We start from the raw sequence: 57,671 nt of genomic DNA on the forward strand, positions 1-57,671 counted from the left end.
GACGTTGCAATGCCGTTAGCGAGCAGTCCGTGGTGGAACAGGAGGGTGGTCTTCTCCTGGGCAGGTTCATCAGCCAGTCCGTCGGGGTCATCCTCGAGGAAGAACCGGACCACTCTCTTGGCGGAGTTGCCATCCTCCCAGGGGCAGAACTGATCCTTGGCTGCCAGATACCGAGGATCAGAGGCTGGATCACTTTCCAGCGAATTCTGGATGCTTGCCGCTAGATCCGACCTTTCCCGCACTAGGGTGCCGGGCATCTCCTCCATGTCGAAGTAGAGACCGCGGTCCTCTGAGTAGTCGTCCAGATCGAACGTATAGAAGACGATAGGCCGGCCCGTCGGGAGGAAGTCGAAGAAGATGCTCGAATAGTCCGTGATGAGCACGTCCACCGCGGAGAGCAGGTCATTCGTGTCGACATCACCGGGGACGATCGAGGAGCCAGCATCGAATCCGTCGAGGAGTCCCTCCGTGAGGCGGTGGGCCCGGAAAAACAAGTGATGGTTGGCTCCGCGCATGGCGGCGAGGTCTTCCTGAAGTTTGCTGGCGTCGACGAATCTGTCGTCCGAGGCGCCGCGCCAGGTGGGAGCGTAGAGAATCACCGGCTTCGAGTCATCCGCGGCGATGCCCAGCTGGGACCGCAATTGAAGGCGTTTGGATTCGTCAGCGTTTACCAGGCCGTCAATTCTTGGTGAGCCTGTGACCGCAATCTTGCCCCGGAAAAGGCCCTCAATGTCGTGGCGCTGGATCAAGGCCTGGGACGTGTGGCGGTTCGGACTCATGATGTGGGTCGACTGCAGGAAGTTCCTGGCGATGTTGGCGTGGGCGACGGGACCGCCGGCCATATCCCGGCCCAAGGTCTTCAACGGTGTCCCATGCCAGGTGTTGAGGTACTTCTGGCCATCCTTGCGGATGAAATACGGCGGAAACGACACATTGTTCACGAGGTGTGCGGCTGACGACAGGACTCTCTTGTACAAGTCCGAGTTTGTCTGGACAAACCTCACATTCTTTCGGCCCCGGAGACGATCGGGGATGTTGTCCTCATTGTTAATGGCCCAGTAGTGATTGAAATCCTGGTAACGCGGATCGGAGCAGACCTCGTCGAAAAGTGCCAGGGGATGGCACCCTATGGAGGAGCCGTGGTTGCTTTCCCACAGTATGATTTTCGGCTCCAGCGGAAGGGTCTCGTAGTATTCAACGTACTCCAGGCTGTTCTTCTGAGCCTTGTTCTTCAGGTAGCTTTCGACGTCGATGCCATCTGATGTCTTGAAGATCCGCATTTGACGGAAGGCAGCACAGGCGGATGTGAAGTCCCCGATCCGGTGGCGCGCGACGCCGAGATAGTAAAAGGAGCGGGGACTGAAATCATTGTTCCGGGCAACGGACTCAGCGAACGCGGTTTCTGCGGTGTCCCAGGCGCCGAGCAGGGCGGTAAGATCGCCGGCACGCTGCATAACCTCGGACGACTGTTTCGCCGCTAGTGCCGGCACCATTTGATCCAGTAAATCCTTGAGGTGTGACCCGTCACTATCCTCCGCGGCGCTTGGGCTGCCGGCGGGCGACGGCGGCACCGGGTAGGACGCTGAGACCAGGTAGTACTCACACGCCTGCTCGGCCCGGCCGGCTGTCTCCAGTGCATAGCCGGCTCGATACGCCCAATATTTCTTGGACGCATCCAGCCGCCAGGCGTCCCCGTAGGCTTCTGCGGCTTCAAGCCACTGGAGGTTGCGCTCACGGGCAAGCCCCAACTTATAGTGCCAGTACGGGACATCCGGCTTGAGCGTGATTGCATCTTCGTACGCTTTAGCCGCCTCGGCCCACCGGTAGCACCGGTCAAATGCCAGCCCGATCCGGTAGGCCACCTCGGCATTGGCCGGTTGCCTGCGCAGCTGATCCTGGTAATGTCCCAGCGCCTCTACCCACGCGCCCTTTTTCTGGAAAAATGCACCGATACCCACGACGTCTGATTTGAAATTCTTATCGTGACTAACGGCCAGGGCGTACGCTTCGTCGGCTTTTTGGGTCTGGCCACTGAGAGCATTGGCGTGTCCCTCGTAGAAATACCATTCGGCGTTCCCTGGAAGAATTGCGTTAGCTTCGGCGTAGGTCGCCGCAGCCTCCCTGAAGCGTTTCATGCCGAACTGTGCAGCCCCGAGCTGGGCAAGCCACGCGGCATTGCCTTCATGGGCTTCTTTTCCAGCAGTCAGAATTTCCAGTTCCTGCCACAATGGGCCTTTGTTTTCCCGAAGACGTGTGAGCTTTTCCGAGTGGTAGTCAGGGTTCCGTCGCTGTGCCAGGACAAGGGCTAGTTCCGGCTCCGATATAGCGTATGCAGCCCGCACGGCGCTTAGCCTTCGCTGCCAGCGGTCCCGGTGTGGCTCCAGTTCAAGTGCGATGACGTAGTTTTCGGCAGCGTCCGCCAAGAGCCCCAACTGTTCCTGGACGTGTCCGAGCCGGTAGTGCCATGAAGCCATGCCATGTTGCAGCGACGTAGCTGTTTGGAGGTGCGTCGCAGCCTGATCGAACTGCCGGAGGTGGAAGTGGGCATGCCCAAGACGGAATGCCAGTTCGGCGTCGGCGCCTCCTGCCCCGGCGAGCATGGCGGTGTAGACCTCGACGGCCGTCTCCCACTCCATCTTTTCCTCGAGAAGCAGGCCATGTTCAATCGTGTTTTGCGCTGGGCTCATTTGTAATGGGTCCTAAATTGGTTGCTGCCGTGTGGCATGACCGGCTGGCGGCTGGCCATTCCGGTATAACTGTGCTGTCGGGTGCGACTAGTTTTCGCGGAGGGACGGTGAGCTGTCAGTGCCCACCACCAACGGTTCGCTCGGGCCATTCGGCCAGAGGGCATCGAACACGCGCGCCGTCGCCTGCCCGTCGCAGTAGGGCGCGAACATCTTGACGAACGCTCCGTATTTCGGGGCGTACTGGCGGGAGACGTCCGAGATGTTCTGGATGGAATGAACGACTTCCTCCGTCGTGCTGAGGAGTGGTCCCGGGGCCTTTTCCTCAAGATCGAAGTAGAAGCCGCGGGTCGAGTCACGGTACTGCGAGATGTCCGGGGTCAGGAAAATGATCGGCTTGCCCGTGACGCAGAAATCGAACATGACGGACGAATAATCGTTCACCAGGATGTCTGCGGCGGTGTAGAGGTCGTTGACCTCCGGATACTCGGTCACATCGATCACAAACTTGTTGGCCGCCGTCTGCCGCTGGCTTGCGATGTTGTGGTGTCCGCGCAGGAGCAGCACGTAATCGCTGCCGAGCTGCTGCTGGGCCTTTTCGAAATCGAGGTATGTGACCATCTCGTACTGCCGGGAGGCGTTCTTTGCATCGTCGCGCCAGGTGGGAGCATAAAGAATCGCGGTCTTGCCCTCGGGGATGCCCAGCTTGGTCCGGATGGCGGCCCGGCTCTGTTCCATCCGTTCGGGGGTAAGGCTGTCATTGCGGGGATAGCCCTCGGTTACTACCCGACCTTCGAAGCCGAAGCAATTTGCAAGGACCCCGGCGGCGTATTCATTCTGCGCCAGAAGGGCATCCCAGTACTCCGCCTCGCGCCACATGAGGTTCCAGTAGGAGAGAGAGAAGCTCGTTCGGGCGACGTCGTTGCCCAGTTTCTTCAGCGGAGTGCCATGCCAGGTCTGGATGTAGACCTGACCTTCGCGCTTGCGGAAGTAGAACGGGAAATTGTTGTTGTTGATCAGGATCCGGGACTCGGTCAGGAGCTGGTACCACAGGCGGGAACCGATCAGCACCGGTTCGGTTCCGGCCGGCACGGGCACCGAGAAATCAGCGACGGCCCAGTACAGCGGCCACTGGCTGCTCCTGCGCTGGAACTCTTCCAGAAGGCGTCGCGGGCTGTCCGTGGCACGGCGCCCGCCGAAGCACATGAACAGAACGGCGTCCTTGAGTTCATTGCTCCCGGCCAGCGTGACCGGAGTGCGCAGCGTCTGTTGCTCGAATCTTCCCACCTCGTCGGCCGCGAACGGCGGACGCAGGTGGATGGTGAGCGCACCGTTCTTGGACGTGCGGCTCACGCCGACCTCCAGCCGGTCCGCGTCCATCCTTGCCGGCATCTGCTTCTGCAGACCGGATGACGCCGGGATCCAGTGGCCGAGGGTGTCTGCGACTCCGGGGAAAACGAACCGCACGCTGTAGGCGCCCGCCTCGGGCATCACTTCCTCGCCGCCCCACGGGTTCTGCGGAAGCAGGAAATCGGCGGTGAACGCATTGCTTCCGTCGTTGGTGCGGACCTGCAGGACAGCGTCCGTCGCCGGGATGACGGCCTTCCCGCTGGAGAGGACAACCCGCGGTGCACGGATGACATGCATGTCCGCTGTGCCTGCAATACGCAGGGTCCGCTTGTCGGCTGAGACTTCGACGGTCGAAGCAATGATTCGGCTCTTGCGCTCTTCGACGGTGATGAAGCCGTAACCGGTCAATCCCAGCCTGAGGCTTCGGGTCTGATCCGAGTGGGACTCCAACTCCGCGGTTCCCTCCGGCCACGCCACCGGCTGCGGGCCCTTGGCACCGCTTGCCAGGCGCAGTTGCCATTCATATTCGGTCGTAATGCCTGCGCCACTTCCCAGTGCCGGGACGTTGATGACGTAGACAGCCCGGTTTCCGTCAACTTGCTGGAAAGCCGCGGTCTTCCGTATGCCGAACTTTCGGCTCTCGATGGATACTCTGGCGGGAACGGGGGCTCCGTCAGCGGCTTCAACAGTCAGCCGCAGGGTTCGCCCGGTGAGGTCCACGGATGTCGCCACGTAGAGTGGCGTCACCGGAACGAAGGTCAGGCCAGTGGTTGCAGCGCGCATCTCCACGGCCATCCGGGAGGACCCTACCATCGGCCCCACGGGCAACTGCCCGGTGGACCCGGTCAGGTCACGGAGCCTCAACGGCGCTGCGATTGTCTGGCCGCCGGCGCTGACAGTCAGGAGGACGTGCCAGTTGGCGGGCGCCGTGGCCTCATCGTCTGCCAGCATCACGGCGGGATCGATGACAGCACTGAATCCTGCCTCGGCGTAGGAGGTCCAGTTGTCGTTGGACTGCCAGTCGATGGACTTGTCCGAGTGGCGCTCCACCGCCAAAGCGACTGTCGCCCCGCTGCCGGCGTTGACCAGGGACGCATGGATGGAGAGGTTGCCGTTGGCCGGGTCCACGGAGGAGATGTACGCATGCCCTCCGATCATCAGCCGGCCGTCGGGCTGCCAGTCGAAGTGAGTCATCCTGCTCACCATCTGAAGGTCGTCATCGCGGCAGGCCAGCAGCTCCGGATCGTAGCCCGAAAGTTCGGCCAGGTAGCGGGGCTGCGCCAGGATCCCGGAGTCCGTAATCAGCGTCGGAAAGCTCGAACCGTAGTCGCTCCGGTGGTGGCAGATACGGACCACATCCGCGCGTGAGTCCGTGAGCACAGCAGAGAGGATCAGTCGGTTGTGGATCCGGATGGCATCCCAGTCCAGTTCCAGGCCGTCGCTGAGGCGCAGCACGGTGGCATGCAACAGATCCCAGTACTCGGGATCCGTACGCGGTACGACCTCGTAGTAACGGAAGAGGCCATTGCCCAGTTCTCCGGAGAGCCAGCGCCGGTAGTGGTCAGGAGCCGAGACCGTGCGGACCACGGAGGCCAGGGCCTCAAGCCGGTGCAGGCGGTCGCTGAGGTACTCCGTCCGGCACAGAAGCTCGCGCGCAGGAGGGCGAACCGCGGAGTCAAGGGACGTGTTTATGACTTGGACATCCAGAATGTCGAATGACTTGGCGCGCATGTAAAGGGTCGCAACTGCCTCGTACTGCCAGTGCTCCCGGTCCAGTGCGACGTCGGCAGTGGCCGAGATCCAGAAGTCACGGGTGAAAAGCTTGTTGGCGAGTGCACCATCGAGCAGTATCTCCGGCACGTCCGCGACGGCCGCGGCGGCCCGGGGTTCAGCGTGGATCTCCCGCTGCCAGGATGGGGTGGTGCTGGACTTGCCCTTGGAAATTCCTGTCATGCCGACGGCGAAGGATGAGCCTGTCTCACGCAGCGATCGGTACATGATGTCCAGGCCCCGGTTTTCGACCACGTCACCGGCGGTGAGGAACATCAGGTACGGGGCCCGCGAAGAAGCCACAGCCCGGTTCCGGGCTTCCTCCTCGCCGGCGCCGGGCAGGGCGAGGTACTTCACGCGGCCGTCCCGCCGCGCGAACGCCTGTGCGGATGTTCTGCCCAGGCCGGCCAAGGACGTGTCGACGACGATCATGTCCAGCGCGGACGGCTGCTGGCCCACCACGCTGCGCAGCGTGGCCTCCGGATTGGGAGCAAAGTCTGTGACCAGGACGACAACAGTGAGCCGCGCGAGCTGAAGGCGTGCAACACCCGTTGTCCCCAGCATCCGCTGGACCCGGGCCAGGTTCGCGGGGTGTGCCATTCTCCGGAACTTGGTCTGCTGCTCCTTGGGCAATGCCCGCCAGACACGCCGAAGGTTCCTCTTAGCCGTGGCTTTCAGCGAAGCTATTGCTTGGCTCTGGTCGTGACCTGGCATTGTCTGATTCGCTTCTTTCGTCTGTTCCAACCGGTGGTTGTAGCTTCATGATCTTTTGGTCCGAGTAAATCGTTGCACGAGAGCAAACGCCCGACCGCTGCCGGGCAGTCTACGTCAGAACGGTTTCAGCAGGACAAGGTCAACATTCTGGTCTCCGGCGTTTCCCTGCACGGCCTCGACATCAAGCCCTGGACGATTCATTGAGAGCTCAAGGCTCAAGGCCGCAAGGGAACCAGGAGTCTGGCTTTCTTCGTACGTCACGCTGTCGGGCTCAGAGTGGTCAACCAGAGTCGCCACGATCGACAGGGTCCCGTCGCCGTTGTCCAGCAATTCAACAATTCTCGATTGCTGAGGATAGTCAATCAGCGAGGCTGTAGTGATTTCCCAGAATCCGCCATGCTCAAAAATGGCTTTGTGCGGGGTCACCCGGTGTTTGTGTCCGTGACCGTTCACCCAGGCGACCACGTTGGGAAAACGGGCGATGAGTCGCAGGACCTTCGATCGGCTCAGGAAAGTGGGCCCCTCGCCGGACGAGGGCTGCTTGGCGGCAAAGGCTGACAGCGGGTGATGGCCAAACAGGATTACGAGACGGTCGCCGGCCTTCGAGGTGACGAGTTTGCCCTCGGCATCGTAGAACTTCCCGGAAACTCGCCGCAGTTGTTCCTCCAGCCAATCCGCCTGGGCGGCGTCCAGCGCCGCCTCAGTGCCGCCGTCGGGACTTGCGGTGTTCAACATGATGCCGACAACATCCGGCGACAGGTCGAACGTGTAACACGGATCGGCCCGGGAACCCTTGCCGGAACCGGAGCGGAACCGTGGATTTCCTGCGTCCTTCGGCCAAGCGTCCATAAATTCCGTCTTGCTGAATGCGCGCCGAAGTTTCGATGGCGGCACTTTTCTCGACGGCAGCGAAGCGATGAGGCTCCGGCGTTCACTGTCATTGGCGGTCCTGACTGTTTCCCAGAAGTCAGTCGTATCCATGCCGGATGGCAGCCGGGTGGGCAGCCGGTCGCCGATTCGAAGAGCACCGACGAACTCGGCTTTTGGAGAAATCGGACCGGACTCCGGCTGGCCGGATTCATCATGGTTGCCGACGCCGATGTACCAGGGGAAATCCGAACCTTCCGCCGCTATCGGCTGCAGTGCGACCGAGAGATATCCAGGAATTGTGGGATACCCATAACGGCTCTTCCACTCATCCGGAGATCTCAGCGTGGATTCGGGTTCGGGATGCCAGATGTATTTGGACAGTTCCACCGGGGCCGGACCATGATCCTGGATCCCCTCGTAGACTCCATTCGGAGATGACGTCACCCGACCGCCCTTGACTACGCCGATCGCCGCCGACAGTTCACTGAGGGCATAGGAGTTCGTGAGGTCGCCCGTAATTACCAGGCAGTCCAGAGACCGCTCGCTGACCGGTCCGCGCTCGAGGGCATTCATCTTGCGGACCATCGCGTCCAAAACATGGGCAGTCAGAAGGTCATGCGGCCGAAACTTTCCCGAGTTCGGAAATCCGTCCGAGAAGTCAAGGTACTGCCAGAGAAAAGACAGTCTCCCCGGACTGGCCGCATCCAGCACATGACTATCAGTCAGGTGCCCAAAAGCAGCCAGCCCGGTCCTCGCGCGGTTTGCCGGGCGCATGCGGGCACAAAGCTCCTGGCGTACCTGTGTTTCGATACCCGGACCCCGTATAAGCCGCCGGTAGGGGAGCTGCGACGCCCTCCGGGGTCCCAGCACAACCGTGGCGTCCAACGTTGTCGACGAGCCACTTGTCTGTAGCGCCGCTGCACCCGGCGGGGGCGTGCCCGGAGTTCCGTCGGAGGACTCGGATATCCCCAAAAGGGTGACACCGATCGCGCCGCCAAACGCCCAGCGAGCGGCGTCCCGTCGCGATAGTTCCTTCTTGCTTTGCTCACGCACTTGCTGTTGTGGCCCTTTGATGCTGCCCTTAGATGCTGGCGTTGGCCCGGACCAGGTCGTCCGGGAAGTCAACTTCCACAGCGTAGAACTCGCTGATGTCCACCGGGGTCCACTTGACCTCGTCCTGCTTGATGGTCAGCTCGATCGCGCCCTCGAAGTAGTCCTGGTCATCGACTTCAATGAGCCGCTTGAGGAGCTTCTTCTTGTCCTTGGAGCTGACGTAGTTGATGCCGACAGCTTCACCCCGGGCCACATCAGCCGGCACGGACTTGGAGAGCTCCATGATGTTGCCGTCGGCGTCGGTGGTGTACTTCACTTCCTCATCGGAAACCGAGGACACATCGACGGTGATGAATGATTCATCGCGCTTGATGTAGGGCATCAGCATCTGGAGGATGTCCGGATCGAACACGACGTCGCCGTTCATCCAGAGCACGCCGCCCTTGGCCGAATTCCGGATTGCCTTCAGGAGGCTCTTGGAGGTGTTGGTCTGGTCAAAGTTCTCGTTGTACACAAACGACGCGTTCGGTACGTGTTCCAGGATCATTTCGAGCTTGAAGCCGACAGCAATCGTGAGGCGCAGGCCCTTGCCGAAAGCATTCTGCAGATTCTGGACCTGCTGGTGCATGATGGTGCGCCCATCGCTGAGCTCTGTCATGGGCTTCGGGTGTGGGCGCGCCAGCCGTGTTCCCATTCCGGCGGCAAGAATTACGGCCTGGACTTTCATGTGTCTTTTCCTCTTCTACGAGCGATCCTGGTGGCGGGAGCGGCGAGCCATTGCATCGCTAGAGATCGCCCCGGAACCCGATGCACGGGCCAGAAGGCGCTTCCCCCGCGTCCTAGCATAAGCGCTCAGCATCGGTGGCGCCGAATGGCGCTGGCTACTCGACGTTAATGCTGGGTTAACTTTGCGTCGGCCTGGCGGCAATCCGCCGGGCGCCTACGCGCCGTCGAATTCGCCAATCCGGGACCCCACGCCTACCAGTTCTTCGATGGCTGCGACGGTGCGCGCGGCGGCCTTGCCGTCCCCATACGGGTTGACGGCGTTGGCCATCGCGGCGAAGTGCCCCTGATCGTGGATCAGCCGGGACACCTCGGAAACAATCCGTTCCTCGTCGGTGCCGATCAGCAGCACCGTCCCCGCATCCACGGCCTCGGGCCGCTCGGTGTTTTCCCGCATCACCAGGACCGGCTTGCCCAGGCTTGGGGCTTCTTCCTGGACGCCGCCCGAATCCGTCAACACAACGTGGGCAACGGACAGCAGGCGGGTGAACTCGCCGTAGGCCAGCGGTTCGGTGACGAGCACGTTGGGTTTGCCGTCCAGCGCGGGCAGCACCGCCTCGCGCACCACCGGGTTCTTGTGCGCGGGAAGGACAATCGTCAGTTCCGGCTCGGCATCGGCGATCCGGGCCAGCGCGCGTCCCATATTGCGCATGGCATCGCCCTGGTTTTCGCGGCGGTGGGTGGTCACCAGCAGGATTCGGCGGCCGCTGGTGGCCAGCTCTTCCAGCCTGGGGTCCGTGAAGGGGAGCTGCTTGTCCACCGTGGCCAGAAGGGCATCAATCACCGTGTTGCCGGTCACGACGATGTCCTCTGGGCTGACGCCTTCCCGCAACAGGTTTTCCCTGCTGGTGGAGGTGGGGGCCAGATGCAGGCGGGCGATCTGGCTGGTGATCTTGCGGTTGGCTTCTTCGGGAAACGGCGAGAGCAGGTCTCCGCTGCGCAGCCCGGCTTCGACGTGCACCACGGGGATGCCGTGGTAGAAGGCCGCGATGGCGGCGGCCGTGGACGTGGTGGTATCGCCCTGGACCACGACGGCGTCCGGCCTGGACCCGGCAAAGAGTGTCTCCAGGCCGTCGATGGTGCGCGTCATGATGGCGGACAAGGTCTGGCCCTGCCGCAGGATATTGAGGTCGTGGTCCGGGACGATGCCGAACAGTTCGTTGACCTGGTCCAGCATCTCGCGGTGTTGCCCGGTGACAGTCACGATGCAGTCGAAGTGCGCGGACTCCTGCAGGGCGCTGACGATCGGGGCCATCTTGATGGCTTCCGGCCTGGTTCCAAAGATCGGCATGATGCTGTGCATGGACTATCCCCCAGAAGGTTGGTTGTGGTGTAACGGCTAGGCCGGGCGGGTTCAGCCCAGCAGCAACAAAGCGATCACGAGGGCCGGGACGCTGACCACCACGACCAGAACGGCGATCAGTGCCGCAAGGCGCTTGCGGCGGTAGGCCATTTCTTCGTCGGTGGGGTCCAGTTCGGCGGCCCGCTTGGCCGAGGCTGGACGATCCCGGGGCGATGCTTCTTCGGCCGCCTGTTCACGCGCTGCGCGGCCTGCGGACAGCGGAAGCGGTTCGGCGTCCGGGACCAGGAGTGTATCTGGAATGTCCTCGTGCAGGCGGCGCCGGCGCAAGTGCCGCGGTGCTGCGGTCAGTGGGGGAGCGCCGTCGGCAGGGTTCTCCAACGTATCGTCCTCCTCAGTTCAATGAATCGTCCGGCTTCGACCTGACGGCTTCAATTCTTACATTTTCGCTCACTGATTGGCGCATTCCGGCCGCAGGGAAGCGTCGATCAGTCCTCCGGTTTCGATCACAAACCGCCGCAGCCATTGGGCCAAATCCAGGTCCGGATGTGAGGCAATCATCTGTACGTCCGCCGTCGTGCACTGGCCAATCAGGCGCCCCGCGCGGGTGAGGTGATAACTGGACGTCACTACGGTGACGGACTTCCAGCCGTTGGCCTTGACCAGGCCGGAGATTGCCAGTGCTTCGCCGCGGGTGTCCAGGTCCGGGGGGCGGAAGCAGATGACGGCCGCGTTGGGGAAGGCGGCCGAATTGCACGCCTCATCCGCCGCCCGGTTGCCGAACGTGTCCGTGTGCGAGATCACGAGGACCGGAACGTGGAAATCGGCCTGGAACTGGCGCGCCACCGGCAGGCGTTCGGACGCCGCGCCGCCCAGCATGATGACGGCGTCCGTCCGGTGCACGCTGAGCGGGTCCACGTTGACGAACAGTTGGAGGGCGATGATCAGCCACAGCAGGAGGCCTCCGACGGCGACGGCGAGCACCCTGCGGGTGGCGGTATTCACCGCGGCGACGGAAGGAAGCACGGCTAAGAGTTTGGCACGCGGTTTTCAGGTGGCGAAATGGTGCGCCGGTACTGCGCCAAAACTTGCACAAAAGAATGCGTGATGCAGTTGTGATTTTGGAGATCAAAGTTACTGGGGTGACAGGTGTGGATTGCCGTTTATGCTGTAGGCAACTTACGTCGCTCCCACCAACAGGTCTCCACCTGCGGTCTCACCCCTTAAGCGAGCAATCTTGCGAAAACTAAACATAGCGGCAACCGTGATTGCCGCCGTGATGCTGGCAGCAACCTTGCCGCAGGCCGCCGTGGCCGCTGTCGAGGTGCAGGCCGCCGGACAGGTATCCGCCGGAGCGCTGGCGCCGTCGGCTGGCATGCAGACTGGTGCCGTGCCGGCGGTGTCGGATCCAAGCCCGCAGGGGCAGGTGGATGACTTTGTGCGCCCGGAACCTCCCGCAGGCAGGGCAAAGTCCGAGTACACCTACGTCAGCGCGCCGCTGGCCGGCACGTTGAAAACCACATTGGTGACGGTGCAGCTGGCCGACAAGACTGCAGCCGAAACGGACGCGGCCGTCCCCATGGCAGCCGCGAAGGCCTCGCTCAGCGCCGCTAACCGCTACTGGGCCTACGCCACCGTGGGCCGGGTGGACATTGCGCTGGCCTCCTCGCGCCAGCTGCACAAGTCCGCCGCGACCTCCAAGCAGTCGCCGGCGCAGATCGTGGACATCGTCTCCCAGGAGCTGGGCTGGACGCAGAGTTCCTACACGGCGCTGGTCATGTTCATCCCCGGTGCCTACCTCACCAACGGCGCCGCGGGAATGACCTACAGCAACGGCAACATTGGCGGCCGCATCCTGATGCCGCAGAACAGCCGGCTCTCCACGCCGGTCCTGGCACATGAATTCGGGCACGCCCTCGGCATGGACCATGCCAACAGCCTGCTGTGCGGCAGCGGCGCCATGGACGTGGCCTCCGGGCCGTTCGCCGGGTTTGCGGATGCCACCTGCAGCATCAAGACCTACGGCGACAACCTGGACCTCATGGGCATCTCGCACTTCGACGAGATGCCGGAAATCAGCGCGAGTTTCTGGGAGATGGGCCGGTTCGGCAACGGTAACGAGATCGCCAACCTGGGCACGTTGTCCGTCCCCCGAACGGTGACCCTCAAGCCTTGGGCCGGAACAGGCGCCAGCCGCGCCGCGAAGTTCACGGACCCGAAATCCGGCGAGGTGTATTTCCTGGAACTCCGCGCTCCGGTCGGTTACGACTCCGTCATTGCGCAAGACGGAAACCGCGGCGTGAAGATCACCCAGCAGGGCGGCGGCAACTCCTCGATCCTGCTTCCTCCCAATACCCGGGCGACCGCATTCAACGGCTACTACAGCAACACCCAGGCCTGGCAGGCCGGCCAGACTTTTACAACGCACGCCGGCACCAGGGTCTCCATTGACGCTGTCAGCAACACCGCGGCCACCGTGACTATCCGTCCGCCGGGTGCGCCCGCGAAGGGCTCCTTCGACAGCGCAGCCTTCGCGGTCACCTCGTCCGGCGCCACCATCAACGTCCGCGGATGGTCGGTGGATCCGGCGGCGGCCTCCACCTCCACCCAGACGCACGTTTACGTCACAGCACCGGACGGGACGACGACGGGCCACGCCTTCACCGCGGACAAGCCGCGCGCCGACGTCAACGCGGCGCTGGGCATCAGCGGAAACCACGGCTTCCAGGAGTCGATCACCGTCAAAGCGGCCGGGCAGTATCAGGCCTGCGCCTATGCAATCGGCATCTTCAACAACACAGCACTGGGCTGCCGGACCCTCACCCTGGCCGGCACGCCCGCTCCCGAGGGATCCCTCGATGAGGTCACCACCGCAATGGTGTCTGGCAAACCGTCCATCAAGCTGCGGGGCTGGGCCGTGGACCGCGGCCAGGCCGGTGCGTCCATCCCGGTCCACGTCTACGTGACCACCCCCGCAGGGGCCACCACCGGGCAGGCCTTCACCGCCAACCTGCAGCGCCCGGACGTCAACCAGGCCTTGGGGGTCAGCGGCACGCACGGGTTTGCGGTCACCGTCCCGGCGACGGAGACCGGCACGTATCGGGTCTGTGCCTACGCCATCCCCGTCGCCCCGTTTGCTGCCGGTAACACCACCCTGGGCTGCCGCAACGTCCCGGTGGCTGTCAGTGACCCGCCCACCGGATACCTGGATTCCGTGGCGTTCATCAACGCCGGGTCCTCGGCGCGGCTGGACGTCGCAGGCTGGTCCTTCGACGCCGGCGTGCCGTCGGCGTCGATCCCCGTCCAGCTGAGTGTCACGGCGCCCGACGGCAGCACCAAGTCAGTGACCACCACCGCCAATGCTGCCCGGAGCGACGTAAACGCCGCCATGGGGATCGCCGGTTCGCACGGGTACCAGACATCCGTGAGCGTGACGAAGGCCGGTACGTACCGCGTCTGCGCCACCGGAATCGCGGTCGCGACCCTGACCAAGGGCAACGGCTTCCTGGGCTGCGTGAACGCTACGGCGACCCTTGCTGCGCGGCCGGTCGGCTACGTGGACTCCATTGTGGTGCAGACCAGGACGCCGTCGGCGGTTATCACGGCTTCCGGCTGGACCTACGAACCCGGTACACCGGCGGCCTCCAACGTCGTACATATCTACGTCACGGGCCCGGACGGCAAGACCAAGGGCTACCCCTTCACCGCGAATGGGACCCGGCCGGACGTCAATGCCGCGTTTTCGCTGACCGGAAGCCACGGATTCCAGAACAGCATCCCGATCACCCTGTCCGGCCGCTACCGCGTGTGCGCATACGGCATCTCCGTGAGCCCGCTGAGTGCGGGCAACACGCTGCTCGGCTGCCGGGATGTGGTTGCGCAGCCCGCCGCCCCGGTGCGGGGTTACCTCGACACCGCCCGCCTCTCCGGGACCAGCACGAATAAATCGATCGTGGCGACCGGCTGGGCCATGGATCCGGGCTTCACGAGCCAGAGTGTTCCGGTCCGCGTCACCGTGAAGTCACCGGATTCGAGCTCGAAGAGCTACAGCGTCACGGCCAACCTGGCCCGGCCGGATGTAAATAGCGCGCTGGGCGTGACGGGAAACCACGGCTACCGTGCCGCGATTCCCATCAAGGCGCGGGGCAAGTACACCGTCTGTGTCTCCAGCGCCGGGGCCGGCGTCCTGCGGACCGGGGTGTCCGCGCTGGGGTGCCAGTCCCTTACCTACTGACGGGCTGACTGGCCCGGCGCTGTTTGGCCTTCGTTCACCTCGGACCGCCATTCCCTTTACCTGAGCCCCCTACCTTCGATGAAGGTAGGGGGCTCAGCGGCTTCTTGGCCCTTAGACGGACTTCCTGTTGGCGGCCCGACGGTGGTGCCCCCGCGCTGAAGCAACGCCGTATTGGACGCAACATGGAGGAGAACCGGAACAGATGGGCATCCCGGCGGTCGTACAACGGGCCCTGCGGCAGTTGAAGATTCGAGGCAAGGCCCACCTTCAAAGGCGGAGGCCACACCGGAGAACAGAACGGACCCCCGCCGTTTCGCCCGGGACGAATGGTTCAGCGGGCCAGTGGGCGGGGCGGGGGCCAAACCGGCAGTTGCAGTTCACACCGTATGAAGCTTCCGGTCCCGGACCGCGGCGCCCGGACCTGAGCGTGGGCGTGATACTTGACGATTTCAGCCGGACCTCGTTTGCGTTCGAATGGAACCTGCTCGAGCTGCGCAAGGACCGGTGGCGTGAAGAACTGGGCCAGACCCGGATCGATTTCCTGTTCGTGGAATCCGCCTGGAACGGAAATTCCGGATCCTGGCAATACCAACTCACCGGTTCCAAGGGGCCGGGCGTTGAGCTGGTCCGGCTTGTGGAGTGGTGCCGTGCCCACGGAATTCCGACCGTCTTCTGGAACAAAGAGGACCCTCCGCATTACGACGACTTTCTTCCGGCAGCAAAGTTGTTTGACCACGTCTTCACCAGTGATTCGGACCGCATTCCTGATTACGTGAGGGACTTGGGCCACCACAGGGTGGGCACCCTTCCCTTTGCCGCGCAGCCCGCCCTCCACAACCCCGTCCGGCCAGGACACGGATGGCACTCGCGAGGCGTGGCTTTCGCCGGAATGTATTTCGCCCACAAGTATCCCCAACGCCGCGCCCAGATGGACATGCTCCTGGGTGCGGCCATGACCGAAGCCGGAACCGGCGGCGCCGAACTGGAAATATTCTCCCGCCAGCTGGGCGGGGACCAGAACTACCAGTTCCCGGAGCCGTTCGACCAGCACGTGGTCGGCTCATTGAATTACGCCCAGATGCTGACCGCATACCGGGCGTACAAGGCGTTCCTGAACGTCAACTCCGTGATCGAATCGCCCAGCATGTGTGCCCGCCGGATATTCGAGATCTCCGCCTCGGGCACACCAGTCGTCTCTGCTCCCAGCGCGGCGATAGCGCAGTTCTTCGAGGACGATGAGGTTCTGGTTGCCGCAGCCCAGCCGGAGGCGGAAATCATGCTGCGGAAGCTGACGTCCAACCCGGACTTCAACGAACGGGTGGTCCACAAGGCCCAGCGCCGGATCTGGGGAGCGCATACGTACGCTCACCGGGCAGAATCCATTGTTCGGGCAGCAGCGCCGGAGCGCTGCCGGCCGGTCGCCCTTCCCTCCGTCAGTGCTTTGGTGAGCACAACCCGTCCGGAACAGCTGAGCCAAATATTTCAGACCGCCGGCGGCCAGGACGGCGTCGACCTGGAGCTCATCCTGCTGACCCGCGGCTTTGCAGCCGCCGAGGGTCTCTGCGCCGAGCTGGCGCACGCCCATGGCGTGGCGAAGTACAAAGTGCTCGCGGTCCCGGCCGCGCTGACCCTCGGGGAGTGCCTCAACCGGTGCGTTGAAGCATCGACGGGGGCGGTGCTCACCAGCATGGACGACGCCGACTATTACGCCCCAAACTACGTCGCTGATCTGCTGTACGCGCTCAGTTACTCAGGGGCGGACGTGGTGGGGAAGCAGTCCCACTACGCGCACCTGCGTTCCAGCCGGACCACCGTGCTCCGCGCCGCGCACCAGGAGCACCGGTTCGGTCGGCGGGTGATGGGGCCGACCATCACTGCACGCAGGGAGGTTTTTGAGGCGCACCCGTTTGAGGCGCTGGGCGGGGGGCGAGGACGCCGCCTTCCTGACGTCCGTCGCGGCGTCCCAGGGCTCCATCTACGCAGCCGACAGGTTCAACTACTGCCAGATCCGCCTCGACGCGGGGAGCGGCCTGGGCGTACCGGCCGAGGAGCCCGCAGGGGACGGCGAAATTCAAATTTTCGACAATCCACGTGAATTCATCACGCTTTGATAGGGGTTACCAGATTGACTGACTTTCAGACCATCGCCGTCATTGGACTGGGGTACATCGGGCTGCCCACAGCCGCGATCCTGGCGACCAACGGCCTTGACGTGATCGGCGTTGACGTCAGCCAGCGGACGGTGGATGCAGTGAACGAGGGGCGTGTGCCCTTTGTTGAGCCAGACCTGGGGATCCACGTCGCCGGAGCCGTCAGCCAGGGCCGGCTCAAGGCAACCACCGAGACGCCCGCCGCTGATGCGTTCATCGTGGCCGTTCCGACGCCGTTCACGGCGGACAAGAGGGCCGACCTGAGCTACATCGAGGCGGCCGCACGGGGGATCGCGCCGGTGCTGCAGGGCGGCGAATTGATCATCCTTGAATCCACGTCACCCCCGGGGGCAACCCGCCATCTGGGCGAGTACATCGTCTCGCTCCGGCCGGACTTGTCGCTGGACGGCGCCGAAGGCAGGCCCGCGATTCTCCTGGCCCATTGCCCCGAGCGGGTGTTGCCCGGCAAAGTCATGATCGAGCTTGTCACCAACGACAGGATTGTTGGCGGGATCACCCGGCGCGCCGCCGATCTCGCGAAAGACCTGTATGCGGTGTTTTGCCAGGGCGAGATCCTGATCACCGACGACGTGACGGCGGAAATGGCCAAACTGGTGGAAAACTCCTACCGCGACGTCAACATCGCGTTTGCGAATGAGCTTTCGGTCATCAGCGAAAAGTTGGGCATCAACGTCTGGGAACTGATCCGGCTGGCAAACCACCACCCGCGCGTCGACATCCTGCAACCGGGACCCGGCGTCGGGGGTCACTGCATCGCCGTCGATCCCTGGTTCATCGTCGCTGCAGCACCTGCCGAGTCGCGCTTGATCAGAGCGGCCCGGACCGTCAACGACGAGAAGCCGCGCTGGGTCCTGGACCAGGTGCGTGACGCGTTTGCCGGCTTGCCCAGGAACGCCGAGATTGCCGTCCTGGGGCTCGCGTTCAAGGCAAACATTGACGACCTGCGTGAGTCTCCCGCCATTGACATTGCCCATGGCATCGCCGAATCGATGCCGGCCGCCCGGATCAACGTCGCCGAGCCCCACATCGACAGCCTGCCCGGGCGCCTGCAGCACCGGGAGAACGTCCGGCTGGTGCCCTTGGAGGAAGCAGTGAGCCGTTCCTCGCTCGTGGTGGTGCTTGTCGACCACGACGCCGTCCGGGCCCTGCCCGCCGAAGCCTTGGCCGGCAAGCTCCTCGTCGATACCCGGGGAGTCTTCAGTTCATGATCGATCGGCTCGTTCAGACATTGCGCACAGCCTTCAAAAGCCGGGTGGTCATGGCGATGGCCTTCTGCGGCGCGGCCGCAGTACTCAGTGGAATCCTCTGCCTCGTGTTCAGGCAGCCGGCGCTCGCGGTTCTGCCCCTGGCACTGTTCGCACTCATGGCGGTGATGGCCGTCTCGCAGCTGGTCAGTATGCGGTGGCTGCAGGAAACCGAAGCCCGGAAGGCCCACGCGCGCAACGGGGAACTGCGCGAGCTGGTACGCGGACTGTCCGCACCGGCGGCGAAGGCCAGTGCCCCCGCGGCGGAGCGCACAAATCCCGCGGCGGAGCGCACAAAGTCCGTTCCCACCGCGGCTCCGACTGCCGGACGGGCAGTCGGCCGGCTCGCGGCCGCTGTGACAGATGACCGGGACCGCCAGGCCAAAATCCTCCGCTACCTCGGAGCGCCTGTAACGGCGCCGTGGGGCGGACGGGTTGTCTACTCAATCATGGGCCAGGAGCTTTACCGGTACTTGGGCGATGCCCACGCCCTGGAACCACTGCGGCCGAGCACCATCGCGGCCCAGATCGCGAACGGCCGGGGGTCCGCGCTGGTTATCGATGACAGCGCCTTCACGGACGGAATCTGGTTCGGAGCCGATTCCGCTGCAGGGACGCTGCTTGCCAACGAAATACTCCGTGCCCTCGCTGAGTGCAGGTCCCAAGGGATGCCGGCCTATTTTGTGAGAACACGGTTGGAGGCCGATATCTACACCACGGATTTCGAAGCAGCGGCGGATGTTGTGTTTTCGGAGCGTTCATCCCTGGCGGAGTGGACCGAAGACTACCGGTTCGGATTGCTCACTTCGCTGGAAGCTTTTGCCAAAATGAACAGAGGAGCGCTCATTGGCTCGCCCTGATACCACCGGGTCCGTGCGGAAGATCCTCCTCTACGGGGACGTCGACCTCAACATCATCGACGGGTCCGCGGTCTGGCTCGTCTCCATGGCCGAGGCGTTATCCCGAACGGGCTCCGAAGTCTGCGTACTTCTCAAGACCCACGTGTCGAAGACGCGGCTGCTTGATCGGATAGCTGACATGCCCGGCGTGGAAATCGCCCAACCTGGCGAGAGCGCGGACATCGAGGCGCTGCAGCCCCGAACCGCAGCCCAGCGCATGGCCCAGCTTGACGCGCAGCGGCCGTTCGACGTCGTGATCGCCCGCGGCACCCAGGTCGCGGCGCACGTCGCAAACTCCAAAGTCCTGGGCCCCAAGTCGTGGCTCTACATCACGGACATCGCCCATCCCGGCTCCCGGCTTTCCGAAAAAGACCGCGCGGTGCTCAGGAGGACCGTCGGACAATGCCGGCGCTTCTTCGTGCAGACTGAGGCCGCACGCTCCTACGTTGAGGCGACGATTCCCGAGGCCGCGGGAAAGACCCTGGTCCTCACGCCAATGGTGCCCGATGAATACTTTGACCTGCGGGGAGGCTCATCCGGCACCGGGCGGAAACTGAGTGCGGTCTACTCCGGCAAGTTCGCCAGGAAATGGCGGACCCTGGAAATGTGCTCCCTCCCGGCGACGGCCGGGGAACACAACCTTCCCCTGGCGTTGACGATGATCGGCGACAAGTTCCAGCACGACCTCCAGGACCCGCAGTGGTCGGCCACGATGGAGGCGGCGGTGGGCTCGCCGGGGATCGACTGGCTGGGCGGGATGTCCCGTGATGAGGCCGCAAAGGAAGTCAGCCGGCACGACGTCGGGTTGAGCTGGCGGGATCGAAGCATGGACGCCAGCCTCGAAATTTCGACCAAGGTGCTCGAGTACGCGGCCCTTGGGGTGCCGCCGATGGTGAACCGCAATGCGCAGCACCTGGAGCTTTTCGGCGCGGACTATCCGCTGTATGTCGACGACGATTCGGCGGAGGGCGTTCTCAGCACCCTTCTGGCGGCGAGGGGAACCCTTGCCGAGCTGAAAGAGGAAGTGTCCAATCGTGTCCGGTACTACTCGATTTCAGCATCGGCGGCCCGGCTGAAGGCCTATTTCGAACGGTCCGAAGGCGACTACGCCCGCAGCCCGCGGTCCAGGCAAAAGACGCGGGTGCTGATTGCCGGTCACGACCTAAAGTTTGCGGGCGAGCTGGTGTCCGTCCTCGAGATGCGGGACGACATCGAACTCGCCTTCGACCACTGGACCTCACTTCATCAGCACGACGTCAAGGAGTCCGAGCGGCTCAGGGACTGGGCCGACGTCATCATCTGTGAATGGTGCGGGCCCAACGCCGTCTGGTACTCGAACAACAAACGGCGGAGGCAGAAGCTCATTGTGCGTCTTCACATGTTCGAGCTCAACGGCCCCTGGATGAGCGACGTGGCCGCCGAAAACATCGACTCCCTGATCTGCGTCTCGCAGCTCTACGTGAATCGCACCCGTGCAAGTACCGGCTGGACTGGCACCGCCATCCGGGTCATCCCGAACGCCGTGGACGTCATGGACCTCCGCAGATCCAAGGAACCGGATCATCGCTTCCGGCTGGGGCTGGTGGGCATCGTCCCCATGCGCAAGCGCCTGGACCGCGCCCTTGACCTGCTCGAGGAGCTGTTGGATGAGGACCCCAGGTACACCCTGCATGTCCGCGGACGAATGCCGTGGGAGTATCCGTACGAATGGAAGAAGCCCTTCCAACGCGAGGCATACCTGGAGATTTTTGACCGTATCGGCAGGTCCCCGGCGCTGCGGGATGCCGTGGTCTTCGAACCATTTGGCCCCGACATGGCGTCCTGGCTGCGCAAGATCGGATATGTCCTATCACCCAGCTCAGACGAGAGTTTTCACCTCGCCCCCGCCGAGGGCATGGCATCAGGCGCCGTACCGCTGTTCTGGCAAAGGCCCGGAGCGGATGAAATATTCAGCAACCGCTGGACCCGGGGGACAACGTCCCAGATCCGGGCCTTGGTCTCTGCCCTCAACGGCTCGCCCCAAGCGTATGCAGAGGAGTCCCGGGCCGCCGCCGAATACGTCGGGCGGTTCGATATGCTGTCCACGGGCGAGGCCTGGCTGGAGGAAATACTCAGCACGTGAAGCCATGGCCCGGCACGGTCAGTCCCTCGCGGTAGCGTAGGGCTGTGCCTGAAACTGTGCCCGAACCTGTGCCCGAAACCGCTGTGCCTGAAACTGTGCCCGAACGTGTGCCCGAAACCGCCGTCCCCGAAACCGCCGTGCCCGATGCCCTGCCCGCGGACGCCGCACTGACCGTTGCCGGCCTCTCGGAGTCCCAGCTGCTGGGTCGCATCTTTCCGCGGCTCACGATCCCGCAGCCCAATGGCGGACCGGCGGCGGCGTCGTACTTGCTGCTGGGGCCGGGGGACGACGCCGCGATTGTCGCCGCGCCGGACGGGCGGACCGTGCTGAGCATCGACACCCAAGTGGCGGACCAGGATTTCCGGCTCGAATGGAACAACGGCTACCGGACCACCGGGTACGACGTCGGCTGGAAGGCCGCGGCGCAAAACCTCAGCGACATCAACGCCATGGGCGCCCGGGCCACGTCCGTTGTGGTCAGCCTGACCATGCCGCCGGAGACCCTTGTCTCCTGGGTGGAGGATTTCGCGGACGGCCTCGTGGCCGGCATCAGGGGCCTGGGGGCTCCGGCCTGCGCGGTGGCGGGCGGCGACCTCGGCCGCGGCCGCGAACTGGCGGTCAGCGTGGCGATCCTGGGGACCCTTGACGGCAAGGAGCCCGTCCTGCGCTCCGGGGCCCGGCCGGGGGACACCGTGGCCCTGGCGGGAACAGTGGGCCGGGCCGCCGCCGGGCTGGCGTTGCTGGAGTCGAGCGTCCCGGTGGGCGCCCTGACCGCCGGGCAGCGTTCCCTCCTGGACACCCAGTGCAGGCCGCAGCCGCCGCTCGCCGCCGGACCGCTGGCCCGTGAGGCGGGGGCGTCCGCCATGATGGACATCTCGGACGGCCTGGTCCGGGACGGAAACCGCATGGCGGCCGCCAGCCGCGCGGTGCTGAACCTGGACGCCGCCGCCCTGAAGGAGCTGGCCGCCCCGCTGCTGCCGGCGTCGGAGCTGTTGGGGGCAGACCCGCTGGCCTGGGTCCTCGGCGGCGGTGAAGACCATGGGCTGCTCGCCACTTTCCCGGCAGGGGTTCCGCTCCCTCCCGGGTTCACTGCGATAGGCTCGGTAGAGGCCCCTGCACCAACCGAAAGCACGGGAGTAACGATCGCGGGCAGGCCCGCTGACGCTGTGGGATGGGATCACTTTGCAGACTAAGATTGCCGCCAACGCGCAAGCGATGAAGCGGTGGTTGGGCAAGGCGGAAACCACGCTCGGCAACCACAGCGACCGCCTGAACGCCATCAATATCTTTCCGGTAGCCGACGGCGACACTGGCACCAACCTCTACCTGACTGTCCGCGCCGCGGCCCACGCCGCGGACGCCGCCGTGCCGGGACACCCGGACGGGGCGGCGCACGCGGCGCCGGACCCGACCCTGCATGACGTTGGCGCCGTCCTGGCGCAGGCCGGCCAGGTTGCCATGGAGCAGGCCCGCGGCAACTCGGGAACCCTGTTCGCCGTCTTCCTCTGCGCTGCCGCCGAACCCCTGGCCGGGCACACCCGGATCAGCTCACCCCTGCTGGCTGCGGCCCTGAACCGGGCCCAGATCCGGGCCTGGTCCGCGCTGAGTGATCCCGTGCCCGGCACGATGCTCTCCGTCATGGAGGCTGCCGCCCGGGCCGCGGCCGCGGTGGACTCCGCACACGACGGCGATGACAGCAACCAGACCCTGGGCCTGGCCCTGGACGCCGCCGTCGAGGCGGCCCTGGCCGCCGTGGTCCGCACGGAGGAGCAGCTCGCTGCCCTGCAGGCCGCCCACGTGGTGGACGCCGGCGGCGTGGGCATGCTGCTCATCCTGGACTGCCTCCGCTCGGCCGTGCTGGGCGAGGAGCTCCAGAGCGAACTGCTGGACGGACTGCACGGCTACGACGTCCAGGATCCGCATATCCACGTCGGCATGCCGCGCGACGAAGGTGTCGAAGTCATGTGCACCATTTCCCTGTCCCCGCTGGACGCCGCCATGATGCGCCAACGGCTCGACGAAATGGGCGACTCGGTGATCATGAGCCAGGTCGGCGGCGGCGCTGACGCCGCCGGGCTCTACCGCTGGCGCGTCCACGTCCACGTCCTGGATGCGGACCTCGCCGTCGCGCTGATCCGTTCCCTGGGCGAGCCCACGGACATTTCCGTGAGCGAGCTCGCAGTCCCGCGCGACCCGGAGGCACCGGCCGCCACAGTTGCCGCCACCGCAGCCCCTACAGTTGCCACTGCGCGTGCCGCCGAAACCCGAAACCCCGACGGACATGCACGCTGAACTTGAACTGGGCCTGGAGCGCCGCATCGGCAAGCGCTCCGCGGCCGTCATCGAAAAACACCTTGGCATCACCACTGTCGGCGGGCTCCTGAACTATTTTCCCCGCCGCTACCTCAGCCGCGGCGAGCTCACGCCCATCAGCGAGGTCCCGCTGGACGAGGAAGTGACCCTGATCGCCCGGGTGGTCTCCAACAGCACCCGGCCCATGCGCGCCAGGCGCGGTTCCCTCACCGACGTCGTGATCTCCGACGACGCCGGCGGTGCCGCTTCCACGCGGGCCGCCGGCGCACTGCCGGGCACACTCAAGGTCAGCTTCTTCAACGGGTTCCGGGCCAAGGCCGAGCTGCAGCCGGGCCGGCGCGCCATGTTTTCCGGCAAGGTTACGCGCTACGCCGGATCCCTCGGCCTGACCAACCCGGATTTCCTGCTGCTGGACGAGGACCCCGAAACACCGGGCATCGACCCCGAGAAACTCGCCGCCATGCCGATCCCGGTGTACCCGGCCACGGCGAAACTGACCAGCTGGTCCATCCAGAAGGTCATCTCGACGCTGCTGGACACCGTGGAACTGGAAACCCTCGGCGACCCGCTGCCCGCCGAGATCGCGGCTCGGGAGAAGTTCCTGCCGGTCGCGGACGCCTACCGGCTGATCCACGCCCCGCAAACACCGGCGGACTACCAGCGCGCCCGCGACCGGTTCCGCTACCAGGAAGCCCTGGTGCTCCAGTCGGCCCTGGCCCGCCGCCGCGCCCAGCTCGCCGCCGAGGAAGCGACCGCCCGCCGCCCGGCACCGGACGGGCTGCTGCCCGCCTTCGACCGCCAGCTCCCGTTTACGCTGACCGCCGGCCAGACCGCCGTCGGCAAGACGCTCTCCGATGAGCTCGCCCAGGACTCGCCCATGAACCGGCTGCTGCAGGGCGAGGTGGGCTCCGGCAAGACGATCGTGGCGCTGCGCGCCATGCTGCAGGTGGTGGACGCCGGGGGACAGGCTGCCCTGCTGGCGCCCACCGAAGTCCTCGCCGCCCAGCACTATGAATCCATCCGGCGCACGCTCGGACCGCTCTCCCGGGACGGGATGCTCGGCGGGTTCGGCCCGGACGCCGTCCAGGTCACCCTGCTCACCGGCTCCATGCCGACCGCGGCGCGGAAGCAGGCCATGCTCGACGCCGCCTCCGGAACGGCCGGAATCGTGATCGGCACCCACGCCCTGCTCAGCGACAACGTCTCCTTCTACGACCTTGGCCTGATCGTGGTGGACGAACAGCACCGCTTCGGCGTGGAGCAGCGCGACGCCCTCCGGGCCAAGGCCAGCAAACCGCCGCACCTGCTGGTCATGACCGCCACCCCGATTCCCCGGACCGTGGCCATGACCGTGTTCGGCGACCTCGAAACCTCCGTGCTCGATGAGCTCCCCGCCGGCCGCGCCCCGATCTCCACCCACGTGGTGGGGCTCGCGGAACACCCGGGGTGGGCCACCCGGATCTGGTCCCGTTCGCGGGAGGAGATCGACGCCGGCCACCAGGTCTACGTCGTTTGCCCCAAGATCGGCACGGACGACGACGGCGACTTCACCCCGGGCGAGGCCGAACCGTCCGCCGCGGACCTCGAAGGCGAGAACGGTTCCCGGGAACTCGCCTCGGTCACCGGCGTCGTGGAACATCTTCTGGACGAACCGGCACTCGCCGGGGTGGCTGTGGCGCCCCTGCACGGCCGGCAGGACCCCGTCCTGAAGTCCGAAACCATGGCCTCCTTCACGGCCAACCAGACCAAGCTGCTGGTCTCCACCACCGTGATCGAAGTCGGCGTGGACGTCCACAACGCCACGCTCATGGTGATCCTGGACGCTGACCGTTTTGGCATCTCCCAGCTCCACCAGCTGCGCGGCAGGGTGGGCCGCGGCGGACTGCCCGGAACCTGCCTGCTGGTCACCACCCTGGAGCCGGGCCATCCGAGCCGGCGCCGCCTGGATGCCGTAGCCGCCACCACCGACGGCTTCGAACTGTCCCAGGAGGACCTCAAGCTCCGCAGGGAAGGCGACATCCTGGGCGCCTCGCAGTCCGGCGGGCGCTCCACGCTGAAGCTGCTGCGCGTGCTCGAACACGAGGACGTGATCGCCCGGGCCCGGCAGGACGCCCAGCGGATCGTGGCCGCCGATCCCGCGCTGGCGGGCCAGCCCCGGCTTGCGGCCGCGATCGATGAATACCTGAACCCCGAGAAGGAGGCGTTCCTTGAACGCGGCTAGGACCACGAGCCAGGCAAACACGTCCGCGGGGGTCCGCGCATGAGCCGGATCATTGCCGGGGCGGCCGGCGGCAGCACGCTGAACAGCGTGCCCGGGAACCTGACACGGCCCACCACCGACCGTGTCAAGGAGGCCCTGTTCTCCCGGCTGGACGCCTTCAACGTCATCGCCGGCGCCCGCGTGCTCGATCTGTACGCGGGATCCGGCTCGCTGGGGGTGGAGAGCGGCAGCCGCGGCGCGGACTCCGTGGACCTGGTCGAATTCGACGCCAAGGCAAGCGCCGTCTGCCAGCGGAACGCCGATCTTGTCAACACCGTCACGGGCCGCAAGGTGGTCTCCGTGCACCGCTCCAAGGTCGAATCGTTCCTCGACCGGGCCGCCGGCTCCGCGATCTGGGACCTGGTGTTCCTGGACCCGCCCTACCCCCTGGACGAGCCGGCCCTCGCTGCCGTGCTGGCCAAGCTGGTGCCGCACCTGGGCGAGGGAGCGGTCGTGGTGGTGGAACGGTCGACCCGGAGCCCCGAACCGGCATGGCCCCAGGGCATGGAACGGTTTGCCGAGAAGAAGTACGGCGAAACCCGGCTGTGGTTCACCGAGCCCGGCGTGGAAGCCGCGGACGCTGTGGAAGCCGCGGACCTGGAGGCAGTGGACGCTGTGGACGCAGCGGGCCTGGAAGCAGGGGACTAGCCGGCCAGCGCGTCCAAATCGACGCCGGCGAGCAGCCGGGCCGGATGCGGACCGCGCGCCGTGAGCGCCGCCGTCCAGACCTCCGGCCACGGCCCCTGAGTCCCGGTCAGGATGATGTTCCCGGGGAACCGGCCAGTGAACATTCCGGCCTCCGCGAAGGCCGAGACGTCGGCCATGGCCCGGCGCATGGCCGCGATCTGGCTCCGGACCAGGGTCAGTCCGGGTTCGTCGCCCACGTTGACGATCAACACGCCGCGCGGCGTCAGCCGGGCCGCCGCCTCCTGGTAGAACCCGGTACACGCGATGTGTTCCGGCGCCTCCGGCCCGGAGAAGATGTCCAGGATCACGACGTCGAAGCGCAGGTCCGCCGGAAGCCCGGCGAGAGCGTCGCGGGCATCGCCGATCACCGTGTGCAGCTCGGTTCCCTCCGGCAGGGGCAGCTGCGCGAGCACGAAGTCCAGCAGTTCCCGCTCCAGCTCCACGGCGTACTGAACCGAGCCGGGCCGGGTGGCCTGGATGTAGCGGGCCAGCGTCAGGGCCCCGGCGCCCAGGTGCAGCGCCGTGATCGGCTCGCCCCACGGGGCGGCGAGGTCCACCACGTGCCCGATCCTGCGCAGGTATTCGTAGAAGATGTCCGCGGGGTCGGCCAGGTTGACGTGGGACTGCTCGGCGCCGCCGATGCTCAGCACGAAGCCGCCGTCGGTAAAGGGATCCGGTTCGATTACGGCGTGCTGCCCGGTGGTCCGCAGGAACCGCGAGGCCCCGGGTTGCTGCCCGGCCATGTTCACAGCCTGTCGCGCAAGGTCGCCAGCCGCTCGGCGGCCTCCTCCAGAACGTGCAGCTGCTTGCAGAACGCGAAGCGGAGCAGGCTGCGGGTGCGTTCGGCGCCGTCGGCGTGGCAGAAGACGGGCACCGGGATCGCGGCGACGCCCACGAGGGCCGGCAGCCTGCGGGCCAGCTCCACGGAATCGGTGATCCCCAGCGGTGAGGTGTCCACGTTGACGAAGTAGGTCCCCTGCGGGGTCAGCACGTCGAGGCCGGCCGCGCGCAGTCCCTCGCTGAGGATGTCGCGCTTGTACCGGAGGGTGTCGGCGATGCCGGCGTAAAACTCGTCCGGAAGCCCCAGGCCCACCGCGATCGCGGCCTGGAAGGGCGTGCCGGAACTGTAGCTCAGGAACTGCTTGACCGTCCGGGCGGCGGCCACGAGCTCCTCCGGCCCGGAGAGCCAGCCGATCTTCCAGCCGGTGAAGGAGAACGTCTTGCCGGCCGAGGAAATGGTCAGCGTGCGCTCCGCCGCCCCGGGCAGCGTCGCGATCGGGATGTGCCGCACACCGAACGTCAGGTGCTCGTACACTTCGTCGGTGACGATGACGGCGTCGTATTTCGCGGCCAGTTCGACGACGCGCTCGAGCACCTCGCGGGGGAACACCGCTCCGGTCGGGTTGTGCGGATTGTTGATCAGCACCACCTTGGTGCGGTTGCTGAATGCGGCCTCGAGTGCGGCCAGGTCCGGCATGAAATCCGGGGCCAGGAGCGGGGCGGTGACGTGCGTGGCGCCGGAGAGCCCGATGATGGCGCCGTAGGAGTCGTAGAACGGCTCGAAGGTGAGCACTTCATCTCCCGGACCTACCAGCGCGAGCAGGGCGGCGGCGATGGCCTCCGTGGCGCCGGTCGTGACGATGATTTCGGTCTGCGGATCCGGGTCCAGCCCGTAGAACCGCTGCTGGTGCACCGAGATCGCCTCCCGCAGCGGCAGGATGCCCTTGCCGGGCGCATACTGGTTGGCTCCGGCGGCGATCGCGGCCTGGGCGGCCTCCTTGATCTCCACGGGGCCGTCCTCGTCCGGGAAGCCCTGGCCAAGGTTGATGGCGCCCGTGCTCAGGGCAAGGGTGGTCATCTCCTCGAAGATCGTCACGCCCAGCGAGCCATCGGGGGAGAGCAGGTTGGCGCCGGTTGCGGCGCGCTGCCACGGCAACGGCATGAGGGGGCTCATCGGGTGCCCGCCTTCTCGTCCCGGCCGGTGAAGCTGTCCATGGTGGTGTAGATCCCAAAGACCTTTCCGCCCACGAAGTCCCACGCCCGCACCGGCAGTATGCCCTTGAGTACTTTCCCCAGCGTGGCCATGGCGGGGGCGATCAGCAGCGGCCGCCCGGCGGCCGTAGCGCGCCATGCCCTGTCCACGGCGTCCTCGGGCGTCATGAGCGGGGTCAGCAGGGGACCGCGGGCTCCCTCGAACATGCCGGTGGAAATGTAGCTGGGGCAGAAGGTGGTGACTTTCAGGTGGCCGTAGCCCTGCTGCTCAAGCTCGAGCCGGAGCGAGTCGCTCCAGCCGATGACGGCCCATTTCGAAGCCGCGTACACGCTCATCCGCGGATTCGAGACCGTGCCGGCGGCGGAGGCAACGTTGAGGATCCGGCGCGGGCAGCCGGCGGCGGCCATCATGTCCGGCAGGAACTCCAGGGTGACGTACATGGGGGCGAGGGCGTTGATGTCCATGGTCAGGGCGATGTCACGGTCCGGGGCGTGGTCCCAGAAATACGCGCCGCGGACAATCCCGGCGTTGTTCACCAGCAGCGCCAGCGGCCCCTCGGCCCGGGCCTCCCGGGCGGCGCCGGCAATCGCGGCGCGATCCGCCAGGTCCACCGTGCGGGGGACGGCGCGGGCGCCCAGGGCGGCAACTTCAGCGGCGGTGCCGGCCAGAGCATCGGCGTCGACGTCCCAGAGGATCACCACCCCGGCGCCTTCCCGGGCGGCGCGGAGGGCGTAGAGCCGGCCCATGCCGCTGGCGGCACCGGTGACCAGGACCACGCCGCCGTCCACGGTGAAAGGCGGCGCAGTGACAGGCCGCACAGTGAAAGGAGAAGTCGCGCGATTGTTCGATGCTGACATTCAGCCATGTTATCCCGGGCTGCGGCGCGGATACGGTAGGTTCGGAGCATGAGACGCGCTGTTTGCCCTGGCTCTTTTGACCCCATCCACAATGGACACCTGGAAGTCATTGCGCGTGCCGCGGGCCTCTTCGACGAGGTGATCGTGGCCGTGTCCACGAACTATTCCAAGAAGTACCGCTTCAGCCTGGAGGAGCGGATCGACATGGCCAGGGAAACGTTCGCGTCCTTGCGCGGGATCGTGGTTGAACCCGTGGGGGAGGGTCTCCTGGCCGAGTACTGCCGGCAGCGCGGTGTGTCGGCGATCGTCAAGGGCCTGCGTTCGTCCTCGGACTTCGACTACGAGCTGCCGATGGCCACGATGAACCGGCAGCTGACCGGTGTCGAGACGGTGTTCCTGCCGGCGGAAAGCCACTACCTGCACCTGTCCTCCACCCTCATCAAAGAGGTCTTCGCCCTCGGCGGGGACGTCTCGGACTTTGTTCCCCGCTCCGTGCTGAAACGGCTGGCCCCGGGCGAGCCGGTCCCGAACCGGGCGCGCAAAGTGTAAGCTTGACCGGTACTCGGCGGCCTGCTGCCGGTTGCGGGGCCCGAATCCGAGGCCGCATGTGGTGTGAACCGCCGGCGTGCCCCCGGTTTGAGTCCGTCCGGAAGTTCAGGCTAAGATAGTACGTCGGTCATATGTTCAACAGGAGTTCTCATTAAACGAGATGCTAGTTCGCCCTTGGCGTTCGACGTCAAGGACCTCGGACGCAGTCCGGGAAGCATGCGGACGCTGACGGAACATGTACCCGCGCCAAGTGATCTTGGCGTGGCGCTCATTGGCGTGCAGGAAGGCTCGGATGTCGAGCTGGACCTGCGGCTTGAGGCCGTACACGAAGGAATTCTGGTATCAGGAACCGCGCACGTTGAAGTTACTGGCGAATGCGGCCGATGCCTGGATCCCCTTGCGTATGACCAAGAGGTTGATGTGCAAGAACTTTTCTTCTACGAGGATGCTGTGTTCTCCGATGAAGAAGACGAAGAAGAGCAACGTCGAGTCGAGCACGATCTGATCGATCTTGAGCCGGTGTTGCGGGACGCAGTTGTCACCATACTGCCGTTCCAGCCGGTGTGCCGGGAAGACTGCCAGGGCCTTTGCTCCGAATGTGGAGTGCGCCTGGAAGACGAGCCGGGGCATCACCACGAGGTCGTAGATCCTCGCTGGGCCGCCCTGGCTGACTTGGCTAAGCCTGACCGGCAAAACTGATTTGTAAGTGTTTTTCTAGAGAGAAATGAGTTAGCCGTGGCTGTCCCGAAGCGGAAAATGTCTCGCTCGAATACCCGCGCCCGCCGCTCCCAGTGGAAGGCAACTGCCCCCCACCTGGTGAAGACTGTCGAGAACGGCCAGGTCACGTACAGCCTGCCGCACCAGGCAAAGGTCGTTACCGACTCGGCTGGCACTGCGCTGTTCCTTGAGTACAAGGGCCGCAAGGTCGCAGACGTCTAATCCGCCAACAGGCTGAAAAAGATGTCTTCAACTGAAGAGCTTCTGAAGCGTCTCGGTGTCACTATTGACGCCGGGACGCTTCGTCTTGCGCTCACACACCGTTCCTACGCCTACGAAAACGGCGGCATCCCCACCAACGAACGGCTCGAGTTCCTGGGCGACTCCATCCTGGGGTTCTCCGTAACGGACGCGCTGTATCGTGACAACCCCACGCTGCCCGAAGGCGACCTGGCCAAGCGCCGCTCCGCCGTCGTCAGCACCCGGGCGCTGGCCGGCATCGGCCGCAGCATCGGGCTGGGGGAGTACATCTACCTTGGACAGGGCGAAAAGCTCACCGAAGGCAAGAACAAGGCCTCCATCCTGGCGGACACCATGGAGGCGCTGATCGGCGCCACCTACCTCTCCAACGACATCGAGACGGCCCGGCAGCTGGTCATGCGGCTGGTCGGCCCGCTGTTGAAGGACGCCGCCGCCCTCGGCGCGGGCACCGACTGGAAGACTTCCATCCAGGAGCTCGCCGCCAGCCGGCAGCTTGGGACCATCAACTACGCGGTCGACGGCTCCGGGCCGGACCACGCCCGGACGTTCGAGGCCGTGCTGCGGATCGGCGGCACGGACTACGGCACCGGCACCGGCAACTCCAAGAAAGAGGCCGAACAGGAAGCCGCCGCCGACGCCTGGCGCCGGCTGACCGCCCCGTCCGCGCCGGATCCGCAGCAGCTGCAGTCCCAGACCGGCAGCTAGGCAGCGGCGTTGCCTGAACTGCCCGAGGTCGAGGTGGTCCGGCGCGGCCTGGTGAGCTGGGTGCGCGGCCGGACCATCACCTCCGTCGAGGTGCTGGACCCGCGCTCCCTGCGCCGGCACGCCCTGGGACCGGACGACTTTGCCGGCAACCTTGAAGGCGCGCGGGTCCTGGACGTGGTCCGCCGCGGCAAATTCCTGTGGATGCCGCTGGCGGACACGCCCGCCCCGCCCGGAAACGGTACCCCGGCAGGCGAGCCCGCCCCCGCTGTCGCGCTCATGGCCCATCTGGGCATGTCCGGCCAGCTGCTTATGCAGGACCCCGGCGTTCCGGACGAAAAACACCTGAAGGTCAGGCTGCGGCTCAGCCCGGCCGACGGCATGCCCGAACAGCTCCGGTTCGTGGACCAGCGCATCTTCGGCGGCCTGTTCCTGACCACGCTGATCCCCACCGACGACGGCGGCCCCGGCGGCCTCGCCGAAACGCCGCTGCCGCTCATCGCCGAGGAAGCCGCGCACATTGCCCGTGACCCGCTGGATCCCTGGTTCTCCTTCGAGACCTTCTACCGGCGCCTGCGGGCCCGCAAAACCGGGCTCAAGCGGGCGCTGCTGGACCAGGGCCTGGTCTCGGGGATCGGCAACATCTACGCGGACGAGGCCCTCTGGACGGCGCGGCTGCATTACGCCCGGCCCACCGACACCCTGCGCCGACCCGATGCGCTGCGGGTCCTCGACGCCGCCCGTGCGGTCATGACGGATGCCCTGGCCGCCGGCGGCACGAGCTTCGATTCGCTCTACGTCAACGTCAACGGAGCCTCCGGGTACTTCGACCGTTCCCTGAACGCCTACGGCCGGGAGGGGCTCGAGTGCAAGCGCTGCGCCGCCGCCGGCCGGGTCAGCCGGCTCCTGCGGGAACAGTTCATGAACCGGTCCTCGTACACCTGCCCCGTCTGCCAGCCCCGGCCGCGGAACGGGCGCTGGTAGGGGGAGTCCGGGCGTAGTGCCCGGCCAGCCTCGCCAGGCCCTCGTCAAGCGAAACGGCGGGGGCCCAGTTGAGGAGTTCACGGGTCTCGCGCTGGTCGAACCAGTGGGCGGTGGAGAGCTGCTCAGCGAGGAATCTGGTCATCGGCGGTTCCCCGGCCCGGCCGGACCGGGACCATACCTTCTCCACCACCGATCCCGCAGCCCGCGCGAGGCTGCCCGGCACCGTCCACGACGGCGCAGGGACGCAGCCTGCGGCGCAAATGCCCGCCAGCAGCTCACCGACCGGGCGGGGTTCGCCGTTGCTGACCACGAGCGCCCGGCCGTGGATGTGCTCCATCCGGTCAAGCGCGGCGACGATGGCCGAAGCGGCGTTGTCCACGTAGGTCGTGTCGATCAGGGCCGCACCGGCGTCGAGCAGCGGCAGGCGGCCGCGGCTGGCACGTTCCAGCACCCGTTCCACCAGCTGGGTGTCACCCGGGCCCCAGACGATGTGCGGGCGCACCGCCGTGACCCGGAAACCCGGCGAGTCCGCGGCCAGCGCCAGCAGTTCGGCCTCGGCCTTCGTGCGGGAGTAGTCACCGTGCGCGCGGGCCGGGTCCGCCGCCTCGGCGCCCAGCCCGGCGATGGCGGCCCCGGAATTGGCCACGGACGGGGAGGAGACAAACACCAGCTCCCGCACACCGGCCTCGCGGGCGGCCCGGAGCAGGCGGCGCGTGCCTTCGACATTGACCTCGTCGAACTCCGCGGCACGGCCGGTGAAGGACACCTTCGCGGCCAGGTGGATGACACCCTCGGCGCCGGAGACGGCGCGGCGCACGGCGGCCTCGTCCGCAACGGACCCTTGGAGGTCCCTAGCGCCGTCGACGCCGGAGGGGCGGCGCTGGAACGTGCTGACGGCGTGGCCCTGCCGCACCAGCAGCCGTGCCACCTCCCGCCCGAGCAGTCCGCTCGCGCCGGTGACGAGGATCCTCATGGCGTGCCCGGACGGCCGCCGGCCAGCACCGCCGAAGCCCACCGGGCCAGGCGGCTCCGGTCGATCTTGGCGTTGTGGCGGATGTCGGTCGGCTGGGAGGGGACAGCGAGCACGGCGGAGACACTGACCCCTGCCGCGCGGGCGGCGTCGCGTACGCGGCCCGCCAGCTGCGGCGCGGCAGGACCGGCCCGGCGGACCGGCGGAACGGTTTCGACGACGGCGACGACAGCCTGCGTCCCGGACGGACCGACCCCGACGACGGCGGCCATCCCGACGTCGTCCAGGCGTTCGATGGCCTGCTCGGCGCCCACCGGCGTCACCACGGCGCCCGGGGCCGTCACGACGTGCACGAGGCGTCCTTCCACCCAGAGCCGGCCGGCGGCGTCGAGGTGACCCACGTCGCCGGTGCGGTGCCATCCGGCCGTGCGGACGCTCTCGCGCTGGGTCAGCCAGAGCCGGTCGTAGGCTTCTTTCACGTGCGGGGCGCTGACGAGGATCTCCCCGCTCACTCCGGCCTCCCTGACGGGCTCGTTCCCGGGTGCGGTGCCGTCCGCGGCCAGCGGGATGATGGCCACGCGGGCGCCCTGCACCGGCCGGCCCACGCACACGCCGTTGCCGGCGCCTGCCATGGTTCCGGCGGCGTCGTCGGCCGCGGCGGCACGGATCTGTTCGAGGCTGATGTCCGTGACGGGCAGCGCCTCGGTCATCCCGTACGGGGTGTGCAGCGAGGCGCGCGGCAGCAGCCGCTGCACCTCTGCGAGGAGGGTTTCGGGGACCGGTGCGCCGGCGGAGAGCAGCAGCTCCACGCGCCCCAGCGCCTCGTGTCCGGCCCGGCTCAGGCCGGCCCGGGTGGCCAGGACGTTGCGCAGCGCCGCGGGCGAGGCGAAGACCACCGTGGCGTCGATGGCTGCTGCGGCGTGCGCCAGCGCCCTGGCCGTCAAGGTGCGGGGGGCGGTGACGTCCATGGCGGGCGTCACTGAAACGGCTCCGAGCGCCGGTCCCAGCAGGGCGAACGGCGCGAAGCCCGCCACCAGGCGTGCGCCCGGGCGGATCTCCAGCGTCGCGGCCACGGCATCGCGCATCGCTGCCAGCCGCCGGTGCGTGTAGACCACGCCCTTGGCGGGCCCGGTGGAACCGGAGGTGAACAGCACCGCGGCGGGGGCGCCCGGGTCCGGAACCGGGGCCGTGCCCGGGCGGGGGAGTCCGGGGCTGAGGCCGGCTCCGCGGCGGGCAAGGGCAGCGAGGGAGGTCTCGACGGCGAGGAGCCGGCGGCGGCGGGCCGGCAGGTCCCGCACACTGATGCGCCGTCCCGGCCAGCCAAGTACCGAGGCGGCCGCCAGGGCCTTGTCGATTCCGATGAGGAAGTCCGGGGTGGCGCCCTTCACCGCACGGCTCAGGCCGCGGGTGCCCAGGCCGGCGTCGGCCACGATGACCACCGCGCCGAGCCGCAGGCAGGCGTAGAGGACCACGGTCAGGTCCACGCCCGGGGGAACCATCAGGCTCACCCGGGTGCCGTTCCCTACACCGGCGTCCTGCAGGCCCGCCGCGAGGGCGGCGATGTTCTGTTCGAGCTCCTGCCAGCTGAGCGAGCGGGCGACGCTGCCGTCCGTGGCCATTTCCGCGACGGCGGTATCCTCGGCTGCCGGTCCCGCCGCCAGCTCGGCGAGGGGCGCCCAAAGGGGCGTGACCCCGGCGCCGGGCTCCAGGGGCCCGGCCCCGAATTCCAGCATCGAGTCGTCGGACGCGCCGTCGGCCAGTTCGTTGGCCGGCCCGCTGTCCGGCCCGCACTCCGCAAGCCACTCGAAGACGGGCGCGGCGATGTCCCGGTCTTCCGCGACCAGGTGGCCGGCCCCCTCGAAGCGGTGAACTTTCGCGTCCGGCAGCCGGCCGATGAGGTCCTTGAGGTACCGGTCGGAAAAGATCGGATCGCGCGGGCCCCAGAGCATCAGGGCCGGAACCCCCAGCCCGCGCACCCCTTCCGCGACGCGGCTGAGCGTCGGAAAGCTGGGATGGGACGCGTCGGCGGGAATGTCCGCGACAAAGTTCCCCACGCCGGCGCGGCGGCCGGCGCCGCGGTAGGGGGCCATGAAGGCGCCACGGACATCCGCGGTGAGCGGCGGGCGGGCCAGGGCATGCGTCACGCGCAGGAAGCTGTCCGTCCCCGTCGTTCCCCAGCGGTGCACGGCAGGGTGCAAGGCAAGCCGCAGTGCAGGCGGGATGCGGGCGCCGGAGGGCTGGTGCACGGCCGTGTTGGTCAGCACCACGCCGGCGAGCTGCTGCGGATGGGCCACGGCCCAGCCCAGGCTGATCACGCCGCCCCAGTCGTGGCCGACGGTGACGACCGGCCCGTCCAGGCCGAGCGCCGCGGTGAGGTCGCCCAGGTCGTTGATCCGGTCCTCCAGGCGCCGGAACGTGCCGGTGCGCTCGGAGAAGCCCATGTCCAGCTGGTCCACGGCCACCACGCGCCACGGGTGTGCGGGGTCGGATCCGGCGGCCAGCAGGGTCCGCCACAGGTAGGACCACGTCGGGTTGCCGTGCACGCACAGCAGGGTGCCGGCAGGTGTCAGGCCGCGGCGCGCGAGCTGGGCACCGTTGTCCAGCAGGTGCCAGCGGCGCACGGTGCCGGGCTCATCCGCGGCGGAGGTGGACGCCACATCGATTTCGCGCGACCATTCGGGGTCGACGCCGGGCCAGTCGGCGGCTACCAAACGATTTCCACCATGGCGGTGTTCAGGCCGGAACCGACGCCCATGCACAGCACGCGGTCCCCGGCGGCGAGAGTCTGCGCTTCGGCCGCGAGGGTCATGGGGAGGGAGGCCGGGCCCACATTGCCCCAATGCGGGAACGTGATCGGCACCTTGTCCGGGTCCAGGTCAATGGCGTTGATGATGGCCTGGGTATAGGCATTGCTCACCTGGTGCGTGACGTACCGGTCCATCGAGGCCCAGTCCCACTCCGGCTGGGCCTCGTGCCAGGCATCGACCACGAGCTGCAGGCCGCCGTCGAGCAGGCCTTTGGTGTCGGTGGCCATGCCGTCAATGCTGCCCACGCACAGTTCATGGTGCTCGGTTCCGGCACGCATCACGCCGCCGAGGACCCGGTGCGCCCCGGGGTGCTCGTCCGCCGGGCCCAGGACGGCCGCAGCGGCTCCGGAGCCGAGCGTCAGTGTGGCGAACTCGCGGTTGAAGTCCTCGCGGGTGGTCTCGGGCCGCTGCAGCCGGGCCAGGGTGGCCTCCTGCGTTGGCTGGGCGTCTTCACCGTTGACGATCATCGCGTACTTGATCTGGCCGGAGTCGATCATGTTGGCCGCCAGCGTCATGCCGTTGACGAATCCAAGGCAGGCGTTGGCCAGATCAAAGTTCATGGCCGACGAAGGCAGGCGCAGTCCGTGGTGGATCTTCACCGCGACGGACGGTTCGAGGTTGCGCCGCGTCACGGAGGTGTTGATCAGCAGGCCAATCTCGGACGCTTCGATGCCGGACTCTGCCAGGGCCTTTGCACCCGCCTCGATGGCGGCGTCGTCGAACGATGTCCCGGGGGCCCACCAGCGCCGGTGCGTGATGCCCGCGACCCGTTCGAGCAGTTTCGGGGGGACCCTCAGCCGCCGCAGGGTCGAAGCCAGCCTGCGGTCGAAATCCATGGAACTGACGATCGTCGGAGCTTCGACGCTGCTTACCGAAAGTAGAGCGGTGTTGCTGTGCCGGAATGTTGCATTGCCTACCAATTCAAGCCCCTCTTCATGTCCGTCCTGCGCTCCGGCGGTGGCCGCTCACAAGCCCGAGAGCTTAACTATGCCCCGTGCAGGTCAATTCCCGCATATGCGGCCTCAGCCATCTGCGGCGGCTTCGCGCTGGTTCTGCGCGGAATGGCCGCAGATGCGCAGTAGATTGTAAGTATCCGGGGCCGCCCCGGACCCCCCGTGTCCGTCCGAATCATGCTTTCGCCGGACAGCGGACCAGTCCGCCGACCAGGAGAACCGAAGCGCCTTGCACCTGAAAAGTTTGACCGTCCGGGGATTCAAGTCGTTCGCCTCGGCGACGACCTTTGAATTCGAACCGGGCGTCACCGCCGTGGTGGGCCCCAACGGCTCGGGCAAATCCAACGTGGTGGACGCGCTGGCGTGGGTCATGGGCGAACAGGGAGCCAAGACCCTCCGCGGCGGCAAGATGGAAGACGTGATCTTCGCCGGCACCTCGGGCCGGCCGCCCCTGGGGAGGGCGCACGTCTCGCTGACCATCGATAACAGCGACGGCGCCCTCCCGATCGAATACAGCGAGGTCACGATCTCGCGCACGCTGTTCCGGACCGGCGGCTCGGAATACGCCATCAACGGCGCGGGATGCCGGCTGCTCGATATCCAGGAGCTGCTCTCTGACTCGGGCCTGGGCCGCGAGATGCACGTGATTGTCGGCCAGGGCCAGCTGGACAAGGTCCTGCACGCCACCCCCGAGGACCGGCGCGGCTTCATCGAGGAGGCCGCCGGCATCCTCAAACACCGCCGCCGCAAGGAAAAGACGGTCCGCAAACTCGAAGCCATGCAGGCCAACCTGTCCCGGCTCAGCGACCTCACCGGCGAAATCCGGCGGCAGCTGACCCCGCTGGGCAAACAGGCCGAGGTGGCCCGGCGCGCCCAGAGCGTCCAGTTCGAGGTCCGTGACGCCCGCTCACGGCTCCTGGCCGACGACCTCGTTGCGCTGCAGTCCGCGCTGGCGCAGGACGTGGCGGATGAATCGGCGCTCAAGGCACGCCGCGCCGTCGTCGAACGCGACCTCGAGGCCGGGCGGCAGCGCCAGGCCCTCCTCGAGGGGCTCGCAGCCGAGGCCACGCCCGCGCTGAACGCCGCGCGGGAGAACTGGTATTCGCTTTCCACCGGGCGCGAACGGCTCCGTTCCCTCGGTTCGCTCGCCGAGGAACGCCGCCGCCTGCTCGGCGCCGCGGACGTGGTTCCGGACACCGGCCGGGACCCGGACCAGCTGGAGCAGCAGGCCGCCCGCGTCCGCGACGAGCAGGCCGGGCTGGAACGGCAGATCCTGGACCGCACCGAGGGCCTGGACGCCGCGACAGCCGCCAAACACGGCGCCGAACAGGCCGCCGCCGCCGAGGACAAGCGGCTCGCGGCCCTGCTCCGCGCCGCCGCGGACCGGCGTGAAGGCCTGGCCAAGCTCGCCGGGCAGGTCGGCGCGGCACGGTCCCGCGTCGAGTCTGCCCAGTCCGAGCTCGGCCGCCTCCGCGAATCGCAAAAGGCGGGCGAGGAGCGCCGCCGCCAGGCGCACAGCGAGTTCACGGCCCTGGAAGCGCAGGTCGCAGGGGTCGAGGACGGCGAGGAATCGCTCGACGCCGATTACGAGGCCGCGAGCGAGGCCCTCGAAACCATCATCGCCGAAATTGACGCCCTGAAGGCGGCCGAGCGCGAAGGCGAGCGGGAACGCGGCGCCCTCATGGCCCGCCGCGATGCCCTCCAGCTGGGCCTGAACCGCAAAGACGGCTCCGGGCATGTGCTCGGCGCGGCAGCCGGGGACCTGGCCGACGGGGTCCTGGGATCGCTGGCATCCATGATCACCGTGGATCCAGGATTCGAGGCCGCCGTCGCCGCCGCACTCGGCAGCGCGTCCGACGCCGTGGTGGTCCGGGACCAGCAGACGGCCGCCGCTGCCGTGCGGCTGCTGCGCGCGGACGACGCCGGCCGTGCCGCGCTGCTGCTGGCCGGCCCCCCGGCCGGGTCCCCGCCGCCGGTGGCCGATGCGCTGACGGCCGATGCATTAACCGGCGGCAGCACGCTTCCCGCGGGCGCGCGCTGGGCTGTGGATCTGGTGGATCTTGTGTCGGCTGCGGCACCGGACGCCGCCGGCCTGCCGCTGCCCGCCCTGCTGGCCGGCGTCGCCGTCGTCGAGGACCTGGATGCCGCAGCGCAGCTGATCGCCGCGCGTCCCGAGCTGACCGCCGTGACCCGGACCGGGGACGTCTTCACGGCGCTGACCGTGACCGGCGGGTCCGCGTCGGCGCCGTCGCTGCTGGAAGTCCAGGCCGCCGTCGACGACGCCGCGTCGAAGCTGGCCGCCGTCACGGCCGCGCTCGAACGCAACCGCTTCGCACTCTCCACCGCCCGGACCCGGCGCGCCGAAGCCCAGGACCGTGCCGACGCGGCCCTCGCGAAACTCCACGATTCCGACGCGAAACTCGCGGCCGTCGCCGAACGCCTGGGCCACCTGAACGCGGTGCTGCGCAGCGCCGTCGCCGAAAGTGAGCGGCTGGCCGCGTCCCTGGCCAGGGCTGAGGCCCAGATTGTCAGCGAACAAGGTGCGCTGGAAGCGGTGGCGGCCCGGCTCGCCGCGGCCTCAGAGGCCCCCGCGGAGCAGGAACCTTCCCCGGAGCACCGGGATGCCCTGGCCCTGGCCGCCTCGCTGGCCCGCACGGCCGAGATGGAGGCCAGGCTCGCCCTGCGCAGCGCCGAGGAACAGCTCACGGCCACCCGCAACCGGGCGGCGTCGCTGGAACGGGCCGCCGCCACCGAACGCCGTGCCCGCGAGGAAGCCGCGGAACGGGCCCGCCGCCGCCGGCTCCAGGCCCGGCGCGCCGCCGCCGTCGCCGGCGCCGTGCAGCAGGTCATCGGATTCATCGACGTGTCCGTGGAACTGGCCCGCCGCGAGCGGGACAGCGTCGAGGAACGCAAGGACGCCATGGACCTTGAACTGGCCGGGGTCCGCAGCGGCAACGACGCGCTGGCCCGCGAACTGGCCGAACTCACCGACTCCGTGCACCGCGACGAGCTCGCCCGCACGCAGCAGCGGCTGCGGATCGAGGCGCTGGAACTGAAGAGCGTGGAGGAGCTCGGGCTGACTGCCGGACAGCTCGTGGCCGACTACGGACCGGACCTGCCTGTCCCGGTCCCGGCCGGCGACTCGGCGGACAAATGGGCCGCACTGCGCGCTCCGGTGGACGAGGACGGACGCGAGATTTCCGAGGGCAAGCCCTTCGTCCGTGCGGAACAGGAAAAGCGGCTCAAACGCGCCGAACGCGACCTCGCGGCCCTGGGGAAGGTCAACCCGCTGGCGCTCGAGGAGTTCGCCGCGCTTGAGGAGCGCCACCAGTTCCTCAGCACCCAGCTCGAAGACCTGAAGTCCAGCCGCAAAGACCTGCTGGATATCATCAAGGAAGTCGACGACCGCGTCCAGAAGGTCTTCGCCGAGGCCTTCGAGGACACCTCCCGGCAGTTCGTCCGCGTCTTCGCCCGGCTGTTCCCCGGCGGCGAGGGCCGGCTGGTCCTGACCGACCCCACCGACATGCTCACCACCGGCATCGAGGTCGAAGCCCGCCCGGCCGGCAAGAAAATCAAGCGGCTCTCGCTGCTTTCCGGCGGCGAACGCTCCCTGACGGCCGTGGCGCTGCTGGTGGCCATCTTCAAGGCACGGCCCTCGCCCTTCTACGTCATGGACGAGGTCGAGGCCGCGCTCGATGACACCAACCTGGGCCGGCTCATCACCATCTTCGAAGAACTCCGCGAATCCAGCCAGCTGATCGTCATCACGCACCAGAAACGCACCATGGAAGTCGCCGACGCCCTCTATGGCGTCACAATGCGCGGCGACGGCGTCTCCACGGTGATCAGCCAGCGGCTCAGTGCGGAGATCTAGGCAAACGTCCAGGTCCCGGCACGACGGCGTCCGCGCGCAACAAAAGCGCTGGCCACGGCCCATTTGGGGTTTGTGAGAAGCTAGGGGAGTGAACGATATCCTCCCCATCATTCTGCCCATTTTCGCTGTCCTGGTGGTCCTCGGTGTGCTGATCCCGGTGCTCATGAAGACCCGGAAGAGCGCCAAGACCTACACCGGCCCGCGTGACGCAAACGACCCCGTGCAGGCCCCGGGAGCCGGAACCCTTGTGGAGGACCGTCCCGCGCAGGCGCCGGCACCGGCACGGACCTCGCCGGACGGCGTCGAACTCGAAGAACCAACCCTCGAAGTTCCGGACGACGCAGCCGGGCTGGAAACCGTCCCGGTGGAAACCCCGCTGCCGGTGGCCGGGCGGCTGATGCGGCTGCGCGAGCGGCTCGTCAAGTCCAACAACATCCTCGGCAAGGGACTCCTGGCCCTGCTCTCGGCGGACAAGATCGATGAAGACGTCTGGGATGAGGTCGAGGAAACCCTGCTGCTGGCCGATCTCGGCACCGAACCGACCATGCAGCTCGTGGACTCGCTCCGCGAACGCGTCAAGGTGATGGGCACGCGGGACCCTGAGCACGTCAAGGCCCTGCTCCGGGAGGAACTCATCAAGCTCGTGGATCCGACCATGGACCGGAGCCTGAACGTCGAGCGCCACGGCGACAAGCCCGCCGTCATGATGGTTGTCGGCGTCAACGGCGTTGGCAAGACCACCACCGTGGGCAAGCTGGCCCGCGTGCTCGTGGCCGAGGACAAGGACGTGCTGCTGGGCGCGGCGGACACCTTCCGCGCCGCCGCCGCCGAGCAGCTGGCCACGTGGGGCCAGCGCGTCGGCGTGCCCACCGTGAAGTCGGACATCGACGGCGCGGACCCGGCCTCGGTGGCCTACGAGGCCGTCAAGGCCGGCATCGACCAGGAAGTCGACGTCGTTATGATCGACACCGCGGGGCGCCTGCAGAACAAGGTGGGCCTCATGGACGAGCTCAGCAAGGTCAAGCGGGTCATCGAAAAGCTGGCCGAGGTGGACGAGGTGCTGCTGGTCCTGGACGCCACCACCGGCCAGAACGGACTCAACCAGGCCCGGGTGTTCTCCGAGGTCGTGAACATCACCGGGATCGTCCTGACCAAGCTGGACGGCACCGCCAAGGGCGGGATCGTCGTCGCCATCCAGAAATCCCTCGGAGTCCCGGTGAAGCTGATCGGCCTGGGCGAAGGCGCCGACGACCTCGCGCCGTTCGACGCCGAAGGCTTCGTGGATGCGCTGCTGAACTAGCCCGCACCGTAACAAAAAGAGTGCCCCGGTCCTGTCTGGTGAGTTCAGACGGGACCGGGGCATTCTTTGTTCGAGTGGCTAGTACTTGAAGTTCAGGACCGTCACTGTGCCGGCCGTCAGCTTGAACTGCTGCGTCTGGGACTTGAACGCGAAGCCGGGCACCGTGGCGCGCTTGGCGAGGGGCGTGGGCTCGGTCTTGGCGCCATCGATCACGGTCTGGTCCTCGGCTGCGTAGTTGGGTCCGCTGAGCTGGGTCATGGTCCCGGTGACCGGTTTGCCCGGAAGGTTCAGGGTGACGGAAGTCTGCGCGGCCTTTTCGGGGTCGTTTTCGTTGATGATCACCACGCTGGTGCTGCCGTCGGCGTTCTGCAGCGCGTAGCTGAACGCCGGGCCGCCTCCGGCGCTGTTCACTTTCATGAACTTGCCGGCCTCCAGCTCGGCCACCATGGAGATGCCGAAGAAGTTGGCCCGGCCGGACATCTGGCCATTGCCGAACGGGTAGGCCCCGGCGCTGCAGATGGCGGACAGGGGCGGGCCGCCCTTGCAGGTCAGCAGCGAGCTGTGGAAGCCGATTCGGGTGATGCCCAGCTGGGCGGCGGTGAGGGCATAGTCTGCCGCCCAGAGCGCAGATGCGTGGGTGCGGGAGGTCTCATTGGAACCGGGGCACGCCGAGATCCCGGTTTCCGGAATCCAGGTTTCCAGGCCGGCGGCCTGACCCACCGCGAGGGCCGCCTTCTGGTAGTTGACGCCACGGTCGTGCATCGTTCGGCTCATCGCGTTTGCCAAGGTAGGCGAGTCCTGGGGCAAGCTGCCGTCACAGTTGGAGAGCGGGTAGTGGTGGAACGTCAGGATCTTCTTCTGCGGGAGGTCCGCATCGACGAACGGCTGCCACCACTTCTGGTCGTAGGCGCCCGGTCCGGAGATGGGCACATTCGGCGCCACTGCATAGATCGCGTTGGCGTAGTCCTTCAATTCCCGAATGTACTGATCCAGGCTGTAGCCACTGCCGGACTTCACATCGTTGAACACGAAGCCGTTGGGCTCATTGCCCACGGTGATGCTCAGCAGCCGGTCGCCAAGGATTGCCGAGGCGTTTTTGGCCATGTCCGCAGCCCGCGCCGGGTTGTAGTGGCCCAGGTCCACTGTGAGGCTCACCCTGGCGTCGCCGGCCTCCAGCAGGGTCTTGAGCCGGACCAGGTCTGCCGGGCCCACGGCCTTGACCGGGTGCGTCTTGTCACCCTTGTAGTCGGCGGGGACGGCCTCGCCGCTGGAGGTCCAGAAGAAACGCCGGTCCACGGCGTTGCCGCCGAAGCGCAGAACCGGCTGGTCGATCTCCTTGAGCAGCTTGACCATCGACGCGTTGTCGCTGCTGAGGTCGGGATCGGCCAGATCCGTGGCCTCCAGGGAAATTCCCGCCATGCCCTTGTTCAGGGAAGTGCCCACGAGGTCGCCGGAGACATCGACCTTGAGGGGCTCAACCTTTTCCAGCGGCGATCCGGCCGGCGGACCCGGCTGCGCGTAATATGTGACGGTCGGGCCCACCTCGGCAGGGGCGAGCGCCGGTGCCGACTGGGCCGGGGAAGAAGCGGCCGGCGGGGCCGGCGTCGGGTTTCCGAGGGCGAGGGGAACCAGTACTGCTGCGGCGGCGGCGATAATTCCGGCGCCGGCGATCAGCCCTGCGCGCTTCCTGTGTCCCGCGCTTGTGCCCGCACTCTTACCGGGGTTTGCGGGTTGGGCGGGGTCGGGGCTTTCGGCTTTCCCGGGGGAAGAGTCGAATTTGGCCATGGGGGATTACCTCCGGAAGTTTGTGGCACGTGCCCCCAGCTTAGCCAAGGGCGGAGGCCGCCGCTGACCGGAAGCCCCTGGACAACGTCCCGTGCACGGTCCCGGACAAGATCCCGGCGGAGGCGCCGCCCGGAGCGGACCAGCGGCGGCAACGCCGCAGGTCAGGCGCGGTCCGGGGCCGGCCGGCGGAACGTTTCGCGGGCCGGCAACCACACTGCGGCGGCGGCCAACAGGATGCCGCCAGTGACCCCAAAGGCCCAGCCGTAGCCCAGCCGGTCCGCCAGCAGCCCGGCCACCACCGGTCCGACAATCGCGCCGCTGTCGGAAGCCATCTGGAAGACAGCCAGGACGCGGCCGCCCGAGCGCTCGTTGCCGATCACGTCGGCGATGGCGGCCTGCTGGGCCGGTCCGAGCAGTCCGGAGCCGATCCCGGCGCAGGCGGAGGCGAGCAGGAACCAGGGCAGCTGGTGGGTGAAGCCGATGGCCGCCGTGGCGGTGCCGGTGACCAGCAGTCCGGCCAGCAGGAGCGGCTTGCGGCCGAGGCTGTCCGCGAGCCGGCCGGAAAACGTCAGCGCCACCGCGTTGCCGCCGGCAAACACCGCCAGCGCCCAGCCGGCCGATTCCGGACCGGCGCCGAGCGCAACGACGGCGAAGAGCGGCACTGTGGCCATCCGAACCCCGAAGGTGGCCCAGCCGTTGGCAAAGCTCGAAAACAGGCCGGCCCGGTAGGCGCTGTCCCGCAGCGCGTCCCGCAGTTCCATCGCAGGGGCCGTGGCGCCGGGCTGCCGCGAGGCGGCGGGGACATGGCTGAGCTGGGTCTGCACCACGACGGCGGCCAGCACCAGGGCCCCCGCGTAGGCCAGGAACGGCACCCGCAAGCCGAAGCTGGCGAGCATCCCGCCGACGATTGGGCCGCAGACGTTGCCGATCAGGAAGGCGGAGGCATAGGCCCCGGAGACCCGGCCGCGGCTTTCCGGCGGCGCGAGGCGGACCACGAGCGCCATGGACGCCACCGTGAACATCACCGAGCCAGCCCCGCCGAGGCCGCGGAAGACCAGCAGCTGCCAGTAATTCTGGGCGAAGGCGCAGGCGGCCGTGGACACCGCGACGATCAGCAGCCCGGCCACATAGACCGGCCGTTCGCCCAGCTTCACGATCAGGGTGCCCGCGGCCGGTGCGAAGACGAGCCGCATGAAAGCGAAGATGCTCACGATCACGGCCGCGGCGGTCGCCCCGACGTCGAACGTGGTGGCGAACTGGGGCAGAACCGGTGCCACGAGGCCGAAGCCGATCGCAATCAGGAAGGCCGCCACCAGCATCACCTTGATGTCCCGGGGCAGCCGGGAACGGCCCGGGGCCCGGGAGGGCACCTCGGCTGCGGCGTCGCCGGCGGGGCGGGAGGTCTTGCTCATAATGCGTTCGTCCTTGGGAAGATGCGGTGCCGGCTGGCGGCGGGTCCAACAAGTGCGGGAATAATCCGCTGAAACATAACCGTAACAAGTGTGAGATGCACCATTTACGTCCGGGAGGTTCTTGTAACAACCCGGCAATGTAAATCCTCCGCCAGCGAAACACGGCCCCGCGAAACTCTTTCTAGAACGCAAATAAATGCGTTGGGACCGGCGGACTACTCCGCACCTAATAGCAAGAGAGGACGTAGACCATGGAACTCACCGCAGGTCTCGTTTGGCTCCTGGTCGCCGCGGCACTCGTGCTGTTCATGACCCCGGGCCTGGCATTCTTCTACGGCGGCATGACCCGCGCCAAGTCGGCTTTGAACATGATGATGATGAGCTTCGTCGCCATTGGAACCGTCGGCATCATGTGGATCCTGTGGGGCGCTTCGATGGCTACGACCAACGAAGACAACTTCTACCAGATCTTCGCCAACCCGTTCAGCCACTTCGGCCTGCACAACTTCACCGAACCGGCCGACCTGCTCAAGGTCGGCTACGCGGCCACGTTCGCGATCATCACGGTGGCCCTGATCTCCGGTGCGGTCGCCGACCGCGCCAAGTTCTCCGCCTGGGTGGTCTTCACCCCCATCTGGGCCACCCTGGTCTACGCGCCGATGGCCTTCATGGTCTGGGGCGGCGGACTCTTCTCCGCGAATGGCTGGTTCGGCCAGACGTTCGCGCCGGTCATCGACTTCGCCGGCGGCACCGTGGTCCACATCAACGCCGGCGTCGCGGGCCTGATCCTGGTCCTGATCATCGGTAACCGCAAGGGCTTCGGCAAGGACCCGAACCACCGCCCGCACAACATTCCGTTCGTCATGCTCGGTGCCGCAATCCTGTGGTTCGGCTGGTTCGGCTTCAACGCCGGTGCCGCTGCCACTGTGGAGCAGGCCGGCCTGATCTGGATCAACACCCTGGCCGCCCCGGCCGCAGCCATGCTCGGCTGGCTCGCCGTGGAGCGCTTCCGCGACGGTCACCCGACCTCCCTCGGTGCCGCGTCCGGCGTGGTCGCCGGCCTGGTCGCCATCACCCCGGCCTGCGCCAACGTCTCCCCGCTGGGTGCGATCGCCCTCGGCGTCGTTGCCGGTGTGGCTTCGGCGCTCGCCGTCGGCCTGAAGTTCAAGTTCGGCTACGACGACTCGCTCGACGTCGTCGGCGTCCACCTCGTCTCCGGTGTTGTCGGCACGGTCGCAATCGGCTTCCTGGCCACCCCGACCCAGGGCGCCGCGGGCCTGTTCTACGGCGGCGGCACCACGCAGCTGGTCGCCCAGAGCCTCGCGGCAATGATGGCCATCGTCTTCACCGCCGTGATGACCTTCATCATTGCCTTCCCGATCCACAAGCTCATGGGCTTCCGGGTTTCCCAGGAACAGGAAGTTGTCGGTGTGGACCTGAGCCTGCACGCAGAGACCGCCTACGAGTTCGGCGTCGGCGGGCACGGCGGCAGCTTCCAGCCGCTGCACGAACTGATCACGGGCAAGCCGATGGGCGGCGAGCCGCAGGAGGAAGGCGCAGCCGCCGAAGTGCCGGTGGACGCCGCGTCCAACGGCAAGCAGAACGCAACGGGCAAGGAAAGTGTGGGGGCATGAAACTGATCACGGCAATCGTCCGACCGGAAAAGCTTGAGGCTATTCGCGAAGGCCTGGAAGCCTACGGTGTGCAGGGCCTCACGGTCAGCGCAGCCAGCGGCTACGGCCGGCAGCGCGGCTACACCGAGGTGTACCGCGGGGCCGAGTACAACGTGGACCTGCTGCCCAAGATCCGGGTGGAAGTCCTGGCGACCGACGAGCAGGCGGACGACATCCTCGATGTCATCATCGCCAGTTCCAACACCGGCCGGGCCGGCGACGGCAAAGTCTGGACGATGGATGTGTTCGAGGCTGTCAGGGTCCGTACCGGAGAGCGTGGTTCGGCAGCGATCTAGCTGCCCCGCTCCATGCCGCTAGGGCCAACAGACACAGCGGCGTTGACACGGCACTGACACAGCGGGCCGGATACCTGAGAAGGTATCCGGCCCGCTGTGTCGGTGCTGCTTGTGTCGTTAGTGCTGTGTCGTTGCTGCTGTGTCGGCCCGGCGCGGGATCCGCGCTGGCCCTGCCGCGACGAATCTAGGCCGGCCAGCCCTCCGGCCCCGGGGTCCCGGCCGGATATTCCTCCAGCGGGACATGTCCGGCGGTCCAGGATTTCAGCACCGGCGCCAGGATGCGCCAGCAGTCTTCGGCCGTGTCCGCCCGCACCGAGAGCAGCGGATCCCCGGTCAGCACGCCCTCGAGCACTTCACCGTAGGGGAGGAGTTCGGAGGCGCTCAGTTCGGCTTGCAGCGTGGCCCGGTCCAGGCTCAGGACATTGCCCGGGCCGTTCACGTCGACGTCGAACTGCAGCGTGTCCGGGCCAAAGCCGATCCGCAGCTGGTTGGGGGCGTCCACACCGGTGAACCCCTTCGGAAGGTGCGGCACCGGCCGGAAGGTCACCACGGCCTCCTTGCGTTTCTGGCCCAGCGCCTTGCCTGAGCGCAGGATGAACGGCACGCCCTGCCAGCGCCAGTTGTCGATCTCCACCTGCACCTCGGCGAGGGTTTCAGTAGCCCTGGACGCGTCCACGCCCTCCTCCTTGGCGTAGTCCGGGATGTCCCGGCCGTGGATCGAACCCGCCGTGTACCGGGCCCGGCGGCTGCTTTGCCGGTAGGGGGCCTTGATGCTGCTGGCCCGCAGCACGGTGGCCACGGCATCGCGGAGATCGCGTTCGTCCACGGATGCCGGCGGCTCGATTGCCATGAGGGCCATGATCTGAAGCAGGTGGCTTTGGATCATGTCACGGAGCGCCCCCGCGCCGTCGTAGTAGCGGGCGCGGCCTTCGAGGGCGAGGTCCTCGTCGAAGATGATCTCGATTTTTTCGATGTTCTGCCGGTTCCACACCGGCTCCAGGAACGTGTTCGCGAAGCGCAGGCCAAGGATGTTCAGGACCGTTGCCTTGCCGAGGAAGTGGTCCACGCGGTGGATGTGGTCCTCCGGGACCAGCGCGGCCAGCGTCTTGTTCAGGTGGCGCGCCGACTGCTCGTCGGAGCCGAACGGCTTCTCCATGACCAGCCGGGTGCCGGCGGGCACGTCCTCCGGCGCCAGGGCCTCGCACGCGAGCTGGCTGACCCGCGGCGGCAGGGCGAAGTAGACCGCCACAGGTCCCTCCAGTTGCGCCAGGAGCCCGGCGAGCTGGCCCTCGGCCGTGACATCGAGCTGGTGGTAGGTGCTCTCCTTGCGGATACGCTTGAGCTCCCGCTTGCCGTGGGCGTCGGCCTTGGAGTCCTCGTCCGCGAACGACTCCTCGATCCGGCCAAGCCACTGCTCCGGCGTCCAGGGGTCCGATCCCGCTCCCGCCAGGGCGAGGCCGTCGGCGCGGCCCCGGGCCACCAGGCGGGCAAGCCCCGGTAACAGGAGCCTTCCGGTGAGATCGCCGGAAGCGCCCAGGATGAGCAGGGTTTTTACAGTTGTTTGGCTGGTCACCTACGCCAGCATGCCATCTTGAAGGCGCATCTTGGTACCCTAGATAGTCGAGTCCTGTTGTCGTGGCGGTTCGTCCAGGCGAATACCAGTCGCGACGCTGGCGTGCCGCACCGGCCGCCACCTGTAGATCCACTGAAAGAAGTGCACGGCGCGTGTTCAATTCACTCTCTGACCGGTTGACAGCAACCTTCAAGAATCTGCGTGGCAAGGGCCGCCTGACCGAGGCGGACGTTGACGCCACAGTCCGCGAGATCCGGCGTGCCCTCCTGGACGCCGATGTCGCTGTGCCCGTGGTCCGGGAATTCACCGGCCGTGTGCGCGAGCGTGCCCTCGGCGCCGAGGTCGCCGGGGCGCTGAACCCGAGCCAGCAGATCGTGAAGATCGTCAACGAGGAACTCGTCGAGATCCTCGGCGGCGAGACCCGCCGGATCCGCCTGGCCAAGACCGGACCCACCATCATCATGCTGGCGGGCCTCCAGGGCGCCGGTAAGACCACCCTGGCCGGCAAGCTCGCCAAATGGCTCAAGTCCCAGGGCCACAGCCCCATGCTGGTGGCCTGTGACCTCCAGCGGCCCAACGCCGTCACCCAGCTGCAGGTGGTCGGCCAGCGCGCCGGCGTACCCGTGTTCGCCCCGCACCCGGGCGCCACGTCCACCGAACTGGACCACCCTGCCGGTGACCCCGTCGCCGTCGCCCGTGACGGCGTCGAGGAAGCCAAGCGCACCCTGCACGACGTCGTGATCGTGGACACCGCCGGCCGTCTCGGCGTCGACGCCGAGATGATGGAGCAGGCGCGCCAGATCCGCCGCGCGATCGTCCCGAACGAAGTCCTGTTCGTGATCGACTCCATGATCGGCCAGGACGCCGTCAACACTGCCCTGGCCTTTGACGAGGGCGTCAACTTCACCGGCATCGTGCTCTCCAAGCTCGACGGCGACGCCCGCGGCGGCGCCGCGCTCTCCGTCGCGTCGGTGACCGGCAAGCCGGTCATGTTCGCCTCCACCGGCGAAGGCGTGGACGACTTCGAGCTCTTCCACCCGGACCGCATGGCCTCGCGCATCCTCGACATGGGTGACGTCCTCACCCTGATCGAGCAGGCCGAGAAGTCCTGGGACAAGGATGAAGCCGCCCGGATGGCGAAGAAGTTCGCCGACCAGGAAGACTTCACCCTCGATGACTTCCTCGCCCAGATGCAGCAGATCCGCAACATGGGCTCCATGAAGAAGATGCTCATGATGATGCCGGGTGCGCAGAACATCCGCCAGCAGCTGGAGCAGTTCGACGAGCGCGAGATCGACCGCGTCGAGGCCATTGTCCGCTCGATGACCCCGCACGAGCGCGTGGCTCCGAAGATCATCAACGGCTCCCGCCGGGCCCGTATTGCCCGGGGTTCCGGCGTGCACGTCTCCGAGGTCAACGGACTGCTGGAACGGTTTGCCCAGGCCCAGAAGATGATGAAGAAGATGGCCGCCGGCGGCGGGATGCCCGGCATGCCGGGGATGCCCGGCATGGGCGGCGGGGGCGGAGCCCGCAAGGGAGCCAAGTCCGCGCCCAAGAAGAAGGCCCGCTCCGGCAACCCGGCCAAGGCGGCGCAGGAACTGCGCGACGCCGAGGCCCGGCGTGCCGCCGGCCCCAAGGCGCTGCCCACCGGCGCGTCGTTCGGCCAGCAGGGCGGCGACTTCGATCCGTCCCAGCTGAACCTGCCGAAGGGTTTCGACAAGTTCCTCGGCGGCAGCAAGTAGCCGCAAGTGCTGACGGCCGCCGGCACTGTGTCGCCGGCAGCATCAGCACTGAAGTGCCATAGGGTTAGACAATGTTCAAGCAGCGCGTAGTCTTCGTCCACGGGGACGGCAGCTTCGGCGCCGCCGCGTGGCCAAAACAGCACGGAATGGCGCTGGACTACGACGCCCTGTTCCTGCGGCGGCACGGGTTTGACGCCGTCGCGGAACCGCTCGAATCCAGCTTCGCCGCCGACGCCGCCATCGTGCTCGCCTCGCTGGCAGACGACGGCCGCGGCGAGGCCGGCGGCCATGTCGTGGCCCATTCGCAGGGCGCGATCGCTGCGATGATGGCCGCCGTCGAACGGCCCGACCTCGTCCAGTCGCTGACCCTGGTGGAACCGGCCTGCCTGTCCCTGACCGCGGAGCTCCCGGCCACCGCCGCGCACCGGGCCCTGATGCAGCCGCTCTTCGACGTCCGCCACAACCTCAGCGACGACGACTTCCAGCGAGAGTTCATCCGCCGCGCGTTCGCGGCGGACGCCCCCGGGGCCACGACGCCGGAGGCCCTCCGGGCTGCGCGCCGGCTCCGCCTGCAGGCGCCGCCGTGGGAAGCCCCGCTGCAGATCGTGCCGGGCGTGCCGACCCTGGTCCTGACCGGCGGCTGGGAACCGCTGTATGAGGAAATCGCCGGCTACCTGCGCGAGACCGGCGCCCTGCACCGCACGGCGCCGGGAGGGCACCGGCCCCAGGATTCAGCCGAAGGGGACCGGGCCATCCGCTCCTACATTGCCGAGGTCGGCCGGCACCAGCACGCCCGGGCGTCCTAGGAAGCTGCGGGTTCTCCCACCGAGGGCTGCGGCAGGTAGACCTTGCCGCCCGAGGCGAGGAACTCGTTGCTCTTCGCCCGCATTCCGGCCGCCATCTGCGCTAGGGCCGCCTGCGAATCTGCTGATCCGTATTCGTCCCGGATGTCCTGGCTGATCCGCATGGAGCAGAACTTCGGACCGCACATCGAGCAGAAGTGGGCTGTCTTGGCCGGCTCCGCGGGAAGCGTCTCATCATGGAAGGCCTCGGCCGTGACCGGGTCCAGGGACAGCGCGAACTGGTCCCGCCAGCGGAACTCGAACCTTGCCTTGGACAGGGCATCGTCGCGTTCGTGCGCGCCGGGGTGGCCCTTGGCGAGGTCCGCGGCATGGGCGGCGATCTTGTAAGTGATCACGCCCGTCTTCACATCGTCCTTGTTCGGCAGCCCGAGGTGTTCCTTGGGCGTGACGTAGCAGAGCATGGCGGTGCCGTAGCGGGCGATCTCGGTGGCGCCGATCGCCGAGGTGATGTGGTCATAGCCCGGTGCGATGTCCGTGACGAGCGGCCCGAGTGTGTAAAACGGGGCGCCCTTGCAGAGTTCCTGCTGGCGCTCCACGTTTTCCCGGACGAGGTGGAAGGGCACATGCCCGGGACCCTCCACCATGACTTGCACGTCGAAGTCCCAGGCCCGCTGCGTGAGCTCGGCCAGGGTGTCCAGTTCGGCGAACTGTGCCGCGTCGTTGGCATCCGCCGTCGCGCCCGGCCGCAGTCCGTCGCCCAGGGAGAACGCGACGTCGTAGTGTGCGAAGATCTCGCACAGCTCATCGAAGTGGGTGTACAGGAAGTTCTCCCGGTGGTGCGCCAGGCACCAGCCGGCCATGATGGAACCGCCGCGGGACACGATGCCGGTGACCCGGTTGGCCGTCAGGGGCACATACCGCAGCAGCACGCCGGCGTGGATGGTCATGTAGTCCACGCCCTGCTCGCACTGTTCGATCACGGTGTCCCGGAAGATCTCCCAGGTCAGGGCGTTCGCCTCACCGTTGACCTTCTCCAGCGCCTGGTAGATCGGGACCGTTCCGATGGGGACGGGGGAGTTGCGGATGATCCACTCGCGCGTGGTGTGGATGTCGTCCCCGGTGGAGAGGTCCATGACGGTGTCCGCGCCCCACTGCGTGGCCCACTGGAGTTTGTCGACCTCCTCGGCGATGGAGCTGGTCACGGCGGAGTTGCCGATATTGGCGTTGATTTTCACCAGGAACGACTTGCCGATGATCATCGGCTCGGATTCGGGGTGGTTGACGTTGTTGGGAATGATCGCGCGGCCCGCGGCCACCTCGCTGCGCACCAGCTCCACATCGCAGTTCTCGCGCAGCGCGACGAACCGCATTTCCGGGGTGATGACACCGTCCCGGGCGTAGCGCATCTGCGTGACGGTCCTGCCCTCAGCGGCCCGGCGCGGCACCGGCCGGCCGCCCCGCCACTCGGCCGACGCCGCACCGCGGCGCACCGCCGATTTGCCGTCGTCGAGCAGCTCCCGTTCACGGCCGGCGTAGGGTTCGGTGTCCGCCCTGGCCTCAATCCAGGGGGTGCGGAACGGCTCCAGCCCGCGGACCGGATCGCTGCCCGGTCCGGCAGTGCGGTACACCCGGAACGGCGGGTTCCGGATGCCGCCCGGGGAGGGTTCCAGGGCGATCTCGGTCACCGGCACGCGGATGCCGTGCTCCGGATCCGTGCTGAAGGCCAGCGAGTGGGACTTCAGCGACTGCGTGGTGGCTGCGGACTGAATTTGGACAGGGCTGTGCTGTGTCACTTGGGTGTTCACGGAAAAGCTCACTTCCTTCGCCGGCATTACCCGGACAGGTTCAACGGTCGCAGGCTGCGTCAGCCCGATCTCAGCCCCTGCAGGGGCACCCGTGTGGTCGTAGACGAAACTACCACGCACCTCCGGCCGGCCCTCGAGTGTGACGCGGACGGCGGACCGCGGTGTTAGCGTGGCACGGTGACTCTGCCCAGGGCCGTGCCCCGCATCCGGATGGCGACGCCGGAAGACCTCCCGGCGCTGCCGGTTCTCGAGGCCTCAGCAGACCGCATCCTCGAAGCGGAGCTGGGGAACCAGACGCTCCCGGCTCCGGAGTTGACGGCGCCGGTTGAGCCGCTCTTCATACTTGTCGCCGGAAACCCGCCCGTAGGGTTTGCCCGCGTTGACGAGGTCGGCGGCCAGGCCCATCTGGAACAACTCTCCGTGCAGCCGGACTCCGCCGGGCGGGGGATAGGACGGTCCCTGGTGGAGGCGGCCCTTGATGCGGCCCGGAGCCGTGGCTATTTATCGATGACGCTTTGCACCTTCGCAGGCGTCCCGTTCAATGCGCCGTTTTATGCGAGCTGCGGTTTCGAGGAACTCGCCCAGCCAGGACAGGCGTTGGGCGCCCTGCGGATCCACGAAGCGCAGCTGGGGCTGGACGGTCTTGGCCGGCGGATCGTCATGCGGATTAGGCTTTAGGTCATGACCGGCATCATCGAGTTCAGCGGCCCCATCCTCACCGCGGCGGACCAGGAACGCCGCGGGCTCTGGTCGGTGGGCGGCCTGCTAACCTTCCGCCGTCCGGCCGCCGCGCCCGACCTCGTGCTGGACGGCTGGGTCATGCCCGGCCTCGTGGACGCGCACTGCCACATCGGCCTCGGCCCGGGCGGGGACGTTACCGAGGACACCGCGGAATCCCAGGCCCTGGCGGACCGCGACGCCGGGACACTCCTGGTCCGCGACGCCGGCGCCGTCCACAACACACGCTGGCTCCAGCAGCGCGCGGACCTGCCCCGGATCATCCGCTCGGGCCGGCACCTCGCGAGGGCCCGGCGGTACCTGCCGGGCCTGGCCGTCGAGGTCGAGCCGGAGGATCTCGTCGAGGCCGTGCGGAAGCAAGCCCGCGCGGGCGACGGCTGGGTCAAGCTCGTGGGGGACTGGATCGACCGCGACGCCGGCGACCTCGCCGCCAGTTTTCCCGCCCGGACGGTCAAGGACGCCGTCCGTGCCGCCCACGATGAGGGGGCCCGCGTCACCGCACACTGCTTCGCCGAAGACACCCTGGATGACATGCTCGATGCCGGGATCGACTGCATCGAGCACGCCACCGGGCTGCTGCCGCGGCACCTGCCGCGCTTCCTCGAACAGGGTGTTCCGATCGTGCCCACCCTGATCAACATCGCCACGTTCCCGGACATCGCCGCCCGGGCGGCGGCCAAGTTCCCCCGCTACGCAGCCCACATGCGCTCGCTGTGGGAGCGCCGGGCGGAGCGGATCCTCGAAGCCCACGAGGCCGGGCTGGCGATCTATGCCGGTACCGACGCCGGCAGCGTGATCAGCCATGGCAGGATCGTGGACGAGATCCAGGCCCTGCACGCCGCCGGCCTTTCCGCCGCTGCCGCCCTCAACGCCGCGAGCTGGTCCGCGCGGACCTGGCTCGGCGCGGAGTCCATCGGTGAAGGGGCAAGCGCTGATGTCCTCGTCACGGCCGAAGATCCGCGGAGCAATCCGGCCACGCTCCGCCGGATCCGGCATATCGTGCTGCGTGGGCTGCCGGTAGACCGGGTGCCAGTCCATGTTTTGGAATAAATTGAAGCTTCAAGTAATTTATCTTTATGTAGAGTCGCCGAAGGCCGGTGGCTACAGAATCCACGGAGCATTGCCATGACCGCAGAAGCCAGCACCCAGGACCTCCTTCCTGCCGAACTCACCATGGGCACCGTGATGCTCAAGGTCGGCGACATGAAGCTCATGACCGACTACTACCAGCGCGCCCTCGGCCTGGAGACTGTGGCCGAACAGGACGGCGGGCTCTACCTTGGGCGCCAGCAGAAGCCGCTGGTGCATCTGGCGCCTGCCCCGGGCCTGAATCTACCTTCCCGCGGCGAGGCCGGGCTCTTCCACACCGCCCTCCTCTTCGAGGACCAGCACTCCCTGGCGGCCACCATCGCCACCGCGGCCCAGTACGAGCCCCAGTCCTTCACCGGCAGCGCGGACCACCTCGTCAGCGAGGCGTTCTACTTCAACGACCCCGAAGGCAACGGCATCGAGCTGTACTGGGACCGGCCGCGGGCGGCGTGGTCCTGGGAGGGCAAGAACGTCGTCATGGACAGTCTCGCCCTGCCGCCGCAGCGCTACCTGCAGCAATACCTGACCGAGGAGTCCGTGGCCGGCCAGCGCCAGGCCGCCGCCGGCGTCGGGCACGTCCACCTGCAGGTCGGCGACGTCCAGTCGGCGCATGATTTCTATGTCGGCACGCTCGGCTTCGAAAAGACCGCGGGCTGGCACGGCCAGGCGCTGTTCGTCTCGGCCGGCGGCTACCACCACCACATGGCCATGAACGTCTGGAACAGCCGCGGCGCGGGCCCCCGGCGCGACACGCTGGGCCTGGGTGAAGTCCTCATCGAGGTGCCCTCCGGCGACGACGTCGCGGCCCTGGCCGACCGGCTCAAGGTTGCCGGCGTCGAATCCCACCACACCGGCGCCGAGCTGCGCTTCGAGGATCCGTGGCGCAACCGGATCCGCGTCGCCGTGCGCTAGAAGTTCTCCCCAGGCACGCTGGTCGCTGGACATGTCCAGCGCGCACAGCTCCCCCCGGACATGTCCACTCTTCGCCGGCGGGAACGCTGGGCATGTCCACTGCTCGCGGCCGGGAATGGACATAGTGGCCATATGTCCAGTGCTCAGGGTCAGGGGAGGGCATGCCCATCGGGCCTTGGTCGGGTTCCCGGGCCAGCGAGGGACATGTCCACTCTTCGCCAGCAGGACACATGGGACATGTCCACTGTTCCCAGGCAGGACGTCGGAGCATGCCCATTGCTCGCAGCCGGGAATGGACATAGTTGCCATATGTCCAGTGCTCAGGGCCAGGGGAGGGCATGCCCATCGGGCGGGGCGGGGCCGTGCTGAAGCGGCTAGGCTGAAGCGACGCCGAAAACAGCGGTCTGCGGACCGCCGAACCCTAAGGACCAGCTGCATGGGATTCACCGAACTCTTTGTGTCCACCCACGAAGAAGCCCTCAAGCGCGCCGGCGCACTGGAAGGCGGCGGCCCGGCCGCCCCGGGCGCCGTCCGCATCCCGGAGATCAGCGATTTCGAGGTGGAGCGGCTGGGAGACCTCGCCGGCGTCGCCGTGCACGCCCCGGGCGCGGACTATGAACTGGCCATGGTCGACGTGGCCAGCGACTCGCTGCTTGGCGTCCCGGCGGCAATGGTCCGCACGCTGGCGGAACTGCTCAGCTATGAAACCGAAGGGGAGGGCGAGGTCCTGGAGGATGTCGCCGCCAACTGGGCGGCCGAGGAGGACATGCCCTTCGGCCCCGACGAGGCCCGGGACTACGTCCGCCGGATCGCCGAGCTCGCCGCCGGCGTCGACCCCGCCACCAGGTCCGGCCTCTACGTCTGGACGTCCTGACCGGCCCTCGAGGCCGCTTCCAGGCCGCGCGCTGGTGCGCCGGGCACGTGTCAAGTCGAAATCCTGCCGGTGATCTGGCACAATGAACAGGTACTCGATCTGCGTGGCCCCTCTCTCCGCGTCTGGATCTTGTCCTTTAGAACCCCCAAGTACGGCCCGCCCCACGGGTGCAGAACGTCGGGCTCGACCCCGTTTCAGAAACAGGAGTGACCACAAAAGTGGCCGTAAAGATTCGCCTTAAGCGCTTCGGTAAGATGCGCGCACCGTACTACCGCATCGTCGTCATGGACTCACGCTCCAAGCGTGATGGCCGTGCTATCGAAGAGATCGGCAAGTACCACCCGACCGAAGAGCCCTCGTACATCGAGGTCGACACGGACCGTGCCCAGTACTGGCTCGGCGTCGGCGCACAGCCGTCCGAGCAGGTCGCCGCGATCCTGAAGATCACCGGTGACTGGCAGAAGTTCAAGGGTCTCCCGGGCCAGGAGGGAACCTTGAAGACCAAGGCTCCCAAGGCTGCCTTCGTTACCCCGGAAAAGGGTTCCGTG

General features: G+C 67.2%; 42 protein-coding genes and 1 riboswitch (2 of these 43 cut by a window edge). Of the genes, 25 read left to right on the forward strand and 17 right to left on the reverse strand.

Annotated elements, in window-relative coordinates:
- The 7 genes from AC1DN2_RS01495 to AC1DN2_RS01525 all read right to left on the reverse strand — a co-directional run.
- A protein-coding gene (locus tag AC1DN2_RS01495; protein WP_476848932.1) for a CDP-glycerol glycerophosphotransferase family protein crosses the window boundary here: on the reverse strand, positions 1-2,687 show its 5' portion. Its footprint begins 1,150 nt before the window's first position; 2,687 of the gene's 3,837 nt are visible here — the first part of the coding sequence; the start codon lies at positions 2,685-2,687; its stop codon lies off the left edge, out of view.
- Between the two features lie 87 nt (positions 2,688-2,774).
- Positions 2,775-6,404, reverse strand: coding sequence for a bifunctional glycosyltransferase/CDP-glycerol:glycerophosphate glycerophosphotransferase (locus AC1DN2_RS01500; RefSeq protein WP_476848933.1), 3,630 nt, complete (start codon positions 6,402-6,404; stop codon positions 2,775-2,777).
- A 228-nt stretch (positions 6,405-6,632) separates the two neighbouring features.
- Complete coding sequence (locus AC1DN2_RS01505) at positions 6,633-8,441, reverse strand: TIGR03767 family metallophosphoesterase (RefSeq protein WP_476848934.1); 1,809 nt, start codon at positions 8,439-8,441, stop codon at positions 6,633-6,635.
- Between the two features lie 28 nt (positions 8,442-8,469).
- Entirely contained in the window at positions 8,470-9,168 is a 699-nt protein-coding gene (locus tag AC1DN2_RS01510) for a phosphocholine cytidylyltransferase family protein (protein WP_476848935.1), read from the reverse strand.
- Positions 9,169-9,381: 213 nt separating this feature from the next.
- Positions 9,382-10,527 carry a non-hydrolyzing UDP-N-acetylglucosamine 2-epimerase gene (gene wecB, locus AC1DN2_RS01515; RefSeq protein ID WP_476848936.1) on the reverse strand — a complete coding sequence of 382 codons (1,146 nt, stop codon included), beginning with the start codon at positions 10,525-10,527 and terminating at the stop codon, positions 9,382-9,384.
- 51 nt (positions 10,528-10,578) lie between these two features.
- Entirely contained in the window at positions 10,579-10,905 is a 327-nt protein-coding gene (locus AC1DN2_RS01520; protein ID WP_230009162.1) for a hypothetical protein, read from the reverse strand.
- Between the two features lie 69 nt (positions 10,906-10,974).
- Positions 10,975-11,550 carry a YdcF family protein gene (locus tag AC1DN2_RS01525; RefSeq protein WP_476848937.1) on the reverse strand — a complete coding sequence of 192 codons (576 nt, stop codon included), beginning with the start codon at positions 11,548-11,550 and terminating at the stop codon, positions 10,975-10,977.
- Positions 11,551-11,761: 211 nt separating this feature from the next.
- On the opposite strand from AC1DN2_RS01525, the gene AC1DN2_RS01530 reads away from it, so the two are divergent.
- From AC1DN2_RS01530 to rsmD, 9 genes are all read left to right on the forward strand, one after another.
- Positions 11,762-14,758 carry a hypothetical protein gene (locus AC1DN2_RS01530; protein WP_476848938.1) on the forward strand — a complete coding sequence of 999 codons (2,997 nt, stop codon included), beginning with the start codon at positions 11,762-11,764 and terminating at the stop codon, positions 14,756-14,758.
- A 427-nt stretch (positions 14,759-15,185) separates the two neighbouring features.
- Positions 15,186-16,853 (forward strand): glycosyltransferase family protein, encoded by a 1,668-nt coding sequence (locus AC1DN2_RS01535; protein ID WP_476848939.1) that lies wholly within the window; start codon positions 15,186-15,188, stop codon positions 16,851-16,853.
- Between the two features lie 30 nt (positions 16,854-16,883).
- Positions 16,884-18,137 (forward strand): UDP-N-acetyl-D-mannosamine dehydrogenase, encoded by a 1,254-nt coding sequence (wecC, locus tag AC1DN2_RS01540; protein WP_476848940.1) that lies wholly within the window; start codon positions 16,884-16,886, stop codon positions 18,135-18,137.
- A complete protein-coding gene (locus tag AC1DN2_RS01545; RefSeq protein WP_476848941.1) occupies positions 18,134-19,033 on the forward strand; it encodes a hypothetical protein in 900 nt (299 codons plus the stop codon). Before wecC ends, AC1DN2_RS01545 begins: the two co-directional genes overlap by 4 nt.
- On the forward strand, positions 19,020-21,194 hold the full coding sequence (locus tag AC1DN2_RS01550; protein WP_476848942.1) for a glycosyltransferase: 2,175 nt from the start codon (positions 19,020-19,022) through the stop codon (positions 21,192-21,194). The genes AC1DN2_RS01545 and AC1DN2_RS01550 overlap by 14 nt, the downstream gene beginning before the upstream one ends.
- A 167-nt stretch (positions 21,195-21,361) precedes the next feature.
- Positions 21,362-22,387: a thiamine-phosphate kinase gene (thiL, locus tag AC1DN2_RS01555; RefSeq protein WP_476849016.1), complete on the forward strand. Its 1,026-nt coding sequence runs from the start codon at positions 21,362-21,364 to the stop codon at positions 22,385-22,387.
- A 22-nt stretch (positions 22,388-22,409) separates the two neighbouring features.
- Positions 22,410-23,486, forward strand: coding sequence for a DAK2 domain-containing protein (locus AC1DN2_RS01560; protein WP_476849017.1), 1,077 nt, complete (start codon positions 22,410-22,412; stop codon positions 23,484-23,486).
- On the forward strand, positions 23,476-25,728 hold the full coding sequence (locus tag AC1DN2_RS01565; RefSeq protein WP_476848943.1) for an ATP-dependent DNA helicase RecG: 2,253 nt from the start codon (positions 23,476-23,478) through the stop codon (positions 25,726-25,728). The genes AC1DN2_RS01560 and AC1DN2_RS01565 overlap by 11 nt, the downstream gene beginning before the upstream one ends.
- A gap of 39 nt (positions 25,729-25,767) precedes the next feature.
- Positions 25,768-26,415 carry a 16S rRNA (guanine(966)-N(2))-methyltransferase RsmD gene (rsmD, locus tag AC1DN2_RS01570; RefSeq protein ID WP_476848944.1) on the forward strand — a complete coding sequence of 216 codons (648 nt, stop codon included), beginning with the start codon at positions 25,768-25,770 and terminating at the stop codon, positions 26,413-26,415.
- Here the strand turns inward: rsmD and AC1DN2_RS01575 are convergent.
- Genes AC1DN2_RS01575 through AC1DN2_RS01585 form a run of 3 tightly spaced genes read right to left on the reverse strand, consistent with a single transcriptional unit; the run spans position 26,412 to position 29,265 of the window.
- Positions 26,412-27,197 (reverse strand): spermidine synthase, encoded by a 786-nt coding sequence (locus tag AC1DN2_RS01575; protein ID WP_476848945.1) that lies wholly within the window; start codon positions 27,195-27,197, stop codon positions 26,412-26,414. The two genes, rsmD and AC1DN2_RS01575, sit on opposite strands and share 4 nt — an antisense overlap.
- Positions 27,198-27,199: 2 nt before the next feature.
- Positions 27,200-28,408 carry an aminotransferase class I/II-fold pyridoxal phosphate-dependent enzyme gene (locus AC1DN2_RS01580; protein ID WP_476848946.1) on the reverse strand — a complete coding sequence of 403 codons (1,209 nt, stop codon included), beginning with the start codon at positions 28,406-28,408 and terminating at the stop codon, positions 27,200-27,202.
- Positions 28,405-29,265, reverse strand: coding sequence for an SDR family NAD(P)-dependent oxidoreductase (locus tag AC1DN2_RS01585; RefSeq protein WP_476848947.1), 861 nt, complete (start codon positions 29,263-29,265; stop codon positions 28,405-28,407). The genes AC1DN2_RS01580 and AC1DN2_RS01585 overlap by 4 nt, the downstream gene beginning before the upstream one ends.
- Positions 29,266-29,352: 87 nt before the next feature.
- Here AC1DN2_RS01585 and coaD point away from each other — a divergent pair, with 87 nt between their 5' ends.
- The 5 genes from coaD to mutM all read left to right on the forward strand — a co-directional run bounded on the left by coaD (position 29,353) and on the right by mutM (position 32,517).
- On the forward strand, positions 29,353-29,853 hold the full coding sequence (gene coaD / locus AC1DN2_RS01590; protein ID WP_223916485.1) for a pantetheine-phosphate adenylyltransferase: 501 nt from the start codon (positions 29,353-29,355) through the stop codon (positions 29,851-29,853).
- Between the two features lie 174 nt (positions 29,854-30,027).
- The gene (locus AC1DN2_RS01595; protein WP_079553424.1) at positions 30,028-30,552 is read left to right on the forward strand and encodes a YceD family protein; all 525 of its coding nucleotides are present in this window, start codon (positions 30,028-30,030) and stop codon (positions 30,550-30,552) included.
- A 36-nt stretch (positions 30,553-30,588) separates the two neighbouring features.
- Positions 30,589-30,792, forward strand: coding sequence for a 50S ribosomal protein L32 (rpmF, locus tag AC1DN2_RS01600; RefSeq protein WP_009356569.1), 204 nt, complete (start codon positions 30,589-30,591; stop codon positions 30,790-30,792).
- Positions 30,793-30,813: 21 nt separating this feature from the next.
- A complete protein-coding gene (rnc, locus tag AC1DN2_RS01605; protein WP_079553422.1) occupies positions 30,814-31,536 on the forward strand; it encodes a ribonuclease III in 723 nt (240 codons plus the stop codon).
- A gap of 9 nt (positions 31,537-31,545) precedes the next feature.
- Positions 31,546-32,517 carry a bifunctional DNA-formamidopyrimidine glycosylase/DNA-(apurinic or apyrimidinic site) lyase gene (mutM, locus tag AC1DN2_RS01610; RefSeq protein WP_476848948.1) on the forward strand — a complete coding sequence of 324 codons (972 nt, stop codon included), beginning with the start codon at positions 31,546-31,548 and terminating at the stop codon, positions 32,515-32,517.
- Here mutM and AC1DN2_RS01615 read toward each other — a convergent pair.
- From AC1DN2_RS01615 to AC1DN2_RS01625, 3 genes are read right to left on the reverse strand one after another with little or no spacing between them, the layout of a single operon-like run.
- Positions 32,453-33,490, reverse strand: coding sequence for an NAD-dependent epimerase/dehydratase family protein (locus AC1DN2_RS01615; RefSeq protein WP_476848949.1), 1,038 nt, complete (start codon positions 33,488-33,490; stop codon positions 32,453-32,455). The genes mutM and AC1DN2_RS01615 overlap by 65 nt on opposite strands.
- Entirely contained in the window at positions 33,487-36,198 is a 2,712-nt protein-coding gene (locus tag AC1DN2_RS01620; protein WP_476848950.1) for an alpha/beta fold hydrolase, read from the reverse strand. The genes AC1DN2_RS01615 and AC1DN2_RS01620 overlap by 4 nt, the downstream gene beginning before the upstream one ends.
- Positions 36,192-37,214, reverse strand: coding sequence for a 3-oxoacyl-ACP synthase III (locus AC1DN2_RS01625; RefSeq protein ID WP_476848951.1), 1,023 nt, complete (start codon positions 37,212-37,214; stop codon positions 36,192-36,194). The genes AC1DN2_RS01620 and AC1DN2_RS01625 overlap by 7 nt, the downstream gene beginning before the upstream one ends.
- A 262-nt stretch (positions 37,215-37,476) precedes the next feature.
- Between AC1DN2_RS01625 and smc the strand changes: the two genes are divergently transcribed.
- Positions 37,477-41,121: a chromosome segregation protein SMC gene (gene smc / locus AC1DN2_RS01630; RefSeq protein WP_476848952.1), complete on the forward strand. Its 3,645-nt coding sequence runs from the start codon at positions 37,477-37,479 to the stop codon at positions 41,119-41,121.
- 88 nt (positions 41,122-41,209) lie between these two features.
- A complete protein-coding gene (gene ftsY, locus AC1DN2_RS01635; protein WP_476848953.1) occupies positions 41,210-42,421 on the forward strand; it encodes a signal recognition particle-docking protein FtsY in 1,212 nt (403 codons plus the stop codon).
- 78 nt (positions 42,422-42,499) lie between these two features.
- On the opposite strand, the gene AC1DN2_RS01640 is transcribed toward ftsY, so the two are convergent.
- Both AC1DN2_RS01640 and AC1DN2_RS01645 read right to left on the reverse strand, forming a co-directional pair.
- Entirely contained in the window at positions 42,500-44,206 is a 1,707-nt protein-coding gene (locus tag AC1DN2_RS01640; RefSeq protein WP_476848954.1) for a hypothetical protein, read from the reverse strand.
- A gap of 161 nt (positions 44,207-44,367) precedes the next feature.
- Positions 44,368-45,618 (reverse strand): MFS transporter, encoded by a 1,251-nt coding sequence (locus AC1DN2_RS01645; protein WP_476848955.1) that lies wholly within the window; start codon positions 45,616-45,618, stop codon positions 44,368-44,370.
- 251 nt (positions 45,619-45,869) lie between these two features.
- Here AC1DN2_RS01645 and AC1DN2_RS01650 point away from each other — a divergent pair, with 251 nt between their 5' ends.
- Positions 45,870-47,252, forward strand: a complete 1,383-nt coding sequence (locus AC1DN2_RS01650) for an ammonium transporter (RefSeq protein WP_476848956.1) — start codon at positions 45,870-45,872, stop codon at positions 47,250-47,252.
- Positions 47,249-47,587 (forward strand): P-II family nitrogen regulator, encoded by a 339-nt coding sequence (locus AC1DN2_RS01655; RefSeq protein WP_028276847.1) that lies wholly within the window; start codon positions 47,249-47,251, stop codon positions 47,585-47,587. The genes AC1DN2_RS01650 and AC1DN2_RS01655 overlap by 4 nt, the downstream gene beginning before the upstream one ends.
- 184 nt (positions 47,588-47,771) lie before the next feature.
- Here the strand turns inward: AC1DN2_RS01655 and AC1DN2_RS01660 are convergent, their stop codons facing one another.
- Positions 47,772-49,160 (reverse strand): glucose-6-phosphate dehydrogenase, encoded by a 1,389-nt coding sequence (locus AC1DN2_RS01660; protein WP_476848957.1) that lies wholly within the window; start codon positions 49,158-49,160, stop codon positions 47,772-47,774.
- A 152-nt stretch (positions 49,161-49,312) separates the two neighbouring features.
- Between AC1DN2_RS01660 and ffh the strand changes: the two genes are divergently transcribed.
- Positions 49,313-50,902, forward strand: a complete 1,590-nt coding sequence (gene ffh, locus AC1DN2_RS01665) for a signal recognition particle protein (RefSeq protein WP_476848958.1) — start codon at positions 49,313-49,315, stop codon at positions 50,900-50,902.
- Positions 50,903-50,973: 71 nt separating this feature from the next.
- Complete coding sequence (locus AC1DN2_RS01670; RefSeq protein WP_476848959.1) at positions 50,974-51,708, forward strand: alpha/beta fold hydrolase; 735 nt, start codon at positions 50,974-50,976, stop codon at positions 51,706-51,708.
- On the opposite strand, the gene thiC is transcribed toward AC1DN2_RS01670, so the two are convergent.
- Complete coding sequence (gene thiC, locus AC1DN2_RS01675) at positions 51,705-53,510, reverse strand: phosphomethylpyrimidine synthase ThiC (RefSeq protein WP_476848960.1); 1,806 nt, start codon at positions 53,508-53,510, stop codon at positions 51,705-51,707. The genes AC1DN2_RS01670 and thiC overlap by 4 nt on opposite strands.
- Positions 53,506-53,613: riboswitch (TPP riboswitch) on the reverse strand. (Overlaps the previous gene by 5 nt.)
- Positions 53,614-53,687: 74 nt before the next feature.
- Between thiC and AC1DN2_RS01680 the strand changes: the two genes are divergently transcribed.
- The 5 genes from AC1DN2_RS01680 to rpsP form a co-directional block, all read left to right on the forward strand.
- Entirely contained in the window at positions 53,688-54,188 is a 501-nt protein-coding gene (locus tag AC1DN2_RS01680) for a GNAT family N-acetyltransferase (protein ID WP_476848961.1), read from the forward strand.
- 3 nt (positions 54,189-54,191) lie between these two features.
- Positions 54,192-55,298, forward strand: a complete 1,107-nt coding sequence (locus tag AC1DN2_RS01685) for an amidohydrolase family protein (RefSeq protein WP_476848962.1) — start codon at positions 54,192-54,194, stop codon at positions 55,296-55,298.
- 75 nt (positions 55,299-55,373) lie between these two features.
- Entirely contained in the window at positions 55,374-56,249 is an 876-nt protein-coding gene (locus AC1DN2_RS01690; RefSeq protein ID WP_476848963.1) for a VOC family protein, read from the forward strand.
- Between the two features lie 436 nt (positions 56,250-56,685).
- Positions 56,686-57,123 carry a hypothetical protein gene (locus AC1DN2_RS01695; protein WP_476848964.1) on the forward strand — a complete coding sequence of 146 codons (438 nt, stop codon included), beginning with the start codon at positions 56,686-56,688 and terminating at the stop codon, positions 57,121-57,123.
- A gap of 218 nt (positions 57,124-57,341) precedes the next feature.
- Positions 57,342-57,671, forward strand: partial view of a 30S ribosomal protein S16 gene (gene rpsP / locus AC1DN2_RS01700; protein WP_026266438.1) — the 5' portion only. It continues 96 nt past the right edge of the window; 330 of the gene's 426 nt are visible here — the first part of the coding sequence; the start codon lies at positions 57,342-57,344; its stop codon lies beyond the right edge, outside the window.

The sequence above is a fragment of the Arthrobacter sp. 01L42 genome (genome assembly GCF_056400005.1).

Bases quoted from the DNA above. Each gene is read 5' to 3' on its own strand.
- AC1DN2_RS01500 (WP_476848933.1), bottom strand. From the start codon at position 6,404: ATGGCACACCCCGCGAACCTGGCCCGGGTCCAGCGGATGCTGGGGACA.
- AC1DN2_RS01510 (WP_476848935.1), bottom strand. From the start codon at position 9,168: ATGAAAGTCCAGGCCGTAATTCTTGCCGCCGGAATGGGAACACGGCTG.
- wecB (WP_476848936.1), bottom strand. From the start codon at position 10,527: ATGCACAGCATCATGCCGATCTTTGGAACCAGGCCGGAAGCCATCAAG.
- AC1DN2_RS01545 (WP_476848941.1), top strand. From the start codon at position 18,134: ATGATCGATCGGCTCGTTCAGACATTGCGCACAGCCTTCAAAAGCCGG.
- AC1DN2_RS01560 (WP_476849017.1), top strand. From the start codon at position 22,410: ATGAAGCGGTGGTTGGGCAAGGCGGAAACCACGCTCGGCAACCACAGC.
- AC1DN2_RS01565 (WP_476848943.1), top strand. From the start codon at position 23,476: ATGCACGCTGAACTTGAACTGGGCCTGGAGCGCCGCATCGGCAAGCGC.
- rsmD (WP_476848944.1), top strand. From the start codon at position 25,768: ATGAGCCGGATCATTGCCGGGGCGGCCGGCGGCAGCACGCTGAACAGC.
- AC1DN2_RS01575 (WP_476848945.1), bottom strand. From the start codon at position 27,197: ATGGCCGGGCAGCAACCCGGGGCCTCGCGGTTCCTGCGGACCACCGGG.
- AC1DN2_RS01580 (WP_476848946.1), bottom strand. From the start codon at position 28,408: ATGAGCCCCCTCATGCCGTTGCCGTGGCAGCGCGCCGCAACCGGCGCC.
- coaD (WP_223916485.1), top strand. From the start codon at position 29,353: ATGAGACGCGCTGTTTGCCCTGGCTCTTTTGACCCCATCCACAATGGA.
- rnc (WP_079553422.1), top strand. From the start codon at position 30,814: ATGTCTTCAACTGAAGAGCTTCTGAAGCGTCTCGGTGTCACTATTGAC.
- AC1DN2_RS01615 (WP_476848949.1), bottom strand. From the start codon at position 33,490: ATGAGGATCCTCGTCACCGGCGCGAGCGGACTGCTCGGGCGGGAGGTG.
- AC1DN2_RS01640 (WP_476848954.1), bottom strand. From the start codon at position 44,206: ATGGCCAAATTCGACTCTTCCCCCGGGAAAGCCGAAAGCCCCGACCCC.
- AC1DN2_RS01645 (WP_476848955.1), bottom strand. From the start codon at position 45,618: ATGAGCAAGACCTCCCGCCCCGCCGGCGACGCCGCAGCCGAGGTGCCC.
- AC1DN2_RS01650 (WP_476848956.1), top strand. From the start codon at position 45,870: ATGGAACTCACCGCAGGTCTCGTTTGGCTCCTGGTCGCCGCGGCACTC.
- AC1DN2_RS01655 (WP_028276847.1), top strand. From the start codon at position 47,249: ATGAAACTGATCACGGCAATCGTCCGACCGGAAAAGCTTGAGGCTATT.
- AC1DN2_RS01670 (WP_476848959.1), top strand. From the start codon at position 50,974: ATGTTCAAGCAGCGCGTAGTCTTCGTCCACGGGGACGGCAGCTTCGGC.
- AC1DN2_RS01685 (WP_476848962.1), top strand. From the start codon at position 54,192: ATGACCGGCATCATCGAGTTCAGCGGCCCCATCCTCACCGCGGCGGAC.
- AC1DN2_RS01690 (WP_476848963.1), top strand. From the start codon at position 55,374: ATGACCGCAGAAGCCAGCACCCAGGACCTCCTTCCTGCCGAACTCACC.
- AC1DN2_RS01695 (WP_476848964.1), top strand. From the start codon at position 56,686: ATGGGATTCACCGAACTCTTTGTGTCCACCCACGAAGAAGCCCTCAAG.